The 55,039-nt window shown below is 62.9% G+C and carries 57 protein-coding genes, 3 tRNA genes and 1 riboswitch (2 of these 61 only partly in view); of the genes, 32 read left to right on the top strand and 28 right to left on the bottom strand.

All coding sequences use genetic code 11. The features are described 5' to 3' along the window. Positions 1-1,036: the 5' portion of an NCS2 family permease gene (locus RQH14_RS01335; RefSeq protein WP_311211538.1), read on the bottom strand. It extends 407 nt beyond the left edge of the window; 1,036 of the gene's 1,443 nt are visible here — the first part of the coding sequence; it begins with the start codon at positions 1,034-1,036; its stop codon lies beyond the left edge, outside the window. 114 nt (positions 1,037-1,150) lie between these two features. Here RQH14_RS01335 and RQH14_RS01330 point away from each other — a divergent pair, with 114 nt between their 5' ends. Both RQH14_RS01330 and RQH14_RS01325 read left to right on the top strand, forming a co-directional pair. Next, complete coding sequence (locus RQH14_RS01330) at positions 1,151-1,798, top strand: copper resistance protein CopC (RefSeq protein ID WP_311211537.1); 648 nt, start codon at positions 1,151-1,153, stop codon at positions 1,796-1,798. A 150-nt stretch (positions 1,799-1,948) separates the two neighbouring features. Further along, positions 1,949-2,141: riboswitch (cyclic di-AMP (ydaO/yuaA leader) on the top strand. Positions 2,142-2,144: 3 nt separating this feature from the next. After that, entirely contained in the window at positions 2,145-2,927 is a 783-nt protein-coding gene (locus RQH14_RS01325) for a hypothetical protein (RefSeq protein ID WP_311211536.1), read from the top strand. Positions 2,928-3,102: 175 nt separating this feature from the next. Here RQH14_RS01325 and RQH14_RS01320 read toward each other — a convergent pair whose 3' ends face one another. Further along, a complete protein-coding gene (locus RQH14_RS01320) occupies positions 3,103-3,795 on the bottom strand; it encodes an FAD-binding protein (RefSeq protein WP_311211535.1) in 693 nt (230 codons plus the stop codon). A 415-nt stretch (positions 3,796-4,210) separates the two neighbouring features. Here RQH14_RS01320 and RQH14_RS01315 point away from each other — a divergent pair, with 415 nt between their 5' ends. Next, positions 4,211-5,248 carry a universal stress protein gene (locus RQH14_RS01315; protein WP_311211534.1) on the top strand — a complete coding sequence of 346 codons (1,038 nt, stop codon included), beginning with the start codon at positions 4,211-4,213 and terminating at the stop codon, positions 5,246-5,248. Positions 5,249-5,265: 17 nt separating this feature from the next. Next, positions 5,266-8,037 (top strand): PEP/pyruvate-binding domain-containing protein, encoded by a 2,772-nt coding sequence (locus tag RQH14_RS01310; RefSeq protein ID WP_311211533.1) that lies wholly within the window; start codon positions 5,266-5,268, stop codon positions 8,035-8,037. On the opposite strand, the gene RQH14_RS01305 is transcribed toward RQH14_RS01310, so the two are convergent. Then, the gene (locus RQH14_RS01305; RefSeq protein ID WP_311211532.1) at positions 8,034-8,954 is read right to left on the bottom strand and encodes a cation diffusion facilitator family transporter; all 921 of its coding nucleotides are present in this window, start codon (positions 8,952-8,954) and stop codon (positions 8,034-8,036) included. The genes RQH14_RS01310 and RQH14_RS01305 overlap by 4 nt on opposite strands. 10 nt (positions 8,955-8,964) lie before the next feature. Beyond that, on the bottom strand, positions 8,965-9,456 hold the full coding sequence (locus RQH14_RS01300) for a metallopeptidase family protein (RefSeq protein ID WP_311211531.1): 492 nt from the start codon (positions 9,454-9,456) through the stop codon (positions 8,965-8,967). 92 nt (positions 9,457-9,548) lie between these two features. On the opposite strand from RQH14_RS01300, the gene RQH14_RS01295 reads away from it, so the two are divergent. Continuing rightward, on the top strand, positions 9,549-10,472 hold the full coding sequence (locus RQH14_RS01295; RefSeq protein ID WP_311211530.1) for a carbohydrate kinase: 924 nt from the start codon (positions 9,549-9,551) through the stop codon (positions 10,470-10,472). Here the strand turns inward: RQH14_RS01295 and RQH14_RS01290 are convergent. Further along, positions 10,469-11,422, bottom strand: coding sequence for a DMT family transporter (locus RQH14_RS01290; RefSeq protein WP_311211529.1), 954 nt, complete (start codon positions 11,420-11,422; stop codon positions 10,469-10,471). The genes RQH14_RS01295 and RQH14_RS01290 overlap by 4 nt on opposite strands. Positions 11,423-11,764: 342 nt before the next feature. Between RQH14_RS01290 and RQH14_RS01285 the strand changes: the two genes are divergently transcribed. The 3 genes from RQH14_RS01285 (at position 11,765) to RQH14_RS01275 (ending at position 12,117) form a co-directional block, all read left to right on the top strand. After that, positions 11,765-11,837 (top strand) — tRNA-Glu (locus RQH14_RS01285). An 84-nt stretch (positions 11,838-11,921) separates the two neighbouring features. Beyond that, positions 11,922-11,995, top strand: a tRNA-Asp gene (locus RQH14_RS01280). A 46-nt stretch (positions 11,996-12,041) separates the two neighbouring features. Then, a tRNA-Phe gene (locus RQH14_RS01275) sits at positions 12,042-12,117 on the top strand. 235 nt (positions 12,118-12,352) lie between these two features. Here the strand turns inward: RQH14_RS01275 and RQH14_RS01270 are convergent. Together RQH14_RS01270 and RQH14_RS01265 are read right to left on the bottom strand one after the other, a co-directional pair. Continuing rightward, positions 12,353-13,264, bottom strand: coding sequence for a PKD domain-containing protein (locus tag RQH14_RS01270; RefSeq protein WP_311211528.1), 912 nt, complete (start codon positions 13,262-13,264; stop codon positions 12,353-12,355). A gap of 41 nt (positions 13,265-13,305) precedes the next feature. Then, entirely contained in the window at positions 13,306-13,986 is a 681-nt protein-coding gene (locus RQH14_RS01265; protein WP_311211527.1) for a DUF6318 family protein, read from the bottom strand. 174 nt (positions 13,987-14,160) lie between these two features. Here RQH14_RS01265 and RQH14_RS01260 point away from each other — a divergent pair, with 174 nt between their 5' ends. The 8 genes from RQH14_RS01260 to RQH14_RS01225 all read left to right on the top strand — a co-directional run bounded on the left by RQH14_RS01260 (position 14,161) and on the right by RQH14_RS01225 (position 18,376). Next, on the top strand, positions 14,161-14,691 hold the full coding sequence (locus RQH14_RS01260; RefSeq protein WP_311211526.1) for a hypothetical protein: 531 nt from the start codon (positions 14,161-14,163) through the stop codon (positions 14,689-14,691). Positions 14,692-14,783: 92 nt separating this feature from the next. Further along, the gene (locus RQH14_RS01255; protein ID WP_311211525.1) at positions 14,784-15,230 is read left to right on the top strand and encodes an Asp23/Gls24 family envelope stress response protein; all 447 of its coding nucleotides are present in this window, start codon (positions 14,784-14,786) and stop codon (positions 15,228-15,230) included. Next, on the top strand, positions 15,227-15,418 hold the full coding sequence (locus tag RQH14_RS01250) for a DUF2273 domain-containing protein (RefSeq protein ID WP_026542624.1): 192 nt from the start codon (positions 15,227-15,229) through the stop codon (positions 15,416-15,418). The genes RQH14_RS01255 and RQH14_RS01250 overlap by 4 nt, the downstream gene beginning before the upstream one ends. Next, positions 15,415-15,795, top strand: coding sequence for a hypothetical protein (locus tag RQH14_RS01245; protein ID WP_311211524.1), 381 nt, complete (start codon positions 15,415-15,417; stop codon positions 15,793-15,795). Before RQH14_RS01250 ends, RQH14_RS01245 begins: the two co-directional genes overlap by 4 nt. Further along, on the top strand, positions 15,792-16,457 hold the full coding sequence (locus RQH14_RS01240) for a DUF6286 domain-containing protein (protein WP_311211523.1): 666 nt from the start codon (positions 15,792-15,794) through the stop codon (positions 16,455-16,457). The genes RQH14_RS01245 and RQH14_RS01240 overlap by 4 nt, the downstream gene beginning before the upstream one ends. Next, positions 16,454-17,065, top strand: coding sequence for a hypothetical protein (locus tag RQH14_RS01235; RefSeq protein ID WP_311211522.1), 612 nt, complete (start codon positions 16,454-16,456; stop codon positions 17,063-17,065). Before RQH14_RS01240 ends, RQH14_RS01235 begins: the two co-directional genes overlap by 4 nt. Before the next feature lie 94 nt (positions 17,066-17,159). Next, complete coding sequence (locus tag RQH14_RS01230; protein ID WP_311211521.1) at positions 17,160-17,495, top strand: hypothetical protein; 336 nt, start codon at positions 17,160-17,162, stop codon at positions 17,493-17,495. A 194-nt stretch (positions 17,496-17,689) separates the two neighbouring features. Further along, positions 17,690-18,376, top strand: coding sequence for a DNA alkylation repair protein (locus tag RQH14_RS01225; RefSeq protein WP_396136263.1), 687 nt, complete (start codon positions 17,690-17,692; stop codon positions 18,374-18,376). Between the two features lie 45 nt (positions 18,377-18,421). Here the strand turns inward: RQH14_RS01225 and RQH14_RS01220 are convergent, their stop codons facing one another. Next, positions 18,422-18,832, bottom strand: coding sequence for a helix-turn-helix transcriptional regulator (locus tag RQH14_RS01220; RefSeq protein WP_311211520.1), 411 nt, complete (start codon positions 18,830-18,832; stop codon positions 18,422-18,424). A gap of 242 nt (positions 18,833-19,074) precedes the next feature. On the opposite strand from RQH14_RS01220, the gene RQH14_RS01215 reads away from it, so the two are divergent. The 4 genes from RQH14_RS01215 (at position 19,075) to RQH14_RS01200 (ending at position 23,615) form a co-directional block, all read left to right on the top strand. After that, positions 19,075-20,421, top strand: coding sequence for an ABC transporter substrate-binding protein (locus RQH14_RS01215; RefSeq protein ID WP_311211519.1), 1,347 nt, complete (start codon positions 19,075-19,077; stop codon positions 20,419-20,421). Positions 20,422-20,517: 96 nt separating this feature from the next. Next, positions 20,518-21,483, top strand: a complete 966-nt coding sequence (locus RQH14_RS01210) for a sugar ABC transporter permease (RefSeq protein WP_311211518.1) — start codon at positions 20,518-20,520, stop codon at positions 21,481-21,483. Continuing rightward, positions 21,480-22,442 carry a carbohydrate ABC transporter permease gene (locus RQH14_RS01205; RefSeq protein ID WP_089593429.1) on the top strand — a complete coding sequence of 321 codons (963 nt, stop codon included), beginning with the start codon at positions 21,480-21,482 and terminating at the stop codon, positions 22,440-22,442. Before RQH14_RS01210 ends, RQH14_RS01205 begins: the two co-directional genes overlap by 4 nt. A 114-nt stretch (positions 22,443-22,556) precedes the next feature. Beyond that, on the top strand, positions 22,557-23,615 hold the full coding sequence (locus tag RQH14_RS01200; RefSeq protein WP_311211517.1) for a LacI family DNA-binding transcriptional regulator: 1,059 nt from the start codon (positions 22,557-22,559) through the stop codon (positions 23,613-23,615). A 64-nt stretch (positions 23,616-23,679) separates the two neighbouring features. On the opposite strand, the gene RQH14_RS01195 is transcribed toward RQH14_RS01200, so the two are convergent. Together RQH14_RS01195 and RQH14_RS01190 are read right to left on the bottom strand one after the other, a co-directional pair. Then, complete coding sequence (locus tag RQH14_RS01195; RefSeq protein WP_311211516.1) at positions 23,680-24,636, bottom strand: hypothetical protein; 957 nt, start codon at positions 24,634-24,636, stop codon at positions 23,680-23,682. A gap of 31 nt (positions 24,637-24,667) precedes the next feature. Then, positions 24,668-25,474 carry an exodeoxyribonuclease III gene (locus tag RQH14_RS01190; protein WP_311211515.1) on the bottom strand — a complete coding sequence of 269 codons (807 nt, stop codon included), beginning with the start codon at positions 25,472-25,474 and terminating at the stop codon, positions 24,668-24,670. Between the two features lie 137 nt (positions 25,475-25,611). On the opposite strand from RQH14_RS01190, the gene RQH14_RS01185 reads away from it, so the two are divergent. Both RQH14_RS01185 and RQH14_RS01180 read left to right on the top strand, forming a co-directional pair. Continuing rightward, complete coding sequence (locus RQH14_RS01185) at positions 25,612-25,899, top strand: hypothetical protein (RefSeq protein ID WP_311211514.1); 288 nt, start codon at positions 25,612-25,614, stop codon at positions 25,897-25,899. Continuing rightward, on the top strand, positions 25,899-26,330 hold the full coding sequence (locus RQH14_RS01180; RefSeq protein ID WP_311211513.1) for a type II toxin-antitoxin system VapC family toxin: 432 nt from the start codon (positions 25,899-25,901) through the stop codon (positions 26,328-26,330). The genes RQH14_RS01185 and RQH14_RS01180 overlap by 1 nt, the downstream gene beginning before the upstream one ends. A gap of 18 nt (positions 26,331-26,348) precedes the next feature. Here the strand turns inward: RQH14_RS01180 and RQH14_RS01175 are convergent, their stop codons facing one another. Genes RQH14_RS01175 through RQH14_RS01165 form a run of 3 tightly spaced genes read right to left on the bottom strand, consistent with a single transcriptional unit; the run spans position 26,349 to position 28,758 of the window. Beyond that, positions 26,349-26,915: a DUF308 domain-containing protein gene (locus RQH14_RS01175; protein WP_311211512.1), complete on the bottom strand. Its 567-nt coding sequence runs from the start codon at positions 26,913-26,915 to the stop codon at positions 26,349-26,351. A gap of 26 nt (positions 26,916-26,941) precedes the next feature. Continuing rightward, positions 26,942-27,568 carry a response regulator transcription factor gene (locus RQH14_RS01170; RefSeq protein ID WP_311211511.1) on the bottom strand — a complete coding sequence of 209 codons (627 nt, stop codon included), beginning with the start codon at positions 27,566-27,568 and terminating at the stop codon, positions 26,942-26,944. Further along, a complete protein-coding gene (locus RQH14_RS01165; protein WP_311211510.1) occupies positions 27,565-28,758 on the bottom strand; it encodes a sensor histidine kinase in 1,194 nt (397 codons plus the stop codon). Before RQH14_RS01165 ends, RQH14_RS01170 begins: the two co-directional genes overlap by 4 nt. A 179-nt stretch (positions 28,759-28,937) precedes the next feature. Between RQH14_RS01165 and RQH14_RS01160 the strand changes: the two genes are divergently transcribed. Beyond that, a complete protein-coding gene (locus RQH14_RS01160; RefSeq protein WP_311211782.1) occupies positions 28,938-29,522 on the top strand; it encodes a heme-binding protein in 585 nt (194 codons plus the stop codon). A gap of 80 nt (positions 29,523-29,602) precedes the next feature. Continuing rightward, positions 29,603-30,301 carry an ankyrin repeat domain-containing protein gene (locus tag RQH14_RS01155; protein WP_396136262.1) on the top strand — a complete coding sequence of 233 codons (699 nt, stop codon included), beginning with the start codon at positions 29,603-29,605 and terminating at the stop codon, positions 30,299-30,301. A gap of 21 nt (positions 30,302-30,322) precedes the next feature. Here RQH14_RS01155 and RQH14_RS01150 read toward each other — a convergent pair whose 3' ends face one another. The 3 genes from RQH14_RS01150 to RQH14_RS01140 are packed head-to-tail and all read right to left on the bottom strand — an operon-like array spanning position 30,323 to position 32,956. After that, positions 30,323-31,537 carry an acetyl-CoA acetyltransferase gene (locus RQH14_RS01150; protein WP_311211508.1) on the bottom strand — a complete coding sequence of 405 codons (1,215 nt, stop codon included), beginning with the start codon at positions 31,535-31,537 and terminating at the stop codon, positions 30,323-30,325. Next, entirely contained in the window at positions 31,534-32,220 is a 687-nt protein-coding gene (locus tag RQH14_RS01145) for a CoA transferase subunit B (RefSeq protein WP_311211507.1), read from the bottom strand. The genes RQH14_RS01150 and RQH14_RS01145 overlap by 4 nt, the downstream gene beginning before the upstream one ends. A 19-nt stretch (positions 32,221-32,239) precedes the next feature. Then, entirely contained in the window at positions 32,240-32,956 is a 717-nt protein-coding gene (locus tag RQH14_RS01140) for a CoA transferase subunit A (protein ID WP_311211506.1), read from the bottom strand. Positions 32,957-33,134: 178 nt separating this feature from the next. Between RQH14_RS01140 and RQH14_RS01135 the strand changes: the two genes are divergently transcribed. Continuing rightward, positions 33,135-33,908: an IclR family transcriptional regulator gene (locus RQH14_RS01135; RefSeq protein WP_311211505.1), complete on the top strand. Its 774-nt coding sequence runs from the start codon at positions 33,135-33,137 to the stop codon at positions 33,906-33,908. A 57-nt stretch (positions 33,909-33,965) separates the two neighbouring features. Here the strand turns inward: RQH14_RS01135 and RQH14_RS01130 are convergent, their stop codons facing one another. Further along, positions 33,966-34,538, bottom strand: a complete 573-nt coding sequence (locus tag RQH14_RS01130) for a GNAT family N-acetyltransferase (RefSeq protein ID WP_311211504.1) — start codon at positions 34,536-34,538, stop codon at positions 33,966-33,968. Between the two features lie 207 nt (positions 34,539-34,745). On the opposite strand from RQH14_RS01130, the gene RQH14_RS01125 reads away from it, so the two are divergent. Both RQH14_RS01125 and RQH14_RS01120 read left to right on the top strand, forming a co-directional pair. Continuing rightward, positions 34,746-35,120: a VOC family protein gene (locus RQH14_RS01125; RefSeq protein ID WP_311211503.1), complete on the top strand. Its 375-nt coding sequence runs from the start codon at positions 34,746-34,748 to the stop codon at positions 35,118-35,120. Between the two features lie 206 nt (positions 35,121-35,326). Then, positions 35,327-36,013, top strand: coding sequence for a fasciclin domain-containing protein (locus tag RQH14_RS01120; protein ID WP_311211502.1), 687 nt, complete (start codon positions 35,327-35,329; stop codon positions 36,011-36,013). An 87-nt stretch (positions 36,014-36,100) separates the two neighbouring features. Here RQH14_RS01120 and RQH14_RS01115 read toward each other — a convergent pair whose 3' ends face one another. From RQH14_RS01115 to purU, 10 genes are all read right to left on the bottom strand, one after another. After that, entirely contained in the window at positions 36,101-36,295 is a 195-nt protein-coding gene (locus tag RQH14_RS01115) for a hypothetical protein (RefSeq protein ID WP_311211501.1), read from the bottom strand. Between the two features lie 52 nt (positions 36,296-36,347). Then, positions 36,348-38,378, bottom strand: a complete 2,031-nt coding sequence (locus RQH14_RS01110) for a BCCT family transporter (RefSeq protein ID WP_311211500.1) — start codon at positions 38,376-38,378, stop codon at positions 36,348-36,350. 444 nt (positions 38,379-38,822) lie between these two features. Next, entirely contained in the window at positions 38,823-39,629 is an 807-nt protein-coding gene (locus RQH14_RS01105; protein WP_311211499.1) for an IclR family transcriptional regulator, read from the bottom strand. Between the two features lie 72 nt (positions 39,630-39,701). Continuing rightward, positions 39,702-40,991 carry a molybdopterin molybdotransferase MoeA gene (locus RQH14_RS01100; protein ID WP_311211498.1) on the bottom strand — a complete coding sequence of 430 codons (1,290 nt, stop codon included), beginning with the start codon at positions 40,989-40,991 and terminating at the stop codon, positions 39,702-39,704. A 124-nt stretch (positions 40,992-41,115) separates the two neighbouring features. Further along, positions 41,116-42,333, bottom strand: a complete 1,218-nt coding sequence (gene fdhA, locus RQH14_RS01095) for a formaldehyde dehydrogenase, glutathione-independent (RefSeq protein ID WP_026005570.1) — start codon at positions 42,331-42,333, stop codon at positions 41,116-41,118. Positions 42,334-42,532: 199 nt separating this feature from the next. After that, positions 42,533-44,851 carry an FdhF/YdeP family oxidoreductase gene (locus RQH14_RS01090; RefSeq protein ID WP_311211497.1) on the bottom strand — a complete coding sequence of 773 codons (2,319 nt, stop codon included), beginning with the start codon at positions 44,849-44,851 and terminating at the stop codon, positions 42,533-42,535. A 10-nt stretch (positions 44,852-44,861) separates the two neighbouring features. Next, positions 44,862-45,746 carry a tetrahydrofolate dehydrogenase/cyclohydrolase catalytic domain-containing protein gene (locus RQH14_RS01085; RefSeq protein ID WP_311211496.1) on the bottom strand — a complete coding sequence of 295 codons (885 nt, stop codon included), beginning with the start codon at positions 45,744-45,746 and terminating at the stop codon, positions 44,862-44,864. Then, complete coding sequence (locus RQH14_RS01080) at positions 45,743-46,369, bottom strand: cyclodeaminase/cyclohydrolase family protein (protein ID WP_311211495.1); 627 nt, start codon at positions 46,367-46,369, stop codon at positions 45,743-45,745. The genes RQH14_RS01085 and RQH14_RS01080 overlap by 4 nt, the downstream gene beginning before the upstream one ends. Positions 46,370-46,486: 117 nt before the next feature. Continuing rightward, the gene (locus tag RQH14_RS01075) at positions 46,487-48,979 is read right to left on the bottom strand and encodes an FAD-dependent oxidoreductase (RefSeq protein WP_311211494.1); all 2,493 of its coding nucleotides are present in this window, start codon (positions 48,977-48,979) and stop codon (positions 46,487-46,489) included. A 48-nt stretch (positions 48,980-49,027) separates the two neighbouring features. Beyond that, positions 49,028-49,942 carry a formyltetrahydrofolate deformylase gene (gene purU, locus RQH14_RS01070; protein ID WP_311211493.1) on the bottom strand — a complete coding sequence of 305 codons (915 nt, stop codon included), beginning with the start codon at positions 49,940-49,942 and terminating at the stop codon, positions 49,028-49,030. 120 nt (positions 49,943-50,062) lie between these two features. Between purU and RQH14_RS01065 the strand changes: the two genes are divergently transcribed. From RQH14_RS01065 to RQH14_RS01055, 3 genes are all read left to right on the top strand, one after another. Next, entirely contained in the window at positions 50,063-50,743 is a 681-nt protein-coding gene (locus RQH14_RS01065) for a GntR family transcriptional regulator (RefSeq protein WP_311211492.1), read from the top strand. A gap of 160 nt (positions 50,744-50,903) precedes the next feature. After that, positions 50,904-51,818 (top strand): pyridoxal 5'-phosphate synthase lyase subunit PdxS, encoded by a 915-nt coding sequence (gene pdxS / locus RQH14_RS01060; RefSeq protein ID WP_311211491.1) that lies wholly within the window; start codon positions 50,904-50,906, stop codon positions 51,816-51,818. A 5-nt stretch (positions 51,819-51,823) separates the two neighbouring features. Continuing rightward, on the top strand, positions 51,824-52,048 hold the full coding sequence (locus RQH14_RS01055; RefSeq protein WP_311211490.1) for a hypothetical protein: 225 nt from the start codon (positions 51,824-51,826) through the stop codon (positions 52,046-52,048). A 31-nt stretch (positions 52,049-52,079) separates the two neighbouring features. Here RQH14_RS01055 and RQH14_RS01050 read toward each other — a convergent pair whose 3' ends face one another. Beyond that, a complete protein-coding gene (locus RQH14_RS01050) occupies positions 52,080-53,012 on the bottom strand; it encodes a LysR family transcriptional regulator (protein WP_311211489.1) in 933 nt (310 codons plus the stop codon). Between the two features lie 162 nt (positions 53,013-53,174). On the opposite strand from RQH14_RS01050, the gene RQH14_RS01045 reads away from it, so the two are divergent. Together RQH14_RS01045 and RQH14_RS01040 are read left to right on the top strand one after the other, a co-directional pair. Further along, positions 53,175-54,476, top strand: a complete 1,302-nt coding sequence (locus RQH14_RS01045) for an aromatic ring-hydroxylating dioxygenase subunit alpha (RefSeq protein ID WP_311211488.1) — start codon at positions 53,175-53,177, stop codon at positions 54,474-54,476. Next, positions 54,473-55,039 carry the 5' portion of a ferredoxin reductase gene (locus RQH14_RS01040; RefSeq protein ID WP_311211487.1) on the top strand. Its footprint extends 849 nt past the window's final position, so 567 of the gene's 1,416 nt are visible here — the first part of the coding sequence; its start codon is at positions 54,473-54,475; the stop codon falls past the right edge of the window. The genes RQH14_RS01045 and RQH14_RS01040 overlap by 4 nt, the downstream gene beginning before the upstream one ends.

Here is a 55,039-nt window from a genome sequence, read left to right as displayed (position 1 = left end):
CAAAGATCTGGTTGGAGGAAACCGAAGCGCCACCACCCACGATCGCGCCGAGGGCATCCACCTGCAGGACACGGTCCACGTTGGGGATGTTGCCGTCCTTGTCCACCGTCCCGGCCTCGTTGGCCAGGCCCACCATGGTGCCCATGGCGTCGAAGAAGATGCTCAGGAGGATCACGAATGCCAGCAGGGCCGCTGCGATGAACCCGAGATGCTCAAAGGCGCCGAACGGGTTGGCTTTGCCGATAAGGGACAGATCCGGGGCGCCCCACTCTGAGAGTGTGGGAGCCACGAGCGACCAGCCGCGCGGGTTGACGTTCTTGCCGTCGAAGCTGGGGCCGATGTGGAGGGTGAATTCAAGGATGGCGGCCAGTGCCGTGGAGACCACGATACCGATGAGGATGGCGCCGCGGACCTTGCGGACCACCAAGGCGATGGTGAGGATGAGGCCCACTGCGAACACCAAGGTAGGCCAGCCCATCAGTTTGCCATCCACGCCCAGGCCCAAGGGAACCGTGGTGCCGGCGGCGTCGGGAATTCGGCGCACAAATCCCGCATTGACCAGCCCGATCAGCGCAATGAAGAGGCCGATACCTACAACGATCGCCGTTTTCAGGGCTTCCGGCACGGCCTTGAACACGGCCGTACGGAAACCGGTCAGCACCAGGATGAGCATGGTGACGCCGGAGAGCACCACGAGGCCCATCATGTCCGGCCAGGTGAGCTCCGGGTGCGAGGCGACTGTGACGGCAACGAAGGCGTTGACGCCCAGGCCGGTTGCCACGGCGAACGGGTGTTTGGCCCAAGCGCCCATGAGGATGGTCAGGATGCCCGCTACGAAGGCCGTGGTGGCTGCGACGGCCGTGAAACCGAGGGAGGCCCCACTGGAATCCGCCCCGGAGAGAATCAGCGGGTTCAGCACCACGATGTAGCTCATGGCGAAGAACGTTGCGAAGCCGCCACGAATTTCCCTGGAGTACGTGGATCCACGTTCAGTAATTTTGAAGTAGCGGTCTACTGCAGAACCTTGTTTAAGCATGAAGGACTCCGGGGATTGAGGGGAGTGTGCTCTCAAATCCTAAGCGGTCCGGTACGGGCCCTCCGGACGATTCGCCTAGTCTGTAAGGAAGCCAACACTAGGAGAAACCGCCCCATGCGTACCATCCGCCCGCTTCTGGCCGCCGTCGTCGCTGCTCTTGCCTTCGCGTCCGCCCTGCTGATTTCTGCGGCTCCCGCGTCCGCCCACGACGTCGCTGAATCCACGACGCCGGCCAATGGTACCGCCGTGACGCAGGTCCCGGCGTCGGTCTCCATCACGTTCAACAACCGACCGCTTGCCATCGGTTCCGGCGTGACGGTCACGGCAGGTGGCGAAAACTGGGCCGACGGCCCCGTTGAGATCATCGACAACCAGGCGGTCCAGAAGCTGCGCGAAGGCGCCCCGGGCGGCGAATACACAGTGGTCTGGCGCGTCGTCAGCAGCGATTCCCACCCCATTGAGGGCACCTTTACCTTCACGGCCACCGCAGGAAGCACGACGGCGGCCAACGGCTCGGCGGCAGCCTCGCCGTCCGCTTCAGCACCTTCAGCAGCAGTACCGACGGCGGGGACCGCAGCGCCGGGAACGGCTGCACCGGGAACCGGTAACAGCGAGCCAGCCGCGGATGCCTCCCAGCCCTTCCCGTGGAGCATTGTGGGCTTGGCGGTTGTTGCTGTCGGTCTCGTTATTTTTCTGGCTGTTACAGCGCGGAGGAAACTCGCTGCTTCGAACGACTCAGATGGCGATTCTCCCGCGGAATAACAGGGTTTTCTACGTAGCTGCGAAGATCTCGAAACGGTTACTGCGACACGCCGGAAGCGCGCTTCTCGTTACTTAAATGTGACTTCCGCGTGATCATCGCGTACGGTAGTACCTGTGCCTGTTCCACGTAACGGGCACTTCCGGCCTGATTGCCTAGCTCTGCCGCAGTCCGGAATCCGTTCGCAGACAAACCTTACGGCAGAGACGGGGAACCCATTTTAGGTCGCTTTCGAGCGTGCCTTGGGGTGAAGTCACGAAGCTTCCGCTGAACAGCGGGGGATAGTGGCCGGGTGACTCCCATCCGAATCCGACAGCTAACCTCGCAGGCATCGGGAGAGGCTCTTTCATGTCTTCACGCATTCTTCGCGGCCGTCGTAAGGCGGACAGCGTACGTCCTAATCCGTTCATCTCCATCTCCAAGGCAGTCGCCAGCAACGCTTCCGGCGCTGGCCGCCAGGCAGCTGTTATCGCAGCAGCCTCGGGCCTTGTGTTGACCGGCTCCATTGCAGCTCACGCTGCTGAAGCTCCGGTTCAGCGGGATTCCAGCCCGGCCACGGTCGCTGAGACCGTTTCAGCCGACGCTCCCACCCAGGTTGTTACCGCCCTGGCTACGGCTACCGTCAACTTCGAGCGCCCTGCTGTTGCTTCCGTAGCAGCTCCGGTTATCGAGAAGCCTGCTCCGGTTGCTCCGGCTCCCGTCGCCAAGAAGGCAGCAGTCACCACTGCCGCCGCAACGGCTCCTGTTGCCAAGGCTGCTGCTGCCGCTCCGGCCGCTGCTGCTCCTGCTCCCGCTGCTGCCCCGGCCGTGGGTGGCGTCAACGCTGCCATGGTTGCCTCGGCTTACGCCCAGATTGGCATCATGCAGGACTGCACCGCCATGGTGGAGCGCGCACTCGGGTCCGCAGGCATCCCCGTTGGTGACCTCGGCCCCATGCAGTTCATGAACTACGGCAAGGTTGTCAGCGACCCCCAGCCCGGTGACATGATCGTTCAGTCCGGCCACGTCGCCATCTTCATCGGCAACGGCCAGGCCATCAGCGGTGGCATCAACGGCAACCAGACGGGCATCCACCCGATCAGCTGGTTGACCGCTACGGGTCCCCTGACCTACGTACGCGCTGGCGCATAAGCCTCACGCTTCAGACCAAAGGCCGGTGTCTTTGAGGAATTAGTCCTCGAAGGCACCGGCCTTTGGCGTTAAGTAATGTGCGGAAAAGTTCAGAGGCAGGTGCGACGCCGGGATAGAGCGCGCCTCAGCTGTATAGCCCGACGGCCTTTGTCTGGAGTCGTCCGGGTTTGTTCTGCTAGGCGGTGGCGATGCTTGGCCCTGCGGTGAGGGCCACTTTGGACGATATCGCCTGGCCCACTGCCTTTGCCTGCCGAAGGACTTCCTTGGGTGTGGGCGTAATGAGTTCACCGACTCCTACAAGGTGCATCCCGACGGCCCGCATTGCAGCCACCAGGTTCTGCCCGATTGCAATGCCAAGTTCGGCCAGCATGCGGCGCAATTGGCTCTGCGCGCAGCGCGTGACCACAATGTGGTCCGCCAGAAGAACGCCGTTGGCAGTGTGGACGGCCCACTGGCGGCGGGTGGATTCAAGGGGGCCTGAGGCGTGGAGCCCAGTCCTGAGCCCGGCGGTGGTCATGCTGGCGGCCAGTCCGTAGCCGATCTGTTGGGAAGGGTCGGAGCCAAGGAAATCGAGGCGGACAGCCCGCGTGGTGCTGCGGACATCCAGGTGATGGCTTGCTGCATAGTTCCGCAGGTGGCGGAGGATCTCGTTGCGTTCCTGCATGGCTGCGGGGTCGGCTGCATCGCAGCGTTGAAGCATGCCTGTGTGGACTGACGGCCCGGTTGTGGACAACGCGCCAAACCCGTCCACCACTATGGAGCCCACGCCGTAGCGGCTGAGCTCACTGGCAACTGCCAAGCCGGACAGGCCGGCTCCGATGACCACGGTGGTGGTGCGTTCCGTGGCGGAATCAGGCGTGAGTGACACTGCTTGGTTCCTCCTTGACGTGTGTGCCGTTAGGCATCGCATGGGGTCGCGTCCGAGTTCCCCAAGCGGCCGCAATAAATGGCCGGAAAGTGCTGTGGAACACGTTTGCCGGCCATTCGGTGACTCGAACACTACCGAACTTTTTCTGCCATGGATAGCCTCCCGAGTCCGCGTGTTTGCGTTGTTCATCCCCAGTGCAAAATGCGCCCCCTGCAACCGAGCCCGGACCGTTATACACATAGCCAAAAGTCACCTTGATTCGGCGTTGACGACCGAGAATAGTGGGCATTGGGAGGAGGAATTTCCAGGTTTCTTCTGCCCCGGCCATTGACAACGGCGCCAGTAGGGAATCCGAGCCGGAGAACCTCTGGCAGAATGGCCGGAACATCAAGCAGCAGGTGGAGAGGCGGGCCCCATGGACCAGCACAGCAGGCACAATGAAGAGCCACAGGACGGCCAGGACCAGGCAGTGGCGCCAGGCGGCATTGTCGTTGGAGTTGACGGTTCTGAGCACGGGCAGTGTGCGTTGGTATGGGCGGCACGTGAAGCCGAACGCCGTCAGTTGCCCTTGCACATCGTCACGGCCTATTCCGTACCCATCTTTGCCGCATCAGGGCTGGATGGCGGCTACGCAACAGTGGATGACTCGGTGATCCGCGAAGGCGCGGACGCGATCGTGAAACAGGCTATGGACAAGATCTCCGGGTATTCCATAGACGTGGACGCTTCGGTGGAGAACGGCGACGCTGCCGGTGTCCTCCTGGATCTTTCGGCAGAAGCCGCGCTCCTCGTTTTTGGCAGCCGGGGCCGCGGAGGCTTCGTTGGACGCCTTTTGGGATCTGTCAGCAGCGCATTGCCTGCCCACGCCAAATGCCCCACCGTCACGGTCCCGCTGTACTGCGCCGACCGTCTCGGCGAAAACACTGAAGACAAGCACATCAAGGCTGAGCACGCCAAGGCTGGCCCTCGCGCAGTCGAAAACGTGGTTGCAGTTGGTGTCGACGGCTCCGAGCAAGCCCGCGTGGCAGTACTCGAAGCGGCTGAGCAAGCGCAGCGCATGGGAGCCAAGCTCCGCGTCATTTGCGCTGTACCTCAGTACAGCGGGTCCCTGGCCTGGGTGCCGGCTCCGTTGGACCGCGACGCCCTCTTTGCGGATATCAGGGTCCAACTTGACGCCGGTGTTGCCTGGCTCAGGAGCCACTTCCCCCAGCTTCCCATTGAGACGGACCTCCGGGACGGTTCACCAGTGGACGTGCTGGTGGAAATCAGCCGCAGCGTTGAACTGGTGGTCTTGGGAACACGAGGCCGCGGCGGGTTCGCGGGTATGCTGCTCGGTTCCACCTCGGACGGCGTCCTCCACCATGCGAAGGGGCCTGTGCTGGTCGTCCCGGATCGTGAGGATCCGCGGCTTGCCGACCGTCACAAGTTTGGGCCGATGCTCGGCGCAGCTTAGCCTCGGGCCCATCCTCCATGGACGGCCAGGAGACCGGGGAACAAGGGCAGGATCGCTATAACGTTGCGTCCGGCACGGTGTTCACTCTGGACATCGCCGGCATCAGTGGGGCAATGCTTCCTGAAGTGGGGGGCAAGGCTGCCAACCTGGGTGAGCTGACCAGCGCCGGCCTGCCCGTACCGCCTGGATTCTGCCTGACAACCGCTGCCTACCGGCACGCCCTCTCTGCCATTGGCCTGGACGGGGTCTTTGCGGCACTGAAAGAGACCGATGCTTCCCACCTGGACCAGCTGAACGGGCTTGCCGCACGCGCACGGTCCTTGGTGCTGGACGCCGGCGTTCCCGACGTGGTCGCCGAAGCGCTGCGGTCCGCCTATCAGCAGTTGGGCGAGGACGTCCCCGTTGCCGTCAGGTCTTCAGCTACCGCGGAGGATCTGGCCTTCGCAAGCTTCGCCGGTCAGCAGGATACCTTCCTGAACGTGGTGGGAGCGGACTCGGTCTTGGAGGCTGTGAGCCGCTGCTGGGCTTCACTGTGGACAGACCGTGCCGTGACCTACAGGACCACCAACGGGATCGATCACGCGTCGGTGACCCTGGCTGTGGTGGTGCAGGAGATGGTGGACTCAGCCACCGCCGGCGTCATGTTCACCGCCAACCCGGTGACAGGAAACCGGCAAGAGACAGTGATCGACGCCAGCCCGGGCCTGGGAGAGGCCGTTGTTTCCGGAGCCGTGAATCCGGATCAGTATGTGGTGGATGTCCGTCGCGGTGCCATGGTGAAAAGGACCGTGGGGGACAGGCAAGTGGAGATCAGGGCCATCCCTGGCGGCGGCACGGAACGCGTTGAACGCAGCGCCGGATCCTCACAGGACCTGCCCGGCGATGCAAATCCTCAGCACTGCCTCAGCGATCACCAGGTGTTGGCACTCGTGGACTTGGGCCGCGAGGTCCAGTTGCATTACGGAGCCCCGCAGGACACCGAGTGGGCCATAGACCATGAGGGAAAATTGTGGCTCACCCAGGCCCGGCCCATCACTACCCTGTACCCGCAAACCACACGCACCCCTCCGGTCCCGGGAGAGCACGCCTTCCTGAACTTCAGCCTCGCCCAGGGTCTCACCAGACCGCTGACTCCCATGGGCTTGGCCGGCATTCGGCTCATCGCCTCCTGCGTCGCCCGGACCGCGGCCTTCGATGTTCCGGATCCCCGGTCCGGCCCACCGCCGTACTACGAGGCGGGGCAGCGCATCTTCTTTGACCTCACTGCGGTGGTGCGGAGCAGGGTTGGCCGGGCGATCGTGCCCCGGGTTTTCGATGTCATGGAGGCCCGTTCAGCCGTTCTGATCCGTGGCCTCTTTGCCGATCCACGCTTCTCGGTGACCACCAGGACACCCTTGAAACTGATTCGCCACGTCGCTCCGGTTGCGGCCAAATACCGTGTTCCCGAGACGCTGTTCCGTGGCCTGTTCCGCCCGGCTTCGGCGTTGAAACGTGTGGAGAGGCTTGGCTCCGATCTGCGCAACACCTTGGCCGTCCCGCAGCAAGCAACGGCTCATCAACGGATCAGCCACGTCCAGCGAATCCTCGGAGAGGAAGTTTTCGCCACGGTCCCCCAGGTGCTGCCCCTTCCCGCGCTCGGCTTTGCCATGCTTGCGCTGGTCAAGAAGCTGTTGGGCGGGCAAGCTCCCTATGACGAACTCCAAACGGTGCTCCGCGGCCTTCCCAACAACGTCACTACCGAGATGGACCTGGCGCTGTGGCAGCTTGCCGCTGGGATTCGGAAAGACCCCGACGCCGTTGCCTCCATGACCGGTCGAACGGCGGCAGAACTGACGGAGCAGTATCGGGACGGAAGCCTCCCCGCCGTCGCCCAGACCGGATTGAGTTCATTCCTGGGTACCTTCGGACACCGTGCCGTCGCCGAGATCGACCTTGGCATGCCGCGCTGGTCAGACGACCCCACCCACATTCTTGGCGTCGTCACCAACTACTCGAGGCTGGCGGACGGCTCAGAGGCGCCGGACCAGCAGTTCGCGCGGGCAGCCCGTGATGCTGATGAACAAGTATCGCGTCTCGTCGCCCGGGCCAGGACAAAGAGCCCTTTGCACGCGGCTGTGGTTCGCATGGCGTTGGACCGGACACGGAGGTTCGCGGGACTGCGCGAGCTGCCCAAGTACAACCTGGTCCTGGGACTATCCGTTGCACGGAAGCAGTTGCTTCTCATCGGGAATGAGCTTGCGGCATCGCATCGGATCGAACGCCCCGAGGACATCTTCTTCCTGGACCTCGACGAAGCCGAGACCGCGCTGGCCGGTGATGACCTGCAGGAGTTGGTAGCTGAGCGACGCGCCACCTACGGGCAGGAACTGCGGCGAAGGCACATACCGCGGGTGCTCATGTCGGATGGCACCGAACCGGAAGCCGCGCCCGGGACCAACGGGTCCCAGCGCCCTGGCACATTGTCCGGCAGTCCGGCGTCGGCAGGACGGGCCACAGCTCCTGCACGCGTCATCATGGACCCGGTTGGGGCGCACCTGGAGCCGGGAGAAATCCTCGTAGCACCGTCAACGGATCCCGGCTGGACGCCGTTGTTCCTCACGGCCGGAGGGCTGGTCATGGAGATGGGTGGGCCCAACTCCCATGGCGCCGTGGTGGCCCGTGAGTACGGCATCCCTGCTGTTGTGGGGGTTCCGGACGCCACATCGCGGATCAGCACCGGACAGCTCGTCACCGTGGACGGCGCCGCAGGGACCGTGGCTGTTGAGGGCGCGGGTGGCGGGACCGGCTAGGCGTGCTGGTGCGACTCGTGTTCCGAGTGGCTCACCGGCTCCAACTGGAAGGTGCAATGCTCGGTGTCGAAATGCCGTCCGAGGCAGGATCCCAACTGGTCAAGGATGCTGTCCGCACCGCTGGCGTTAAGTACTTCGTCTTCCACCACAACGTGGGCAGAGAACACGGGAACGCCGGAAGTGATGGTCCAGATGTGAATGTCGTGGGTTTCCACCACACCATCCACGGCCAGGATGTGTTCGCGGATCATATTCACGTCCACGCCTTTTGGTGTCGCCTCCAGGAGGACATCCACCACGTCGCGAAGCAGATGCCAGGCGCGGGGGATGATCATCACTGCGATCAACATCGATGCAATGGGGTCTGCGGCGCTGAAGTCTGTAGTCATGATGACGATCGCCGCCACAATGACCGCAATGGAGCCCAGAAGGTCACCGAGGACCTCAAGGTAGGCGCCACGTACGTTGAGGCTTTCCTTTTGCGCCCCCTGCAGGATCAGGAGCGAGACAAGGTTGGCCACGGCACCCAGAATGGCTGCCCAGAGCATGACGTCCGTGTGGATTTCCGGGGATTCCCCGAAGCGGCGGATGGCTTCGATCATGATCACCACAGCGATCACGATGAGGATCAACGCGTTCGCCAGGGCGGCCAGCACTTCAGCCCGCTGGTACCCGTATGTCCGCTGGTCACTGGCTGGACGCGTGGCAATCCAAGCCGCCATCAGTGCGATGAAGACACCCGCGGCATCAGAGAGCATATGGCCGGCATCAGCCAGCAGTGCCAAGGACCCAGACACGACGGCGCCGACCACCTGGATGCCGACCACCCCCAAGGTGATGGCCAGGACGGCGATAAGCCGCTTCCGGTGCTTGCCGGTTGCTGTGACTCCGTGAGAGTGATTGTGGTCGTGCCCCATGTCTATAAGGCTAGCCCCAGCCGAGTTCGTGTAAGCGGTCGTCGTCGATCCCGAAGTGGTGCGCGATCTCGTGGACCACCGTGATGGCCACTTCATCGATGACCTCTTCGCGCGTACTGCAGATGTCCAGGATCGGCTGCCTGAAGATGGTGATCCGGTCCGGCAGGGAACCGGCTTCCCACCAGGAATCGCGTTCAGTCAGGGGTACGCCTTCGTAGAGTCCCAACAACACAGTGTCCGGATCTTCGCCCGGCTGGGGCGTGTAGTCGTCTTCAATAAAAACAGCAACGTTGTCCATGGAGCTGGCCGCTTTGGGCGGGATCAGTTGGAGGGCGTCGCTGACGGCCTCCTCAAATTCTTCGGGGGACATTTCGAAAGGCGCGGTACCATGAGCGTCGGTGTGCTCAACAGGGCTGTGCACCGCATTCCGATCCCGGAGCTGCGATGAAGGACGCTCGCCGTCCGGAACTATGGGCAAGCCGGGTGGAAGATTCGCGGGCATGATCTGACTTTAGTCCGCTCAGGCAGCAACGGCGCTGTGTGTGATGAGAGATACTGAAAGTCAATCCTCTTTTCGACAGACACAGGAACCGCATGACCGGCACCCCTTCCCTCGCGCCTGAACCCCTCGACGTCGTCGTTGTAGGTGAGGCGTTGATCGACATCGTTGAGTCGTCCGATGGCCAGGTGGAGTACCCCGGCGGTTCTCCGGCCAACGTCGCCTTCGGTCTGGGCCTGCTGGACGTCAAAACCGGCCTGCTGACGGCCATCGGACGCGACGCCCGGGGTGACGCCATCGCGGCACATCTGCACAGTGCCGGCGTGGTGCTGTTGCCCGGCTCCATGTCCGCGGGCAAGACCGCGACGGCGACAGCCCGGATAGCTGCAGACGGTTCAGCTGACTACACCTTTGACATTGACTGGGCGTTGGCACCCCTGGCCCTTCCCTACGCCCCGAGGATCCTGCACACGGGCTCCATCGCCACGTTCCTGGAGCCCGGCGCAAGCGTTGTGCGGAGCTTGCTGGAGCAGGCGCAGGGCGGGTGCATGGTGACGTACGATCCCAACATCCGCGCCGACCTCCTCGGAAGCCACCAGGAGGCCTTGTCGCTCTTCGAGGAAATAGTGCCGCTGACCGACGTCGTGAAGCTCAGCGGGACCGATGCCCGTTGGCTGTACCCCGGCAAGGCGCTTGAGGACACCGCGAAGCACCTCCTGGCCCTGGGCGCCGGGTTGGTTGTAGTGACCCAAGGGGTCAAGGGCTCGCTCATGGCCACTCGGCACATACAGCTCAACGTCCCGGCCGTCCCGGCAACAGTGGCCGACACCATCGGCGCGGGCGATTCCTACATGGCAGCGCTCATCATGGGACTGCTCCTTCGGGGCAGCGACGGACTGGCACCCACCGTCATGGAGCGGATCGGCACCATTGCCTCCATGGCGGCCTCCATTGCCGTCGGCCGCCCGGGCGCCAATCCGCCCACACACCGTGAACTTTTGGTGGGAATGGCCCGCTAGCGGAGGGGCTGGCGGGTCCGACGCCGGGTCAGGCCCACGCCCACCAGGCACACTACGCCACCGATCAGTCCCCAGATGGTGGGGACTTCCTGAAGCACGGCCCACGAAATCAAAATGGTGGTGCCCGGAACCAGGTACGTGGTGGCGGCCAGCTTCCCGGCCGAGATGAGGGACAAAGCGTACGCCCAGGTGGTGAAGGCGATGGCCGTGGGAAAGATCCCCAAGTAGACCAGGCCCAGCGTTGCCGGGAGCGGCGCCGCCTGGACCTCGGAAATCAACTGCCCGGTCCACGGCAGGCAGCAAATGGCGCCCACCATGATCCCGAACCACGTTGCCTGCCCTGCGGTGAACTTACGGAGCACGGGCTTCTGAAGGATCGCGCTCACCGAGGCGAGCACAGCGGCAAGCAAGCACAACAGCACGCCGGCGACGTCCGCCGTCGAACGCTGTCCGGAACCCAGCGCGATCATTGCGACGCCGCAGAACGCCACGCCGCTGCCAATCAGCAGCCAGCGGGGGAAGCCCTCCTTGAGGAAGATTCCGGCAAGGATTGCGATCAGAATAGGGGAGACATTGATCAGCATGGCGCTGGTGCCGGCGTCGAGCATGTGTTCCGCGGCGTTCAGGGCCACGTTGTAACCGCCGAACCACATCACGCCGTAGGCCACGATCGGCAACCATTCCCGGCCGCTCGGCCACACCTTCAACGTCGGCAGCACCACGATTCCAAGCACGACGGCGGCAACCGCCAACCGTCCCAGCGTCAAGGATCCGGGGGAGAAGCTGGGGCCGACCGCGCGGATGCCCACGAACGCCGAAGCCCACAGGACCACGGTGACGATCACGGCGGCGATGCCGAGTTTGCTCATGACTGCTCCCGGCGCGGGGGTGGTGCGCTGGGGCATGTCTGGGGAAGGTTGGCCGGGTTCGGCCGGGGAGGTGGTTGTCATAGAGCCAAATCTAGCCGCCGTTGAGCCGGGGCGGCTGGCGGTTTTCGGACGCGTCAGGGCAAGATCCTGCCAAGTTTGCGGACTGCCCTCGGTGTGCGGCGGCGGGTTGATGTGGTGGCGCGCTGCCGAGAGGTTAGCTCTCGACTCTTTGGGTGCTTCTTAGAGGTGAGATCCCGCCCCTCGATAGGCCCCAAGTGGGTGGCCCTGCGAGGTCTGCAGACCTCGATTTGGGAATATCGCCATCTATGCTCTAAAGTTTTAGAGTCCAGTTCGGACGAGCGAGACACGGAAAAGAACGCGTAAAGCGTCGATTTTCTTTTGCGAAATCCGAATTGAGTTCAGGCCCCCATCGTCTAGCGGCCTAGGACACCGCCCTTTCACGGCGGCGGCACGGGTTCGAATCCCGTTGGGGGTACGCAAGGAAGTGGTTAGCCGGATGGAAAAAGTCTGGTAAGCTAGAAGCCTTGAAAAAAACGCGGTAGAGATACTGCAAACGCAAGGCCCTGTAGCGCAGTTGGTTAGCGCGCCGCCCTGTCACGGCGGAGGTCGCGGGTTCAAGTCCCGTCAGGGTCGCTCTGAGCGCCGAAGAAATTCGGTTCTCAAGGTGACGTGTCACCTAGGCTCTGTAGCTCAGTTGGTAGAGCGTTCGACTGAAAATCGAAAGGTCACCGGATCGACGCCGGTCGGAGCCACCACTGGGAAGCATCAGTTCTTCGGAACTGGTGCTTTTCTTCTTTAACGCAGTAAGCGAGTGCGTGTACCGGCGCCACCCACTTTGGTTCGCCTTCATTCGTCGCAGAAGCCGACGCACCGTAATTCTGCGCGTGTCGAAGGTCATAGCCGGGCAAAGTAGGTCGGGGCGGTACGAAGCCTGCCCACTACCTCCCCTCACGTGCCTAGCGCACTTGCCTGTTTAGTCGGCTTCCCCACTTAGTCCCGAGCTTCTGGGCAGCCCCAGGAGTTGGGGTTTTGCTGGCAGGTGTCGGCGACGAGTGCTCTTTCTGTTTTCCAGACGTGGATGGTTTTGGCTGGTGTGGTGATGTCGAGGGTTCCGTTGATGGGTAGTGGTGGTCCGTTGTTGACGGAGTAGGTGCCGGTGAAGCTGGTGGTGAGGGTGGCTTGGTAGTTGCCGGTTTCGGTGTAGGTGTGGCTGGTTCGGGTGGCGTTGGTGAGCCAGTCGGTTTCGGGGATGGAGTAGCCGGCCACCGGGGTTGGGCCTAGTGTGCTGCCGTCGCCGAAGGTGTAGGTGTAGTTGGCTGGTGTTGCGGTGAGGTGGACGGCTTGGCCGAGGATGGTGACGTCGAAGCCTTGTTCTGCGGTGGTGGCGTAGAAGTTGGTGGGTCCGCCTTTGAGGGTGTGCGGGAATGGCTGGGCTTCGAGGGTTCCTGGGTTGATGGGTAGTTGTTGGAAGTCGGTCAGGATGCGTGCGGCGATGTTGGCCAGGACGTTCTCGGGTTGGGGGTCGTAGAGGCAGGTGGGTCCGCTGACGGGGATCCAGTCGGTCCAGCCCGGATTGGTGATCGCTCTTGGGGCTTCCTTCCAGATCACGGGGGTGCCTTCTTCTCCGCCGGTTGTGGTTGCCGGGCATTCGAGGGCGTCGCAACCGGGGTCCTTGGTGTCAGGTCCATCGGCGCGGCAGTGGGTGTCGGCCATGTACTGGTTGGGGTCATCGATTGCTTGCGATGTGGATGATCCATCGAGGCGGGGGCCTAGCAGCCCTGTCTGGGGATCGATTCTGAAACGCGCGCCGATGTCGATGGCCGTGTCGTGTTTTCCGATGCTGACTCGAGGTTCATCTTTCGCAAATGCCGAGGAACCTGCGAGTACAGCGTGCGCGGTCATGGCGGCGAGGATGACATGACTCCATCTAAATGCTTGCACCGTTAACCGACAATCAGTCCGTTGTCGGTGACCTGCCACTTGCCGTCCCGATAGCTGAGCATGACCGCTTCGGCAGTGTTGTGCGCGGGCGTCATTTCCTGCCCCGAGCTACCGTCTGCATCAAAGTACTGAATACGCTCTTGAAGCACCTGCACTCTTGCCGACTGGTGGTCTGCCCCTTCTTTCCAGAGGACTTCTATGACGGGAGTCGATATCCGCCCGCCCACTACCCAGCGTCCATTTATGTAATTGAGCTCTACAGCCTTCTTATAGGCACCGCCTGACTTCGTCGTTGTATCGGTTGATGCCATCCATTCCGTCAGCTCACCCGTCTCAGTCGCGTAGGAATACGTCGCGTACCAGTACCCAATAAACGATTCCAGCCCTGCCTTCGAGTTCTCTTTCGCCAGCTCGGGCATCACTGGGACCGGCACGTTCTGCGCTTTTCCCTTGGCATCCGCGGGCTTGTACACGGCGGACGTCGGCGGACTACCCGGAGTAGCCGAAGCCCCCGGAACCGAAGCCCTCGAGGCGGGCGACGCCGTCGTCGAGCTTGGTTCGGAGGGTGGCGCGCTGGGCGCGGTACCGCCCTGACAACTGCTGAGGAGCAGGGCCAGCCCCACAGCCACAGCTCCCGTCCGGGCCAGGACTAAAGGAAAAGTGGCAGACGAAAGGCGTGGCATGACAGGCTCCCCAGCAGCTGTTTTGGCGATGTGTCGGCCAGTCTAGGTGGGGCAATCGAGCCCAACACAGTCATGAATCGGGCGTTGTGGATAACCCGGCTCTGTTCACGGCGGGACGCTGGGCGTATTCTGACCTCGCCGGCTCGTCTATCGCACGCATCCACTGGGGGAACCATGGTTACGATCGCACGTTCAGCTACGCCCAAGCGCGGCCGCCTGGTCTCGGTGGCCCTTCTCATCGCTACCCTCACGCTGAGTGCCTGCTCCATGCCGGCACCGGTCGTGCAGTCGTCGCCCAACGCGTCCTCGGAGGCTCCGGCCGCGGAAGTGGGTACCAGTTCCGCCCCGGCCACAGAAGCGAGCCCAGCCACGACTGCCGGAACAGGCGCAACCACCGGAACCGGTGGGCCTTACGGAGAGTTCTCGTCGCTGTCGGAGGCCTGTATTTCGGTGAGTGCCACCATGCTCAGCGTCACCATCTTGCCGTTGGCAGGGCTGATGGGCGGGAACCCGGAGGACATAGACAAAGCAAAGCAGGAATTGTCCCAGATGCAGGGCAAAGTTCCGGAAGAGTTGAAGCCGTCCTTCGAAAAGCTGAGGGCCTTCACGGAGGCCGCGGGCTCGGACTTCAGCAAGTATGGTGACGGGAAGTTCGAAGAGCTGATGAAGCCCATCCAGGACTGGATGGAAAAGAACTGCCAGTAGTCGCCGCCGCGCGCACTCCCTTCTCTCTGACGCTTCGCCCAAAGCGTCGGAGCTAGACGCTAGGGTGGTACTCAAGAGAAGGGGAGTGCTCCATGGAAGACCAGAACGTGCAGCTTGATCCTGTGCCTGGGGGCGAGATCCTGGGTACTGGACGCACCATCATCTCCGAGGCGGCGGTTGCCAAGGTTGCCGGCATTGCTGCCCGCACGGTGCCTGGCGTGTACTCGTTGGGTTCGGGGCCGTCCCGCGCGCTCGGCGCGATTCGCGATGCCGTCGGCAGTTCCGACCACGCAGCGGGCGTGCGCGCGGAAGTCGGCGAGACCCAAGTGGCCGTGGACATCAATCTTGTCGCCCTCTACGGGCACCCCCTGCACAGTGTCGCCAACCAGGTCCGGAGCGCCGTTTTCCGCGCGGTGGAAGAGCTCGTTGGCCTCCAGGTCATCGAGGTCAACATCGAGATCAATGACGTGTACGTGGCTCCGCCGGTCAAACCTGCGGGAATCAAGCCAGCCGTAGTGGAAAGGGAGGCACTCCAGTGAGCATGACCGTTGTTGGAATCGCAATCGGCGCCTTCGTGGCGTTCATGTCCTTTTCCTTTGGACTGTGGGGATTCCTGATCTCACTGCTGTTCATGGGCATCGGAGCGCTGCTCGGCCGGGCCGCCGACGGAAAACTGGATCTCCGCAGCGTCCTGGACGCCATTACGGGCCGGCGCTCTTCGTCATGAGCGTGGCTGAGGCTGTGGACTCCACCAGCAGCCTGGCCGGCCACAACCGGATCAGTACCCAGGCTTTGACATCCTTGGCGCGCGCCGCCGCCTCTGAGGCTCTCGGCGTTGAGGCCAACGACATCCGCGCTGATTGGGCGGACGACGACGGCCTGCTGGCTTTGTCGATCGTGGCACCTATCAGCATCCCGGCTTTGACCGAAGTCCTGCGGGACCCGCTGCGCGTCCAAGGCTTCGGCGGCTCCATCTGGGACCGTGCGGTAGCTGCCAAGGCCACTGTTCTTGAGACGGTCACGCGACTCAGCGGATCCCAGCTGAGCAGAGTGGACATCAGGATCAGCGGAGCCCACGTCACGGAGGGAGGCCGCGTTCAGTGACACAGGATCAGGAAACCCAGAACCGGAACACCAAGGATCAGCACACCCAATTGGAGGGATACGCAGGAGCTGGACCGGTGGCGGGCGAGGACCCCGAAATGAGCCGGATCCTCCGCCGTGAAACCCATTCCTCCCGGGCCGGCGCTGCCGCCATTGCCGCCGTACTGGTCATTGTCCTCTGCCTCTACGCCCTGCTCGAGGCAGGCGTGCGGGCAGTTGGTCAACCGCCGTGGCTGATCGATCCCACCACGGCGGCCGGGCGAATCAGCGCACTCCCTGAAGGTATTTCCCCACTGTTGCTTGGTGCCAGTGGCGCTGTGGTTGCCATGGTGGGACTGTTCTTCTTCCTCCACGCAGTGCTGCCCGGCAGGCGTGCCCGGCATCTGCTCCGGGACCCGCGTACCGCCGTCGTGGTTGATGACGAAGTGCTTGCCTCAGCGCTTGCGCGCCGTGCACGAACCGCCGCGAACGTTACCCAGGAACAGGTCATGGTGATCGTTTCCCGGCAGCTGGTGGTGGTCAATGTGCGGCCTACGTCTGGCAGCAGGGTGAGCGAGCAGGCTGTGCTGGCAGCCGTTCAAGCGGAACTTGAAGAGATGTCTCCCGTGCCGATGCCTTCCGTGCGGGTCAACCTGGCGTCGTCGGGGGTGATTGGCGCGTGAACGGAACACCGAGGGCTCTTAATCGTGTGCTCCTGTTCATCATCGGGGTGAAACTCCTGGCCGTCGGATTACTTCTCCTGCTGTTGGCCACCGTGCCCGCTGTTGCAGCTTGGTGGCATGGCTGGTCCGCCGGTGCATGGGCCGGGATGGAAAATGCCTTCCGCCAAACACGCTTCCCCGGACGTGAGGAAAGCTGGCTGTGGATTGTGGCCGGCGCAGTCCTTGTGGCCATCATTATCGCCATGGTCGCCTGGTTGTCGCAGCAGGGTAAGGGCAGGGCCAACCTCCTGGTCGTCAGCGATGACGACAGCCACATCGACGGAGAAGTCCGGATCGGTGGTGGCGTCGCCGAGCAAGCCCTGAGGGCGGCACTCGCTGAGAGGACCGACCTCGCAGCCGCTTCAGTGGCGACCTACGAGGTGCGGGGAAGGCCCGGGCTGCGCATCCGGATTCAACCCCGGCAAGGAGTAGCGCCGCATCTGCTGGCTGCCGAAGTATCACAGCTGGTTGAAGCCTTGGACCTGGTCATCGGTCAAAAGACCCCCGTTCTGGTTCACATGGTTTCCGGTGCCCGATCCAGGTTTACCAAGGCGGAGCGTGTCCGCTGACATTGCAGAACGCAAGCTCAAGCCCATAGGTTGAATCCAAGAGGGAAACCTCCATTGGCACGTCACAAATCCGACCGTTAAAAAGGAGAACACCATGAGTGAAGAAACCACGGGAGCCGAAGCGGTGAACGGCGCAGCAGGAAACGCCAAAGACACGGCTGGTGAAGCGCTTGAAAATGCCAAGGAATTTGCGGGTGAAGCTGTAGAGAACGTCAAGGAATTCGCCGGTGATGCTGCTGAGAATGTCAAAGAGTTCGCAGGAGACGCCGCTGAGAATGTCAAAGAATTCTTCTCGGGCGATGTAGGAGAAAATGCCAAGGAATTGGCGGGAGACGTCGCGGAGAAGTCCAAGGAAATCGCCGGAGATGTAGCCGAGAACGTCAAGGGACTGGGTTCGAAGATTGCCGGTCTGCTGAAGGGCGACAAGTAGCAATTTCCTCAACGGGATGGCAGTTCGCCGCCGCCGCGGACATCCGCGCGGAAGCGGGCTGCCATCGCGCTGTCCGGAACCAACAGTCTGATTGGGCGTGGTAACCCGGCCTGGACGTCGTAACCGGCCCGGACCTGGTAACCCGGCCCGGAGCTAGTACCCTGAAGTCCATACGCGACGGACAGGAGGCCGCAGTGGCTGGAACAACAGTGCTCGACACTACAGTGGCCGGGCTGATGGCCGAGTTGGCGGCGCTGGAAGAACCCCGTGCACGGGAAATCAACGAAAAACACGGTGACGACCACGGCGTGAACCTCAGCAAGCTGCGCGCCGTCGCGAAGAGACTGAAGACGCAGCAGGAGCTATCACGTGAATTGTGGGCCACGGGTGACACCGCGGCCAGGTTGTTGTCCCTGCTGGTCTGCCGGCCCAAGGCCTTTGAGCGGGACGAACTGGACACCATGCTCCGGGAAGCGCGGACCCCCAAGGTGCAGGACTGGCTGGTGAATTACGTGGTCAAGAAGAGTCCGCACTCCGAAGCGCTGCGGGTGGCCTGGTTCGCCGACACCGATCCTGTGGTGGCCAGCGCAGGATGGGCGCTGACATCGGAACGGGTGGTCAAGAAGCCGGACGGACTGGACACTGTGGTCCTGCTGGATATTATCGAGGCCACCATGAAGGACTCACCGGACCGTCTCCAGTGGGCCATGAACCAATGCCTTGCCATGATCGGGATCGAATTTCCGGAACACCGGGCCAGGGCCCTGGATATCGGTGAGCGCTTGGAGGTCCTCAAGGACTACCCCACGCCGCCTAACTGCACATCACCATTCGCGCCCAGCTGGATCAACGAGATGGTGCGGCGCCAAGCGGGTAATTGAGCCAATCCGGTTAATGAGCCGGCCGGGTAAATGAGGCGGCGATACTCAGCCCCTGTTGCGGTGCATCATCCGGTACGTGAGCTCAGCGAGGAGTTCTTCATCGGAAAGGTGTGACGCCCGGGCAATGGGAGCAGCGGGGACGGCGATGCGGGGAGGCCCCTGCCGTGGTTCGTCTCCTGAGCGCATGTCATCCGGCGTGATCATTTCCGGGGCAAAGGTCGATTTTCCTTTGAGGACCTCTGATACGGACCCTGCGCGCCATCCCAGCGCATGCTCAAGCTTGCGCTGATTGATTTCCTGGGTGCGCCGCGTTCCCGATTCCAGCGTTCGGACGGTCTTGATGGCGGTACCTGCCTGCTTGGCCAACTGCACCTGGCTCAATCCTTGGGCCAGCCGTTCTTCTTTGATCAATCGGCCGATAGTCTGCAGTGCTTCAAGTTCATCCACACTTCCCATGTTTCCATAGGCAACACTGGGTAAACAAATCGAAACAGTCTCCAGTGGGGAGCAGTGACCGCTCAAATACCCCGCCATGAAGGCCCGCAGCAACCTTCTGATCTATATCGGCAGGTTACTTGGTATCGATGCGGTTACGTTCGGTGTAAGCGCTTGCATTTTGCCGCCCATCCTAGCTAGTGTGAGCGTCACCACATCAATTGCGCCGCCGAATCACTTGTACTCAGCGAGGAGTCTTTAGCATGAAGAAAACCAAGTACCTGCTACCGGTCGCAGCCGCCGGTGTTCTGGCACTTACCCTTTCCGCCTGTAGCGGAGATGGTGGCGGCGGGGGATCAACCGCAGGCTCGGATGATTGCTCCGCTTACGAAAGCTACGGAAAGCACGACGGCAAGACGGTCTCCGTCTATTCGACGATCGTGGACATTGAGGCAACCAACCTCGAGGAATCCTGGAAGCAGTTCGAAGACTGCACCGGCATTACCATCAAGTACGAGGGCAGCAAGGAATTCGAAACGCAGATCGGCGTCCGTGCCCAGTCCGGCACCGCCCCTGACGTCGGGATCTTCCCGCAGCCCGGCCTCCTTGCCACGCAGGCTCGGGCCGGTTACCTGAAGCCTGCTCCGCAGACCGTTTCGGACCTCGTAGACAAGAACTGGTCCCCTGACTGGAAGAAGTACGGCACGGTGGACGGCAAGTTCTACGCCGCACCGATGCTCGCCAACGTCAAGGGCTTCGTTTGGTATGCGCCCAAGACCTTCAAGGACAAGGGCTGGGAAGTCCCCAAGACCTGGGACGAAATGATCGAGCTGTCCAAGAAGATCGCCGCGGATGACAAGAACATGAAACCGTGGTGCGCAGGATTCGAATCCGGTGAGGCTACGGGTTGGCCCGGCACGGACTGGATCGAAGACGTGGTTCTGCGTGCACACGGCCCGGAGGTCTACGACCAGTGGGTAGCTCACCAGATTCCGTTCAACGACCCCAAGATCGTCGATTCCTTCAACAAGGCCGGCGACATCCTGCTCAACCAGGACATGGTGAACGGCGGCTTCGGTGACGTCCGCTCGATCCTGAGCACCGGCTTCGCCCAGGCCGGCCAGCCGGTTCTGGATGGAACGTGTGCCATGCACCACCAGGCCAACTTCCAGGCCGCCAACTGGCCTGCAGGAACCAACGTTGCTGAAGATGGCGACGTGTGGGCCTTCATCACCCCGCCGATCGACGAAAGCAAGGGCAAGGCAGTTACCGGTGGCGGCGAAATGGTGGGCGCCTACAAGGACACCCCTGAGGTCCAGTCCTTCCTGGCATACCTGGCCAGTGCCGACTTCGCCAACAACCGCGTGAAGCTGGGCGGCGTTGTCAGTGCCAACAAGGGCCTGGATCCCGCCAACGCCCAGTCCGACCTCGACAAGCTGACGGTCCAGATCCTCCAGGACCCGGACACCGTCTTCCGTTTCGATGGCTCGGACCTGATGCCGAGTGCAGTAGGTTCCAACTCCTTCTGGAAGGGCATCGTGCAGTGGATCAACGGCACGTCCTCCCAGGAGGTTGCCAACAGCATCGAATCCAGCTGGCCTAAGAGCTAACTCCCAAAGTGCTGCCTCCCCTGGCTGGGCTACCCAGCCGGGGAGGCAGTGCTTTTCCCGGAACTTAGTGATTCACTCACGCCCCGGAGGTTGGGTATGGAATTTATTGGAGAAAAACTCCTACAAGTAGTGATAGCCCTGGCGATATTCGCAGCGGTCATCGGCCTCATCATGTTGCTGGTGGACAGGGCTCCTAAATCAGTCAAAGACAAGGTCACGGTGGCAGGCTTCCTTGCTCCTGCCGCGATCCTGATGCTCGTGGGCCTGGTCTATCCGGCCATCCGGACGTCAATGCTCGCTTTCACGGATGCGGGCGGAAATGCCAACGGATTCGACAACTTCGTCTGGATGTTCACGCAGCCCGAGGCCTTGACCACGCTGCGGAACACCGTCATCTGGACAGTTCTGGTGCCGTTGCTCTCCACCAGCTTTGGCCTTGCCTACGCGGTGTTTATCGACAAGGCCCGGGGCGAAAAGGTTCTGAAGTCGCTGGTCTTCATGCCGATGGCCATTTCCTTTGTGGGCGCCGGCATCATTTGGAAGCTCGTCTACGACTACCGCGGGCCGAACATTGAGCAGACCGGTGTCATCAACTTCTTCAGGGACGCCTTGGGGATGGATCCCAAGCAGTTCCTGCTGGATGCCCCGGAGAACACGATCTTCCTTATCATCGTGATGGTCTGGATCCAGACCGGTTTCGCCATGGTGATCCTGTCGGCAGCCATCAAGGGTGTTCCGGTTGAACTCATCGAGGCGGCCCGACTGGACGGTGCCAACGCGTGGCAGCAGTTCCGCAACGTCACCGTCCCCGGTATTCGTGGAGCCTTGGTGGTGGTGTTGACCACCATTACCATCGCCACGCTGAAGGTCTTCGACATTGTCCGGACCATGACCGCCGGAAACTACGACACGTCCGTGGTCGCCAACGAAATGTACACGCAGGCCTTCCGCGCCGGTGAGCCGGGACGCGGTGCCGCTTTGGCCCTGATCCTGTTCCTCATGGTGCTGCCGATCGTCGTGTACAACGCTCGAGTCCTTCGCAAGCAAAGGGAGATCCATTGACAGCCACGCCAGCCCCGAAAGAGGCCTCGAAGGCCACCCGGCAGCGTCCTGGATCCGACCCCACGGAGGACGCCCAGCCGATCATGCGGCGCGTCAAGACCAAGCTCACCTCCAAGTGGGCAACAGCGGCAGCGGTCATTATCGCCGTCGTATGGTCTGTGCCGACGTTCGGCCTCTTTGTCACCTCGTTCCGTCCTGCCGCCAAGCAGGTAGGTCCCCGGTCCGACGGCTGGTGGAATGCCTTCGTCGACTGGCAGTTCACGTTCAAGAACTATGCGGATGTCCTGACCCCGGCGGGATCACAGTCCGCTAATCTCTCGCAGTACTTCGTCAACTCCATTGCGATTGTCATCCCGGTGACCATCTTCGTCCTGGTACTGGCGTCCATGGCTGCTTACGTGTTCGCCTGGGGGAAGTTCAAGGGCCGCGATGCGTTGTTCATCTTCGTCTTCGCCCTGCAGATCATTCCGCTCCAGATGGCGCTGATTCCGCTCCTGCAGTTCTTCACGCAGACCCTGCAACTGCCTGCCGGTTCCTACGCGCAGCTGTGGATCGCCCACACCATGTTCGGCCTCCCGCTGGGCATCTTCCTGCTCCACAACTTCATCTCCGAAATCCCCGGTGAAGTCATCGAAGCGGCAAGGGTGGACGGCGCCGGACACAGCACCATCTTCTGGCGGATTATCCTGCCGCTCTCCGTTCCGGCGCTTGCCTCGCTGGCCATCTTCCAGTTCCTCTGGGTCTGGAATGACCTGCTGGTGGCGTTGGTGTTCTCCGGTGGCACGGCGGACGTGGCTCCGATTACCCAGCGCTTGGCGGAGCTCTCGGGTACCCGCGGCGCCAGGGACTACCTGAACCCGGCGGCAGCGTTCGTGTCCATCATTGTTCCGCTCCTGGTGTTCTTCGGCTTGCAGCGCTACTTTGTGCGCGGCCTGCTGTCCGGCGGCCTCAAGGGCTAGGAATTTGAACCCTCGGTTACGCAGCGCATTACGCGGTTGCGTAACCGAGGGCTTCAAACCACAAACAGACACTTAAGGTGAAGGCGGAGCAACGGCGGCCGGAGAGGGGAGCCTGTGTCACGAACAACGGGTAGGTCCCAACGCGGCGGTCACACCGGCGTCAGTATTGAGGACGTCGCCGCAGCTGCTGGAGTTTCGACGGCGACCGTCTCACGAGCCGTGCGGGGACTACCGCGAGTGTCCCCAGCGACCCGCGAAAAGATCCTCGAAGTAGCCAGTTCCCTGGGGTATGTGGCGTCGTCGTCGGCGTCGGGCCTGGCGACGGGCCGTACGCGCACCATCGGCGTCCTGGCCCCCTTCGTCAGCCGGTGGTTCTTCTCCAAAGCGATCGAAGGCGCGGACCGGGAACTGCATTCGCGCAAGTACAACCTTTCCCTGTTCAACCTGGGCGGCCACGGCAGCAACCGCGAGCGGCTCTTCAGCTCCACCATGGTCTACAAACAGATCGACGCCCTTCTGGTGCTCTGCATGTCCTTGACCGAGGAAGAGTTGGAGCACCTCCACAAAATCGACATCCCGCTGGTGGTGGTGGGTGGCCACGTTGAGGATTGTGCGTACATCGGCATCAACGATTACGACGCCGCGTCCACCGCCGTGCGGCACCTCCTTGACCTGGGCCACAAGGACATCGCCCTGCTCCACGGGGACGACGAAACGGACCTGAACTTCGACGTACCGCGCGTGCGTATCCGCGCCTTCCAGGAAGTCATGACCGACGCCGGATTGGAAGTCCGCCCGGAATGGGACCAGTGGGGCGATTTCACTGTTGCCAGCGGCCAACAGGCCTTCAATCGGCTCTGGGACCAGCCCGGGCGCAAGCCGACAGCTATTTTCTGTTCGTCGGATGAGATGGCGATGGGCGTTATTTTCGAGGCCGGCCGCCATGGTGTCCGGGTGCCTCAGGACCTTTCAGTGATCGGCATTGACGATCACGATTTCTCGGCCTCCATTGGCCTGACTACCGTGGGCCAGCGCCCCGACAACCAAGCCGAACTTGCCACGAAAATGCTGCTTGACGAGCTGGACGGCAACCCTGAAGCCGTGCATTCGGAAGTGGCTCCCCATGAGCTGATCGTGCGCGAGACAACAGCCCCACCAGCAGCAGCCAAGTAGACCCCGAACCTCCCCGTAGACCTGCCGAGGACGTAGTCCTCGCACGCTGGGAAACCGCGAAGGGTCAGGAAGCGCGCGCCAGCTGCCGGATGGGGATCCACCGCGAGGCGAGCCTGCGGTAGGCGGCGGCCGCGCCGGTCATGTCGCCCTCGGCCAAGCACTCGATGCCCAGCCGCACGTCCATGGGGGATTCGTCCGGGTACACCTTGTCTGCCACTGCGCCGTAGTCCAGCTCCACCATGGACTGGATATGAAAGAGTTCCAGCCATTCGGTGAGCTGCGTCAGGTCATCCAGCATGTCCAGGTCCGGCGCAGCCAAAGCCAAGTGGGCCACGGCGAAGCGTGCACGGTCCAAGGCCTCCGTCAGGGGGGTCCACACCCGGACGGTGAGAATGCGCCCCTCAGACTCCACCACGTCCTTGCGGTCCGACTCGGCGAAGAGCGAGAACCAACTGAACGGGATACCCCACGTTGAGGCCCGGGTATGGACGCGCTTGGCATCTTCCCCGGCATTGATCCGATCGATTCTGACCTGGTGCTTGTCCCGTTGCGAGACAGGAATGAGGAGGTCGGCCAGGGGACTGTGCACACCGTCCATGAGCGCGTTGGCCGCCAAGCCGGCCCGAATCACCAGTTGGCTGGGGCAGTAAAGCAGCCGCCCGGCGTCGTGCCCTTCTTGGGCTGACGCGGCACTGTGGTGGGACGTGGCGGTTCCGTCCGGCGCGGCCGCTTGGTCCGCTCCAGCTTGTTCCGGCGTCGCCGCGTGACGTCCGGTGGGCACACGCGTCATGCGTACCAGGTCGGTGCTGCCAGTGGGGAAGGGATCGCCGCCGGAGCGCGTGATGCGGCCCAGCGAGGCTTGCAGCTCCGCATTTTCGACGGCGGCCCGGGAGCCGCTCTTGCTGCCCTTCGCCACGAGCTGGCGCTGCTGTTCGGGCGGGAACGCTTCGAGGGGCTCGTAAATGCGCAGCGACGAAGAGAAGGGCAGCCCTGCCTGGCCCCGATACAGGTTTCCAGTCACTTCAGCCGCCCCTTTCGTCAGTGATGTGTGGTCAGTTTGCGAGCTCCACGATCACGGGAGCGTGGTCCGAAGCGCCCTTGCCCTTGCGTTCCTCGCGGTCAATGGAGGCACCGGTGACGCGCGAAGCCAGCGCCGGGGATGCGAGGCAGAAGTCGATCCGCATGCCTTCCTTCTTGGGGAAGCGCAGCTGTGTGTAGTCCCAGTAGGTGTAGACGCCGGGGCCCGGCGTGTAAGGACGGACGACGTCGGTGAATCCGGCGGCTTCGAAAGCGTGGAAGGCGGCGCGCTCGGGTTCGGAGACGTGGGTGAAATTGTTGGTGCGGAACAGCTCGATGTCCCACACGTCGTCGTCGAACGGCGCGATGTTCCAGTCGCCCATGAGGGCGATCTGCGCGGTGGGATCGGACGCGACCCATTCGGCGGCGTGACCTTGGAGGACGTCCAGCCATTTGATCTTGTACGGCATGTGTTCGTCGTCCAGGGAGCGACCGTTGGGAACGTAGAGGCTCCAGATGCGGATGCCGCCGCAGGTAGCGGCGATGGCGCGGGCTTCCTGGGCGGGATCCTTGCCGGCCTTGCCGAACGCCGGCTGGTCCAGGAACGTGCGTTCAACATCTTCCAGTCCCACGCGGGAGGCGATGGCAACGCCGTTCCACTGGTTCACGCCGAAGTGGGCAACCTCGTAGCCCATGCGCTCAAAGAGCTCCCACGGGAAGTTCTCGTCCTTGCACTTGGTCTCCTGGATGGCCAGGACATCGCAGTCGCTGCGCTCGAGCCAGGCTTCAACGCGGTCTGCACGGGCGCGGAGGGAGTTCACATTCCAGGTAGCTATCTTCACAGCCACTAACTTACCGAACTTGGCGCTGAGCGCATCCCCTGAACTGTGAATGACTGGCGCAACGCCGAATCATGGGAAAGTCATTACGCCAAATGTACTACCGTAGTACACTATAGCCATCAGATGGGAGCCTGACCATGAAGGTTAAGAAGAGCATCACCAGCCGGGAATTCAACCACTCCTCCAGTGAGATTCTTCGCCAGGTCAGAAACGGTGACGTTATCCCTGTCACCTACGGGAGGGACGGATCCATCGTTGCCTATCTCGTGCCTGCCTCCACGTTGAGGAACCACGATGAGATAGAGGAAGTGCATAGGGCCGTTGCAGGGCACCAATCCTCGGCCCGGGACGTGGTGATGGAGTCCACGGTGACCATTAACTCCGAACACACCCTGAATGAACTGCGTGAAGGCGAACGCTACTGATGCCGGCCCCCAGCGCCGGATGCTATCTGGACACCTCTTCCCTCATCCGGCTCCTCACGCCAGGACACCCATCCCGGCAGCAGTTGGTCGATCTCCTGGACGAGGGAGCGCTCTGGGGTCAGCTTTATACAAGCAAGCTGACCCAGCTTGAGGCTGCACGGGTCGCCATAAGGGATCGAAACGACGCCCTGGCTCATGAGGTGGGCAGGTTTCTTGAGCAAATTAACGTTGTCCCCATCTCGGACGACGTTTTGGAACGGGCAATGGGGATTCCGTTCCACGTCAAATCCCTTGACGCCATTCATATTGCTTCGGCAGCAGCGGCGACAGTAATCCTGACATCGGACAGGAATATGGAAGGCGTCCTCATGCAACTCCAGCAGGACCCGGCGTCATCGTACCTATACCCGTTCCAACGGATCTTCGGCTAAGCCGCGCGTCTCCGTGCCTTAGTGGCCATACAACGGCTCCGTGTGGGCCAGTTTGCGCAGCCCGATGCCGGAGGCGATGAGCAGCAGGCCCGTCACCATCGCGAAGCCTGCCAACATCCACACCAGGCTCAGGAAGCCCAGGCCCGGATTCACCAGCACAAAGATGCCGAAAACGGTGGTGATGAGGCCGGTCAGGAACCAGATACCCCAGTTGCTGACGAAATTCCTTGCGGCCAGGGACAGCACGATCTGTGAAAGACCCAGCACCAGAGCCCACAGACCGATGAGGACGCCCACTGCGGCTGCCGTGATCCCGGGCCAGGCAATGGCCAGGATGCCGGCCACAATGGAGATCAGGCCGCCCACTATGGTCCAACGGGACCGGCCTGCGGGGTCGTAAAAGTAATGCGCCACGCTGGTGATGCCGTCAATGATCGCGAAGACCCCGAACATGACGATCACCACGAACGCCGTGGCGCTGGGCAAGGCAAATATCAACAGGGCAAAAACAATGGCGAGGACTCCCCGGACGATCAAAGCCGTTCCCGGGGTTTTGAACATTTTGCGATCCGCTGCGTCCGACATAGGGCCAGAGTAGCCAACCGCGTCTCCTACCGCATCCCCTCGCGCCGGATAGCTGTGGCGATGGCCGCTGCCCGCGTCTCGACGCCCAGTTTGGCGTAGATGTGGGCGAGGTGGGTCTTGACGGTTGCCTCGGAGATAAAGAGGCGCTTTCCCAGGTCACGGTTGCTGAGGCCTTCGGTCAGCAAGCTGAGCAGTTCCGCTTCGCGCGGAGTGAGGATCTCATCCGGGTTCCGCAGTTGTTGAAACAGTCGGGACGCCACCGGAGCGCTCATCACGCTCTTCCCCTGCACAGCCCCGCGAACCGCCGCGAAGATCTCCTCCGGGGCCGCATCCTTGAGCAGATAGCCCATGGCGCCGGCGTCCACGGCGCGGACGATGTCTGCGTCCGAGTCGTAGGTGGTGAACACGATGATCGCCTGCTTGGGGGTTCGCTGGCGGAGCTGCTTGATGGCTTCGATACCGTCCATCCCGGCGCCCATGGCCAGGTCCATGAGGACGACGTCGGGGGCATGCTGCTGGGCCGCTTCCAGCGCTTCCTCACCGGAGGCGGCTTCCCCGACGACGGCGATATCGGCTTGGGTGCCCAACAACGCCTTAAGTCCGCTCCGGACTACGGTGTGGTCGTCCACGAGCACCACGGAAATGCTGGTCACTGGGCCTCCTCCTTCGAGGTATGCGCCGGTTGCGGAGGCTGCCCCACAGGCAGTTGTGCCGCGATGATGGTGCCCTCGCCCGGCGCGCTCTCAACAGACAATTCTCCGCCCAACTGTTCCACGCGCTGCCGCATGGCCCGTAGCCCGTATCCTCCGGCCTCCGACGGCGGAGGTACCGCTCCGGGATCAAAGCCGCGACCGTCGTCGTACACGTCCAAGGTGACCGCATCCGGGAGGTACCCAAGGGTCACGCTGGCATGGTTCGCGCGGGCGTGGAGTTTGATGTTGGCCACCGCGCTCTGGGTAACGCGCAGCAGGGCATGCCGGACCTCGGAAGGAAGGGGCCGCACTTCACCCGTGACGCGGATGCTGACGGTCTCGAGGTATTGCCGTGCTGCGTGTTCCAACGCCTCGGGAAAGGGCCCGGTTTCCAGTCCAGGGGCGGAGAGCTCGTGCACCAGGCTGCGGGTGTCTGCGAGGTTGCGCCGCAGGAGATCAGCAGCTTTGCGCACGTCTGTGTTCGATTCAGGAGCCGGCCAGGCACGCTGTGCAGCTTCGAGGAGGAGCAGGCTGCTGGCCAGGCCCTGGGTAACGGTGTCGTGGATTTCCCGGGATACGCGCTCGCGTTCGGCGGCGACTCCGGCTTCACGCTCGCCGGCGGCGAGCCGCTCCTGGTCGCGCTCAATCTTGTCGTAAATCAACGTGAGCAGGGCGCCCGCGGCGAGCGGACCCAGCAGCATCGCGATGTCTGTCCAGTCGCTCATCCTGAAGAGTCCGACGGCGGTGGCGGCCGCCGTTGCGCCTCCCGCCACGTAGCCGGCCCAGCCGCGAAAGGCCGTGCGCGTGAGGAAGAAAATGGCAAAGGAGCACCAAGCGAAGCTCGGAGCGACCACCACCAACGCGGCCCACGCTGCCACCAAAGCGGTCATCCACGGAATCCATAACCGGCGCTGCTGGCCGGGTTTCGGTCGGCCACGCTCCCGTCGTCGGGCCAGCACTGCTGTGACCGCGTACAGGACACAGACGGTTCCAGCCAACGCCACTGTCCAGAGGTTGTCGGCAGGGGAGTGCCGCATGACGTAGCGGACCGCTGAAGCGACCATCAGGACGGCGAAGCCCAGATGCACCACGGCATCGATGCGGCCATCGAGCCGAATGCTCGGCGCCGGCTGTGGAGGGGCAGTGGGCATCTTCCCATGCTAGGTCCCGCGCGGGCATTGGTCTCTCCACCTTTTGGCTGATACTGATGACGGAAAGGCTGAGTCCGGGAACGGCGACCGGGCGATGCGGCATTGAGGGCGTCCGCGGAAGCATGGAGGTGTAACCGATGCCAACCACTGCACCCGATGCTCACTACAAGGAGAACCCCGTGAAGAAGTCCAACAAGATGATCGCCGCCGCCGCTGCCGGAGCACTGCTGCTCACCGGCGGTGTTACTGCCGTGGCCAACGCCGTGTCACCCGCAACAGCACCGGCCGCTGCCCAGGCCGCACCTGTGAAAGTTGCCGCAGAAGTTCAGCCGGCCCCGGAGAACGTCGTAGCCCAGAACCGTATCTCCGTAGGTGCCTCGAGTGCAGCCGTCAACGCCGCGCTCGCCAAGTGCCAGGCGGACAAGCTGCCGTTCGTCACCGTGGCCCTGGTTGACCGTTTCGGCACCGTTCAGGCTCTCCTTCGCGGTGACAACGCCGCCGAGCACACCATCGAAGCCGCCAAGCAGAAGGCCTACACGGCCGCAGCATTCGGTTCGCCCACCAGCGAGCTCGCCAAGCGCATCAATGGTAACGGCCCGTCCATCGCAGACCTCCCCGGCACCCTGTTCCTGGCCGGCGGCGTCCCGCTGAAGGTGAACGGCGTGTCTGTTGCCGGCATCGGCGTTGGTGGCGCACCCGACGGTGCACTCGACGAAGCCTGCGCGACGGCCGGCGCTGATGCCTTGGCCGTGGCAGCGAAGTAGCCATGAATCCTCGCGGAGTTTTTGTACAGATACCGCCCTTATGGAAGCGTTTTAGGGGCTTTATCTGTACAAAAACTCCCGTGGTTGGGGCGGGATTGTTGGTGCTCGCGCTGCTGTCCGGATGTACGACGGCGGCCGTCCCGCCTTCCAGCGCGACGCCGTCCAGCCCGACGCCGTCCGGCAGCCCGGTCCCGACTCCCGCAGCCCCCGACTCAAACGGGGCGTCGAGCCCGAGTCCCGGCCCGGCGTCGTCGTCCGCCTTGCCACCAAGACTGTCACCGGAGGCCCAAATGGAAACCGACCGACTCCTGATCCTTGCCGCGAAAGCCAATGACGCTGCGAGGGTGCGCGAACTCATCGCGGCGGGCGGCAGCGTCAATGCCAAGGACGACATCCAGGACTCCGCATTCCTTTATGCCGGTGCCGAGGGCTTCAACGAAGTTCTTCAGCTGACGTTGGCTGCGGGAGCGGATGTCCGCAGCACCAACAGGTACGGCGGCACAGCGTTGATCCCGGCGAGCGAGCACGGGCATACGGAAACTGTCCGGATTCTCATCGGGGCGGGTGTTCCCGTGGACCATGTCAACAACCTGGGCTGGACGGCCATGCAGGAAGCCATCCTGCTTAACAACGGCGGCCCCAACCAACAGGACGTGGTGCGGCAACTCCTTGCGGCCGGAGCGAACCCGGATATCCGTGACCCCCAAGGCCGGACCGCCCTGCAGAACGCAGAGCGGCTCGGTTTCACGGAGATCGCGGCGCTGATCCGCGGCCGCTGACCCTACTGCTACTTGCTTGGGTTAGACAGACTCCAGCACGCTCACGTAATTGGCGATGCCCACGCCACCCATGTTCTGCACGGCACCGCGGCGGGCGTTCGGGAGTTGCATGTCTCCCGCGGTGCCCGTGAGTTGCATGGCCGCGATGACATGCTGCGACACGCCTGTGGCGCCCACCGGGTGTCCCTTGGCCTTGAGTCCGCCGGAAACATTGATGGGCAGCTTTCCGTCCTTGTATACCCAGCCCTCCTGGACCGCGCGCGCACCTTCGCCGCGAGGCGTGAGCCCCATGGCTTCGTACATGATGAGCTCGGCGATGGTGAAGCAGTCGTGCACCTCGGCGAAGTCCAGACCATCAAGCCCAACACCGGCCATGCCCAACGCACGCTCCCACGAGGCCCTGGTAGCGGCGAACTCGGTGGGATCGCGCTTCTCCGCGGGGAAGAAGTCGTTCGCATGACCGAACCCGGCAAGGCGCACAGGTGCAGTTACGCCGCCGGAAGCGGAGGTGGAAAGCACGACGGCGGCAGCACCGTCGGAGACCGGCGAACAGTCAGTGCGGCGCAGCGGCTCAGCCACCATGGGATTCTTCTCGGAAATGGTCCGGCAGAACTCCTCGCCGAAGTCGCGATGCATCTGGGCGTACGGGTTGTCCATGCCGTTGCGGTGGTTCTTGGCGGCAATGGAACCCAGGACATCGCCGAGGCCACCTTCGAACCCCGGGCCACTGATTCCAGCCCCGTAGCGCTTCCCGTAATGCTTGGCCACCTCCGCGAACAGGCCCGTGAATCCCGTGGAGGACGCCTTGCCCGCCATCTCGTACGAAGCACCGAGGAGGGCTGCCCCCACCACATCCGCTCCGGCGTCGGTCATCTTCTCTGCGCCGATCACCAGGACGTTGCGCGCGGTTCCGGCCAACACGGCTTTAACGCCCTGCTGGAACGCAGCCGATCCGGAAGCGCAGGCGTTTTCAGTGCGCGTTGCGGGAACGTTGGCAAGGTCCGCTGAAAGCTGGAGGGCCAGGGACGATGTGAAGCCGAGAGGCTGCATGCCGGAGTTGAACTGCCCGAGGTAAATCTCGTCAATGTCCTTGGGGTCCAGCCCCGAGTTCTTGATGGCTTCGCCGGTCACCTGGACGATCAGCGACTCCAAGGTGTCATCCGTCAGCTTGCCGAACTTGCTGTGTCCCCATCCCGTGAGCAGGATGTCTTTGCCGAATTGGTCTTTCAGGCTCATGCGTTGGCTCCTTCAAGCGTGTGTTCTTCAGACGTGAGCGCTTCCGTGCACTCTGCGTCCGTCTTGCTGCGGATCTCCTCCACGGTGACGCCAGGGGCGAGGCGGGTCAGCAGCAGGCGGGTGCCGCCGTCGGGTGTTTCCTCGATGTCAAAAACGGCGAGGTCCGTGATGATCCGATCAACGCACTTGAGTCCCGTGAGCGGGAGAGTGCATTCGGTGACGATCTTGGCCGAACCATCCTTGGCATTGTGCTCCGTGAGGACCACGACGCGGGGAGTCCCGGCCACCAGGTCCATGGCTCCGCCCATTCCCTTGACCATCTTGCCGGGAATGGTCCAGTTGGCGAGGTCGCCGGAGCCGGAGACCTGCATGGCCCCCAGAATGGCCACCTTCACGTGCCCGCCACGGATCATGCCGAACGATGTGGCGGAATCGAAGATGCTCCCGCCGGAGGTGATGGTGACGGTCTGCTTGCCTGCGTTAATAAGGTCGGCGTCTTCGTCCCCTTCATACGGAAAGGGCCCCATGCCGAGCAAGCCGTTCTCGCTCTGGAGAACCACCCGCACGCCGTCGGGCAGGTTGTTGGCCACCAGCGTGGGGATGCCGATGCCGAGGTTGACGTAGTCGCCGTCGTTCAATTCTTCGGCCGCGATGGCGGCCATCTGGTCACGTGTCCATGCCATGGTGAATGCTCCTTTGCTTCTAAACCGTGAGGGCTTCGGCGCGCTGCCGGACCGTGCGCTGTTCGATGTCCTTGACCCGTGCGGTGGCCTGGACCAGTCCTTGCACGTAAACGCCGGGGGTCACGATGTGGTTGGGGTCCAGCTCGCCCGGCTGCACAATGACCTCAGCCTCCGCGATGGTCACTGCGCCTGCGGTTGCGACTACCGGGTTGAAGTTCCGCGCCGTGTAGCGGTAGATCAGGTTGCCATCGGTATCTGCCGTGTGGGCATGAACCAGTGCGACGTCGGCGGTGATGGCGCGCTCGCGGACGTACGTGACGCCGTCGAACTCTTCCAACGGCTTGCCTTCGGCAACCAAAGTTCCCACACCGGTGCGCGTGTAGAAGGCGGGGATACCGGCGCCGCCGGCGCGCAGGCGTTCTGCCAGGGTGCCCTGCGGCGTGAATTCGACCTCAAGTTTCCCTGCAAGGTATTGCTCGGCGAAGAGCTTGTTCTCGCCCACGTAGGAAGCAATGACCTTCCGCACCTGGCCAGCCTCGATCAGGACGCCGAGACCTTTGCCATCCACCCCCATGTTGTTGGAAACGATGGTGAGGTCCTTGGCGCCCGACTCCCGGACGGCGTCGATCAGGTCCGCGGGGATGCCGCTCAGGCCGAAGCCCCCGACGGCGATGGTCAGGCCGTCTGCCATCAGGTTCTGCAGCGCTTGGGCTGCGCTCGCGTACATGGTGGACATTCCGAACTCCTCGTTGAGCTTCTCGATGATGCGTCCACTTTGTGGACGCGTGGTTCCTTGGGACTGAGCCTAGGTTTTGCTTGGTGTTTACGCAATGGCTCATGGTGTTGGCTACTCACGGTGTGGACGCTAGGCTGAAAGCTGTCCATATTGTGGATGAATCTTCCTGGAGGGCGTCGTGGCGGTACAAGGAGCGCAGGTTGTCGGCAGGGTTGCCCAGTTGCTGAGGCTCGTGGGTCGGAAGCCGGAAGGAACCTCGTTGGCGGGGCTGGTCCGGGAATCCGGGCTGACGCGCCCAACCGCGCACCGGCTCCTGACCTCGTTGGCTGCCGAAGGTTTGCTGGAGCACGACGCCGGCACCGGCAAGTGGGTGCTTGGGCCCGAGATCTTCCTGCTGGGCTCGGTGGCGGCCGCCCGGTTCCCCATGGAGGACATCGCCCGTCCATCGCTGCGCAGGCTAGCAGCGGAAACGGGGGAGAGCGCGTTCTTCTCCATCCGCCGCGGGAACGAAACCATCTGTGTCCTGCGGGAAGAGGGTGCTTTTCCCGTGCGATCGTTTGTCCTGCACGAAGGGGTGCGCTTCCCGCTGGGGGTGGCTTCTGCGGGGACCGCCATCATGGCCTTCCTTCCCCCGGAAGAACAGGAATCACTGCTGGAGAACTGGGCTGAGCATGCCGGCGATTTCGCCGTCGGGCATCCTGCCGACGTGGTGCGGGAGAACCTGGAACGGACGCGGCTTGCGGGTTTCTCCGTCAATCCGGGGCTGATCCTGGAAGGTAGCTGGGGAATGGGAGCCGCGGTGTTTGACCAGCAGGGCCGGCCCGCCTGGGCTCTTTCGCTGACCGGGATTGAGCCCAGGTTCCGCCCGGACCGCCAGGAATTCCTGGGCAGGCTGCTCCTCGAAGAAGCGCACCGGATGACGGCAAGGTTGCAAGGCGCCGGACCCAACTAGGTGACAGTAAACGTTCCACTGAGGCCTCATTAGAGCATGTGCTGTCACCTAGTTGGGTCAGGTGAGGTCCAGGCGCATGAGCACTCTCGGGAAGCCATTGAGGACCGACGTCGTCTCGGTCACCTTCTTGAAGCCCGCCTTCTCGAATAATCTGCGGGTGCCCACGTAGGCCATGGTCAGATCCACTTTGCCGCCCTTGTTGTCCACGGGGTAGCCCTCAAGCACAGGAGCGCCGTGGCTCTTGGCGAAGTCGATGGCCCCTCGCAGGAGTTCATGGGAAATGCCCTTGCCGCGATGCCCCGGCCGCACCCGGATGCACCAGACCGACCACACATTGCTCTCATCCACGTGGGGGATCCTGCGGTTCTTCGCAAAAGTGGTGTCCGCGCGGGGGTGGACCGCCGCCCACCCAACTACGTTGTCGCCGTCGTACGCCAAAACGCCTGGGGGAGGGTCCTCGGCCACCAGCTTCTTCGCGAACTTTCCTCGCTCCTGTTTCTGGAGCTCCTGGTTCAGTTTGGACGGGATCCTGTAGCTCAGGCACCAGCACACGTTGGAGTCGGGACTCTTGGGGCCCACCATGGTCTTCACGTCATCGAACACCGTCGCGGGCCGTACCTCGATAGCCATCCGCCCATCCTGTCATTGGGTTGAGCCCCTCCGCTAGACTGGCGGACGTGATGACCGGATCGGGCTTCTGCCCTGCACGGATCGGCTACCCGGCCGACCTCTGACGCGCTGCGGCGCCCACCGCGGTGTTGCCCCGCGGGCTCCTCCTTGTGGATCGATGAACCCTTCAGCCCATCGACATAACCCCCACATATAAAGGAGTTCCGCATGCCCGCATTGTTCAACCACACCATCATCGCGTCCCTCGACCGCACGGCGTCAGCCGAGTTCTACCGTTTCATCCTTGAAGCTGAGGAAGCCCCAGGCTGGGGGCCCTTCACCAACCTCACGCTGGCTGGCGGGGTGATGCTGCAATTCGCCGAGCCGCCGGTCGAGATCCAGATGCAGCACTACGCATTCCTGGTTGATGACCAGCACTTCGACCGCGCCTATGAGCGTCTGGTGAGTGCCGGCGTCGAACATTGGGCGGATCCGCAGATGACCCGCCCGGGCGAGACAAACACGGAACACGGCGGCCGCGGCGTGTATTTCAAAGACCCCGCCGGTCACGCGCTGGAGCTGATCACCAAGCCGTACTTCTAAAAGCGGAGCGGCGGCTGTCGAGGGGCCGCGGTGGGGTGGGTATCGCTGGTTTAAAAAACTTTTTCAATCCGGACCCATCCACCCCGTCCCACCCTCCGAATAGCTGGTGAGACACAAACCGCCGGTGAAGCAAAAGCAGCATCAGCAGCCCGTGTCCCGCCACCCAATGGACCCAACGCCCTGGTTCCAAAAACAAGGAGAATGACATGTTGTCCACAAAGCGCCCCGCCCTCGCCTTCGTTGGCCTCACTGCAGCCGCCCTTCTCGGACTCACGGCCTGTGGTGGTACCAGCACGCCGGCTGCCACCTCTGCCGCCCCGGAGACCTCCAAGGCGTCACCGTCGTCGATGGCACCGTCGCCGTCCTCATCCGCCATGAGCAGCGCCGCCATGGATCCGGCCGCTAACCTTGTGGGCCCCGGCTGCGCCGGTTACGCCGCACAGGTTCCGGACGGTGCCGGTTCGGTAGCCGGCATGGCCCTGGATCCGGTAGCCGTTGCAGCGTCGAACAACCCGCTGCTCAAGACCTTGACTGCCGCTGTTTCGGGAAAGCTCAACCCCAAGGTTGACCTGGTTTCCACCCTGAACGGCAGTGAGTTCACGGTGTTCGCACCGGTTGACGACGCTTTCGCAAAGATCGACCCCGCAACAATCGAAACGCTCAAGACGGACGATGCCCTGCTGAGCAAGATTCTCACCTACCACGTAGTCCCCGGCCAGCTGACCCCGGACCAGATCGTCGGCACCCACAAGACTGTCCAGGGTGGCGAAGTGACTGTAGGTGGCACCAAGGATGCCCTCACGGTTGACGGAGCTTCGAACGTGATCTGCGGTGGCGTCCAGACCGCCAACGCCACGGTCTACCTGATCGACTCAGTGCTGATGCCCAAATAAGCAATAGGGCTTTAGAGACACCAGCATTAAACGAAAGCAGGCGCCGGAATCCGGCGCCTGCTTTGCTGTGTTGCGGAGTGGTGTGGCCTAGCGGCCGAAGTCACTGTCGACGTAGGAGCCTGCCCTGGTGTGTTCCGATCCGCAGGGGCAGTGGTCAACCTCAATCCGGACTGTCATTGGCTTGGATGAGTCCAAGGTGAGGGTCACGTCCTCGCTGGCTCGGGTATTGCGACTGGCCTGGGTGTTGAGACGGAGGGTGCCCGGGGCAGAGATTTTGGACATGGTGGACCTTCCTGATGTGTGAATGGGTGAAGGGGGTTGGCCGGAAGCAGGGCTATTTGTCGTCGGATTCCAGCTGGGGTTTGCCAACCAGGGGGATGGTTCCCGTAGATGTTCCCCCGGCGCAATCGGACTCCGTGCACTTTTCAGCGCAATCGTGCCTGGTGACGAGGTCAAACTGAACGCCGCCATGTTGCTCGACGCCGGTCCGGATGGCTCGTTCCACCACTGAGGTGGCCAAGCGTTTGTGCAATTGCAGGGGATCGCGGCGGAGGTCCTTGACCAGGGCGAAGCAGAGCAACAGCATGACGACCACAAAGGGCAGGGCAGCCACAATGGTCACTCTTTGCAGGCCTGACAAGGCCTCCGATGGTTTATCGCCACCGGCAAGCAGCATGACCGCTGCCACGGCACCGGTGAGGCTTCCCCAGAAGATCACCACTCCTCGACGCGGATGCTCAGCACCATTGGAGCTGAGGGATCCCATCACGATGGAGGCTGCATCGGCACCGGTGACGAAGAAGATCGCCACCAGGACCATGGCCAGGACGATGACCGCTGCGGTCAGCCAACCGGGCATCCCCAAGTTCTTGACGAGGTCGAAGAGGGCGCCGTCGAAGTTGATGGAAGGAGCGCCGTCCACCATGGTCACAAGCCCGGGAGTGCCGGCCTTATCCGCCTCTTGCTGAACGTGGAAGGCGGCACCGCCGAAGATGCCGAACCAGATCACGCTGACGACGCTGGGCACCAGCAGGACGCCGGTGACGAACTGGCGGATGGTGCGGCCACGGCTGATGCGGGCGATGAACATTCCCACGAAGGGCGTCCAGGAAATCCACCAGGCCCAGTAGAAGATGGTCCAGCTGGTCATCCAGCTGCGCAGGGAGTCGTCTCCCACGGCTTCGGTACGCGAGGACATTTCAGCCAAATCCCGGGCGTAGTCACCCACGGCTGAGGGGATCAGGTTGAGGATGAACAACGTGGGTCCGGCTATGAACACGATCAGGGCGAGAACAACGGCCAGGACCATGTTGATGTTGGACAGCCACTGGATGCCGCGGCTGATGCCGGAAACAGCTGATGCCACGAAGCAGAAGGTCAGGATGGCGACGATGACCACCAGCACGGGAGTGCCGATCTCACCCAGCCAGCCGTTGGACGTCATGCCGCTGCCGATCTGGAGGGCACCGAGGCCCAGGGAGGCGGCAGTTCCGAAGAGCGTGGCGAAGATGGCCAGGATGTTGATGAACTTGCCGAGCGGCCCTTCCACCATTCGAATGCCAAAGAGCGAGGTGAAGGCTGCGGAGACCAGTTGCTTGCGGCCCAGGCGGTAGGTGCCATAGGCCATCGCAATGCCAACTACGGCGTACATGGCCCAGGGGTGCAGGGTCCAGTGGAAAATCGAGGTGGCCATGGCGGTCTGGATGGCCGCGGGTGTGCGGCCGTCCACTGTTCCCGGCGGTGGCGAAATGTAGTGGTACAGGGGCTCGGCCACACCGTAGAACATGAGCCCGATGCCCATGCCGGCGGCGAACATCATGGCTATCCAGGAAATGGTGCGAAACTCGGGCTTCTCGCCGTCTTTACCCAGTGGGATGTTGCCGAACTTGCCGAGGGCAAGCCACAGGACGAAGACGACGAACAGGGAGGCGAGGACCATGAAGAGCCAGCCCGTGTACTCCATGACCCAGTTCAGGGCGCCCTTGGAGGTATCGGAGAGGCTGTCCCGTCCAACAAAGCCCCAGACCACGAAGGCGACGGCGATGGCGCCCGTGATCCCGAAGGTGACTTTGTCGAGGGTAAGTTTGCGGTTCCGGCGGGCAGAGACGGCCTGCTCGGTCTTGGCGTGGCGCAGCTCTTCCATGATCTGTTCGTGTTCTACGGAATCGGAGAGGGGATCTGCGCCTCCGTCCTCAGCGGTGAGGGCTGCCAGGTTGGTGTCGTCGGGGGAGACGCTGATGACTGCTTCAGGGTTCTCCGCGTGGGCAGGGTTGGTTGGGCCGGCTGTACCCGGGGTTCCTGCCACGGAATCGTTGGCAGGTAATTCCTCGGGTGTCAGATGTTTTGTGTCACTGTTTGTAGCCATGAGCGGGTCCTTTGCTCGGCGTGTCATGAGCCTGCATTTCTACGAGGCCTTGGTGAATGGGTCGGTGGGAAGGTTGGGGGTTTCCTTCGATCCGATGGTCATGGCGGGCCGTTACGCCTCCCCGGGTGCGCGGTCACGGAGCGGGCAGGCGATTGGGATGATGCACCTCTTCTGGTTCGTGGGACGGGGGCAGTTGAGTGCTCCCAGCCGTGTTCCGCAGGAATCAACAACATCCGCGCTATGCAACAGAGTGCGCTCCGTCACATCCAAAGTCAAGGGATCCACGCTCTTTAACAGCACATTGATATATCAATTGGCTGGAAGTACTACGTTGCGTATCATGGGTTGCGTTGCGAATAGTGCGTCCCTAGAAGGCGCCCCGGGGCAGCGAGTGCTACTCCAATGGCCGCTATACCCGAGGGCGGTGAGGGATGCGCGTCAGCGCTAGCGCCGCCTATAGCCCATCCGGGTACTGATGGTCAGTCCGGCCTCCCGAAGGCCCTCAATAAGCCCTGGCTGGTCCTCCGGCGAAAAGCGGAACGCTGGCCCGGAAATGCTGATGGCGGCAATAACGCTTCCCGCGTGGTTGAAGATGGGTACGGCGATGGCAGTGAGGCCAATTTCAAACTCTTCGTGAACTGTGGCGTACCCGTTGCGGGCCACAACCAGCAGTTGCTTTTCCAGCTCCCCGCGGTTCGTTACGGTCCGGGGCGTCCGCGCGGGAAGGCCCACTGCCTTGAGAATCTGGTTGCGTTCGTCGGCGGTCAGCGCGGCAAGAAGAACCTTGCCACTGGACGTGGCGTGCAACGGCGTCAGGCTGCCCACCCAGTCGTAGGTAGCCAGGGTTGAGGGTCCCATTGCCTGATCCACGTTGACGGCATAGTTGGACCGCAGGACGGCCAGGTTGACGGTCTCCTTGTACTCGGCCGCCAGCGCCTCCAGGACCTCCCGTGCTTCATGCACCACGCTCAACCTGCCGGGAATGGAAGATGCCAGGCGGAGGATCCCAAAGCCCAGCTGATACTTGCCGCGCTCACTGTTCTGCCGGACGATGTCCCGGTTGACCAAGGAGCCCACCAGCCTGGACACGGTTGATTTGTGGATGCCCATTTCTTCCGCGATTTCACTGACTCCGGCGTCGCCTTCACGGGCCAGGATTTCCAGGATCTGGAGCGCACGGTCCACAGATTGGACGCCGCCGCCTTGGGCGTCTGCGTCCTTGTCGAACTCCGGGTTGCTGCGTGCGGCCATGGTGCCTCGTGTCGTTGTCCAGGCAGGCCGACTTGGCTGGTAGCGCTGTCCGGCCTGCACGCTCGTCTTTCCTCATCCTAGACGGAGTTTTTGCACGGACCTTTTCACGCCCTGGGGACTGGCGTCATACCCGCTGGGAGCCGTCCATGGCAGGGGCAGGACGGAAACAGGCGCTCCGGCTGCCACGCCTTCGGGGGGAACAGCCATATATCCGTCGGCCCAGGCCAGCCCGCGCATCATCCCCGGACCCGTGCGGGAGGCCGGGAACGCGAGATCGTGGATAAGAGTGCAGGGCATGAGCCGTGTCCGTCCCGGGCAGGGATCAATGTCCGCCCCGGACGTCATCAACCTTGCTCTGGGAAGGGTCCGGTTTCCCAGTGCGGCCAGCAGGGGTTCACCGAGGGTCATGAGCGCCATCATGGCGGCCAGCGGATTCCCCGGGAGTCCGATGACGAATCGGCCATCGGGAAGTTCAGCCAACACGGCAGGGTGTCCTGGCCGCATGGCAATGCCGTCCAGGAGGAGCCTGCCGCCGAGTGCAGCGATGGCATCGCGGAAATGGTCTGTCCCGGATTTGCCTGTCCCGCCGGTGGTGATGGTGACGTCCGGCGGTAAGCCCTCGGGATCATCTCCCAGCGCTGCCAGCCAATCCTCATATGAGTCGCCAATCCTGAGCTGGCCAGCGGGCTCCGCGCCCAACTGCAAGATGACGGCATCCAGTTGCGGTCCGAACGCGTCGCGGACCTGTCCCGGTCCAGGCTCGCCCGAGGTCACTACTTCCGAACCGGTCAGTACGACGGCGACCCTCGGCTTGCGCTGTACCTGGAGGTAATCGTGGCCTGCGACGGCGGCCAAGGCGATGTGCGCAGGGTTAAGGAGCGTGCCGGCGGGGATCAGGACGTCGCCGTGTGAGGCTTCTTCCCCGGCTGGACGGATGTGCCGGCCGGGACGTGCCTCGTCCGGCTTCGCGTCAGGTGTCAGCGTGAGGCGTTGGATGCCGGATCCGTCCCCGGAGACCTGGCCGCTTTCCTTGCGCAGGACTGCTGTGGCGCCCGTGGGCACGAGTCCGCCAGTGGCAATGACGCTGGCTTCTCCGGGGGAGAGTTGCCGCCCTGGCAACGTGAGGGTCCAGGGGCCGCTGCCGTTGGTGGCCCAGCCGTCCATGGCCGACGATGCGTAGTGGGGCATATTCCGTTGCGCGGTGACTGCGCTGGTCAGGGTTCGTCCGATGGCTTCCCGGAGGGTGACGTTCACGGGAGGGAGAGGGCCGCCGCAGTGGTAGGCCAAGTGGCGGGCTTCGGCCCAGGTGGGTGCGTCCCGCCGGACAACGGAAGTGCCGGCGGCGACTTCTTGGGTAAGCATGGATCTTCGCTTCCTGAGGTGGTGCTGCTTCTTTAAAACAGATACCGGGGACTGCCCGGCCTTCCCGTAATGATTGCCGCGCAGTCCCCGGTACCCGTGTGGTGCGTACTGATCCGCTTGAGTATCAGGCCTTCACATAACCGTTGGGGTTCAGTACGAACTTTGTTGCCGCTCCGGCGTCGAATTCGGCGTAGCCGCGGGGAGCGTCCTCCAGCGGGATCGCCTGGGCGTTGACTGCCTTGGCGATCTGGACCTTGTCATGCAGGATGGCCATCATCAACTGGCGGTTGTACTTCATGACCGGGCACTGGCCAGTGGTGAAGGACAAGGACTTGGCCCAGCCGGTACCAAGGGACAGCGAGAGGGAGCCGTGCTTGGCGGCGTCGTCGATTCCGCCCGGGTCACCGGTGACGTAGAGCCCCGGGATGCCCAGGGATCCGCCGGCGGCCGTGATGTCCATGAGGGAGTTCAGCACGGTGGCAGGGGCTTCGTGGGAGGCGTCCTTACCGTGGCCGCGGGCTTCGAAGCCCACAGCATCTACGCCACAGTCCACCTCGGGAACGCCGAGGATTTGCGCGATCTGTTCCTTCGGATCGCCATTGGACACATTGACGGTTTCGCAGCCGAAGGAGCGCGCCTGCGCCAGTCGGTCCTCGTTCATGTCGCCCACAATCACGACGGCGGCGCCCAGCAGTTGAGCGCCGACGGCGGCAGCAAGGCCCACGGGCCCGGCACCTGCGACGTACACTGTGGAGCCCACGCCGACGCCGGCGGTGACGGCGCCGTGGAAGCCGGTGGGGAAGATGTCCGAGAGCATGGTCAAGTCCATGATCTTCTCCAGCGCCTGATCGCGGTCCGGGAAGCGCAGCAGGTTCCAGTCGGCGTAGGGAACCAGCACAAACTCTGCTTGTCCGCCTACCCAGCCGCCCATGTCAACGTAGCCGTAGGCGCTGCCGGGGCGGTCAGGGTTGACGTTGAGGCAAATGCCGGTCTTCTGTTCCTTGCAGTTGCGGCAGCGGCCGCAGGAGATATTGAACGGCACCGACACGATGTCGCCTACCTTGATGAACTCGACGTCGGGTCCCACCTCCACCACTTCGCCGGTGATTTCGTGGCCGAGCACCAGGTCCTGTGGAGCTGTGGTGCGGCCACGGACCATGTGCTGGTCCGATCCGCAGATGTTGGTGGTCACGGTGCGGAGGATTGCGCCGTGCGGCACTTTCCGTCCGACGTTTGCGGGGTTGACGCCCGGCCCGTCTTTAAGCTCAAACGTTGGGTAGTCAGTGTCGATGATTTCCACGACACCGGGTTCCTTGTAGGCGACTGCTCTGTTTCCTGACATGGTCACTCCCTGTTCTTTGGCTATTGCTGAAATATGCTGCCCAATGATCCGAAAGTGGTGCTTCGGTGAAGAAATACCTCCCCAGGTTTCAGGCCACCGAAGCACCATTCACGGACAACCGGACAGCTGATATTTTCGTGAATACTCAATAGATATATCAGTTATCCTATGTGACGCAGCTCATGCTGTACAGCGCTGCCTAGGCTTTCTCCAGCCTGATGATCACGGATTTTGACGTGGGCGTTCCGCTGGTGTCCGCTACGGAATCGAGGGGCACCAGGACGTTGGTTTCCGGGTAGTACGCGGCGGCGCATCCCTTGGGTGTGGAATAGGCCACGATTCGGAAGTTCTCGGCCCGCCGGTCTGTTCCCTGGAATTCGGAGATCAGGTGCACCATGTCGCCGTCGGCAAATCCCAGCTCGGTGATGTCCTCGGCGTTGATGAGCACCACGCGACGGCCGCCGTGGATGCCGCGGTAGCGGTCGTCCTTGCCGTAGATGGTGGTGTTGTATTGGTCGTGGGAGCGTAGGGTCTGCAGGACCAAGCGGCCGGGCGGGATCTTGATGAACTCGAGTTCGTTGCCCGTGAAGTGTGCTTTCCCGGAGGCCGTCTGGAACTTCCTGGCATCGCGTGGCGGGTGGGGCAGCACAAAGCCGCCAGGATGCTGGATCCGTGCTTCGAAGTCCTCAAAGCCGTCGAACACGGCTTCGATGTGTTTGCGGATCAGGGTGTAGTCGTCCCGCATGGCCAGCCAGGATGCCTGCGGGGTGTTGGGCAGCCGGCTGTGCCCTTCGGTGAACAGCCTGTCCGCGAGGTTGCAGACGATCGCTACTTCCGAGTGGAGGTGGTCACTGGCGGGCTTGAGGCGTCCGCGTGATGCGTGGACGGCGCTCATGGAATCTTCCACGGTGACCCGTTGATCGCCGGTGCGTTGGGTGTCCTTTTCGGTGCGTCCCAGGGTGGGCAGGATCAATGCCCGGCGTCCGGTGGACAGGTGCGAGTGGTTCAGTTTCGTGGAGATCTGAACACTCAACCGGGTGTTGGCCAGCGCCAGCTCGGTGACCTCCGAATCAGGGGCGGCCCTCACGAAGTTACCGCCCATCCCCATGAAGAAACGGACTTTCCCGTCCCGCATGGCCCGGATGGCTGCCACGGTGTCAAAGCCGTGCTCCCGCGGAGAGCGGAACTCGAATTCCTGGTCCAGCCGGTCGTGGAAGGTCTCCGGCATCTTCTCGAAGATGCCCATGGTCCGGTCACCCTGGACGTTGGAGTGGCCGCGCACCGGGCATACCCCTGCTCCGGGCTTGCCGATGTTGCCTTGGAGCAGCAGGACATTGACCACATCGCGGAGGGTAGGAACGGAATGTTTGTGCTGGGTCAGTCCCATGGCCCAGCACACGATGGTGGCGCTGGAGGCGAGGAGCCGTTCACCGGTGGAATGGATCTGTTCCAGGGTGAGGCCGGTGGCCTCCACAATGTCTTCCCACTCCACCTTCTCCAGGAACCGAAGGTAGTCGTTCAGACCTACCGTGTGGTCCTCGATGAAGCGGTGGTCCAGAACTGTTTGCAGTCCCGGGGTGTTCCGCCCGGCGGCTTCGGCTTCGAGCAGGTATTTGCCCAGGCCTTGGAAGAGGGCCTGGTCCCCGCCGGCGCGGATCTGCAGGAAATCGTCCGTCAGTTGGGTCCCTTGGATCATGCCTGCCACATGCTGTGGGTTCTCGAAGTGCAGGAGCCCGGCCTCGGGAAGGGGGTTGACGGAGACGATGACCGCGCCGTTCTTCTTCGCCTTCTCCAACGCACTGAGCATACGCGGGTGGTTAGTGCCGGGGTTCTGCCCGGCGACGAAGATCAGCGATGCCGTCTCCAGGTCCGTCAGGCTGACGGAGCCCTTGCCGATGCCGATGGTTTCGACCAGCGCTGAGCCGGAGGACTCGTGGCACATGTTGGAACAGTCCGGGAGGTTGTTCGTCCCCAGACCGCGCACCAGAAGCTGGTACACGAACGCGGCCTCGTTGGAGGTCCGGCCCGAGGTATAGAAAACAGACTGATCCGGGTGTTCCATGCCCCGCAGCTCCTCGGCCATCAGGTCATAGGCCTCGTCCCAGCCGATGGGCGTGTAATGCGTTGCGCCCTCGTCCAGGAACATCGGGTGGGTGATCCGGCCTTGCTGGCCCAACCAGAAATCATCGCGGGTCTTCAGCTCGGCAACGGAATGCTGGGCGAAGAACTCGGGCGTGACGCGGCGGCGGGTGGCTTCCTCGGCCACTGCCTTGGCGCCGTTTTCGCAGAACTCTGCCGCGTTGCGCTTCTCATGCTCAGGCCAGGCGCAACCCATGCAGTCGAACCCGTCCAGCTGGTTCACCGCCAGCAGGGTCTGGACGCTGCGCAGCGGCCCCATTTGTTCCAACGAAATTTTCAAGGCATTGGCAACAGCCGGGATGCCCACTGCCTTGGTCTTGGGTTTGCTGACGGTCAGCTTCGACTCGTCAATGTTCTCGCGCGGAGCTTTGGAATGCATGGGAAACCCTTCAGATCCGGGAAGTGGAAGCAGTCAGCAGCGTGGCGGGGGACTGCTGCCGGGCGGCTTCCGCTGTGTGCAGCAGCAGCAGTGCTGTGGTCACTGACCCCACACCGCCTGGAACCGGACTCAGGCCGGCGGCGACTCCGGTGACGCTGGCTTCGTCGACGTCTCCCACCAGGGAACCGTCGGGCAGGACGTTTGTTCCGACGTCGATCACTACCGCCTCCGATGAGACATCGCTGCCCTTCAGCAGCCCGGTGCGCCCTGCGGCAACAACCACGACGTCGGCGGGCCGGGTATGGCGTTCCAGCGGCCCCGACTTGGAATGGCAGATGGTGACTGTCGCGTCCCGCTCCAAAAGGAGCAGGGACAGCGGTTTGCCCACCACGGCGGAACGTCCGACGACGGTGACGTTCCGGCCCGCAACAGGAATCTCAAAGTGGTCCAGCAGTTCCACCACCGCTCGCGCTGTAGCGGGTGCGAAGGCCGGCTGGCCGACAGCCAAGCGGCCGAGGCTGAGGGGATTGGCGCCGTCGATGTCTTTCTCCGGGGCGATGAGCCCCACCAGCCTGTCTGCCCGAACGGCGGCAGGCAGGGGAGTTTGGAGGATGATGCCGTGGACGGTTGGCTCTGCGCTGAGGTCCGCCAGGACACTGGCCAGCGCTTGTTCGCTGGCGTCGCTGCCGAGATCAACAATCCGGCATCCAATTCCTGCGCGTTCGGCTGAACGCTCGATCGAACGGACGTACCAGAGCGTTGACTCATCCTCCGTGGCCACAACAACAGCCAGGGTGGGCCGCAGTCCGTCTGAGCTTAGACCGCGGGCCTCGTCCTGGGCTTGCTGCCGGATCAGGGAAGCGAGTCCCTTACCGGAAAGAACTGCAGTGGTCATGAGAGGATCCTTTCGCGGACACGCTTGACCAGGGAGTCGGCGGCCAGGACAACTTTGTCCTCAAGACCGTCCGTCTGGTCCGCCAAACGTGTGCGGGCTGCGGTGTCTTTGATGGCCACCACGTTGATGTCGATGTTGACCCGGGCAGTGGTGGCGGCAGCGCGGGCTGCATCTGCCGCCGCTGCGACGTCGCTGATGACGTTGGGGTTGGCCACGTCAAAAAGTTCGGTGGCGAGGTCCACCACCTCACCGGAAACCTTGATGAGCTGGGCAGGCGTGTGGGCGGCCTGGACCAGGGCGTCCCGGATGGCGGCGGCCTTTGTTGCCTTGAGCTGCTCGGTTTCTGAGGGCAGCTTGTAGGAATCGATGACGGACTGGAAAGCGTGTTCGTCGGCGTCCGCCAGACGCAATGCCTCGATGATCAAGTGGTCGGTTGCGCTGGTGATTCTGGCGACGAGCGCCGCATGCTGCTCATATTTTGGTCCGGTGGTGTATCTGGCCACCATCGCCACCAAGGCAGCACCCTGGGCTGCGTGCAGTGCCGCAGCTGCGCCGCCACCGGGGGTCGGCTGACGTGAGGCAAGCCGGGAAAGGTAGTCATTGATGGTTTCTGAGCTGATCATGTGTGGTCCTGGCTGAACTGGGAAGAAGGCTGAAGGGCGAAAGCTGCGGCCCGGACCCTCCCGGCCACGAAGGAGGAAGGGGCCCGGGCCGCATGCTGTGGCGAACTACGGGGCGTGTTAGCCGCGGAGCCTGCTCATGGTGGGGTCGTACAGCGGATCCTGGGTCACGGTCGCCTGGATGCGGCGGCCAAAGTACTCGATTTCCACGGAGTCTCCGATTGATACGGCAGCGGGCAGGTACGCGTAGGCAATCGGCTTGCGGACCGAGTAGCCGTAAGCGGCGCTGGTCACGTAACCCACCGCTTGGTCCTTATAGAACACCGGTTCCTTGCCCAGCACCAGGCTCCTGCCGTCGTCGACCGTCAGGCAGCGCAGGCGACGGGCCGAGCCTTCCTCGGTGCGACCTTCCAGCGCAGCCTTACCGACGAAGTTCTCCTTGGCCATCTTCACGGCAAAACCAAGACCCGCTTCATAGGGATCGTGCTCGGTGGTCATGTCCGTGCCCCAGGAGCGGTAGCCCTTTTCGAGTCGCAGCGAGCTGAAGGCGGCACGTCCCGCGGCGATGACGCCGAACGGCTGGCCGGCCTTCCACAGGGCATCCCAGAGGCGCTGCCCGTTGTCCGCGCTGGTGTAGAGCTCCCAGCCGAGTTCGCCCACGTAGGACAGGCGCATCGCGGTGACGGTGACGCCTCCGATGGTGACCTTCTTGGACCGGAAGTACTTCAGGCCGTCATTGCTGAAGTCATCGTTGCTGACCGTGCCGATGAGGTCACGGGCCAACGGACCCCACAAGCCGATGCAGCAGGTGCCGCCCGTGGTGTCGCGGACCTGGACCCAATCGCCGGCACTGCCGTTCTCTGTCTGGTGCCGCGCTGCGCGCTCAAAGTAAGCGGTGTCGATGTTGCCGTTGGCACCCAGCTGGAACGTATCTTCGCTGAGGCGGGCCACCGTGATGTCGCTTCGGACGCCGCCTGCCTCGTCCAAGACAAGGGTGTAGGTGACAGCGCCTGGCTTCTTGGACAGATCTCCGGTGGTCAGTTCCTGAAGCAACTTCAGGGCGCCGGGGCCGGATACCTCAAGGCGCTTGAGCGGCGTCATGTCGTACATGGCAACTGCGGTACGGGTCTTCCAGGCCTCGGCTGCGGCGATGGGCGAGCTGAACATTCCGGACCAAGCATCACGGGCCGGGGGCTGCCAGTCGTCCGGCATTTCCTTGAGCAGTTCAGCGTTGGCTTCGAACCAGTACGGGCGCTCCCAGCCGGCGCCTTCCAGGAAGTAGCCGCCCAGCTGCTTGTGGCGGGCGTGGAAGGGGCTGACTCGAAGGTTTCGCGGGGAAAGCTTGGGCTGGAGCGGGTGCATGACGTCGTAGATTTCCACGAAGTTCTGCTGGGACGTTTCGCTGACGTAGTCCGGGTTCAGCTGGACTTCTTCAAAGCGGTGGATATCGCAGTCACCAAGATCGATCTGCGACTTGCCGGTAGTCAGCAGTTCGGCCACGGCGCGGGCAATGCCGGCCGAGTGGGTGACCCACACGGCTTCGGCAACGAAGAAGCCGTCTACTTCCTTGGACTCGCCCACCAGCGAGCCGCCGTCCGGGGTGAAGGAGAAGATGCCGTTGAAGCCATCCTCGATCTCGCTTTCCCGCAGTGCCGGCAGGATCTGCTTGGTTGCTTCCCACGCGGGAAGGAAGTCTTCCAGGGTGAAGTCCAGGCGGGAGGGCATGTTGTGCTCGCTGATGCTGCTGGGTTCGTAGCTGCCCAACTCATCCAGATCCACGGGCATGGGGCGGTGCGCGTAGGAACCGATACCGTAACGGTCGCCGTGCTCGCGGTAGTAGAGGTCCTGGTCCTGGTGGCGCAGGATGGGCAGCTGGGCGCCGTTGGGCAGTTCGTTCTTGCCCTTCTGGGCGGGAACCGGGGTGGTCTTGACGTACTGGTGTGCCAGCGGGAGGAGCGGAACGGACATCCCGATCAGCTCGCCCACCTTGGCGCCCCAGAAGCCGGCGCAGGAAACCACGATGTCCGCGGGGATGACGCCATCGGCGGTCTCGACGCCGGTCACGCGGCGGTTTGACTGCTCAATTCCGGTGACCTCGGTGTTGCCGATGTACTTCACGCCGGCAGCTTCGGTGCGCTTGATCAGCAACTGCACGGCGCGGGCGGCAAGTGCCAGGCCATCGGTGGGGACGTGAAGGCCACCCAGGATGTCTTCCTCATTGATCAGGGGATAGAGCTCCTTGCACTCCTCGCGGGTGAGGATCTTGCCGTCGATGCCCCACGATTGTGCGTAGCCGAGCTTGCGCTTCAGGTCTGCCAGGCGCGTCTCATTCGTGGCAACTTCAAGGCCGCCCACTTGGTTGAAGCAGCTCTGGCCGTCCTCGGTGAGGGACAGGAACTTTTCCACTGTGTACTTGGCAAAGAGTGCCATGGACTTCGACGGGTTGGTCTGGAAGACCAGGCCCGGCGCGTGGGACGTGGAGCCGCCGGGCATGTTCAAGGGTCCCTGGTCCAGGACGGTGATGTTGTTCCATCCGCGGGTGACCAGTTCGTCGGCGAGGTTGGTGCCGACGATCCCGGCGCCGATGATGACAATGCGGGGCGTGGATGTCATGGGGGTTCTCCTGCTGAAGTTCGTGTGGGGTCTGGGGCGACGGGTGGCTTAGCGGAAAACCACGGTGCTGGTCTGGTCCAGCAGCACGCGGTGTTCACAATGCCACTTGACGGCGCGGGACAATGCCAGGGCTTCGGCATCCTGGCCCACGGTTGAGAGCGTCGTGGGGCCGTAGCTGTGATCGACGCGGATGACTTCCTGCTCGATGATCGGTCCCTCGTCCAGGTCGGCGGTCACGTAGTGGGCAGTGGCACCCACCAGCTTCACGCCGCGGTCGTAGGCCTGGTGGTAGGGGCGGGCGCCCTTGAAGCCAGGCAGGAAGGAGTGGTGGATGTTGATGGCGCGGCCCTCGAGGGCGCGGCAGAGATCGTCGGAGAGCACCTGCATGTAGCGTGCCAGCACCACGAGGTCCGCGTTGTACTCCTCCACCAGGTCCAGGAGGCGCTGTTCAGCTTCTGCCTTGGTATCCGGGGTGACGGGGATGTAGACGAAAGGCAAGCCCGCGGCTTCAGCCATGGCCCGGTGGGTTTCGTGGTTGGAAGCAACCACTACGAGGTCGCCCCCAAGGCTGCCGCCGCGCCAGCGGAAGATGAGGTCGTTCAGGCAGTGCCCGAACTTGGACACCATCACCAGGACCCGCTTTTTGGTCTGGTCGTGGAAGCTGAACTTCATCTCGAAACGGTCGGCAATCGCGCTGAACTCCTCTTCAAGCCGCTCCGGCGAGTAGGACAGCGGGCCCGAGAAAGCGGTCCGCAGGTGCAGCGTCTGCCGGAGGCCGTCGTCGAACTGTTGGTGTTCTTCGATGTTGAAGCCGCGCTCAAACAGGAAGGTGGTGACTGCCTGAACGATCCCGGCGCGTTCGACGCACGACAATGTGAGTACGAACTTCTGTGCCTGCTCTTCTTTGAGCAATTCGGGCTTGGATAGTGTGCTTACCGGTGAGTCTGTCGCCACGAGGGTCATGTCTCCTCCTTTAGATATATTCCTGGGTCCTGAACTGATATATTAGGATTGGGATTCAGCGTATACTGGTGACTCAGGCAGGTCAATAGGTTTTGTGGTTGTGAAGAAGGGGATGGCGCTGTGGCTTTAGAAACTCTGGCAATCGCCGGCCAGGACGCGAGGAAGTCCTTGGCTGACATCGCCTACGAACGCCTCCGGGATCGACTCTTGATGTTGGACATCAAACCCGGCGACCTCCTTAATGACGATCAGCTTGCCAAAGACCTGGAGATCGGCCGGACTCCCGTGCGTGAAGCCCTGAAGCGGCTGGAGTTGGACCGGCTGGTCATCACCTATCCGCGGCGGGGTACGTTCGCCACCCGCGTGGAAGTCACTGACCTGGCATTCATCTCCGAGATCCGGGCGCAGTTGGAACCCCTGGCTGCCGCAAGGGCGGCCCGGGTCGCTTCGCCCGCCACGAGGCAGCATCTTCGGGATGTCATGCAGGCCGTGGAAGCTTTCGATGTCAGCGCTGCTTCTGTGGTGGAAACGCTGCGGCTCGACGCCAGTGTCCACCAAGGGATCTACGCGGCTGCCGCGAATCCGCACCTTGAAGACGTCCTGATCCGCTATGACAACCTGGCCACGCGCATCTGGTGCATGGTCCTGGACCGACTGCCCAATCTGGAGCACCACGTGCGCGAACACCTGGATCTGCTGCGGGCTGTTATTGACGGCGATGAGGAAAAGGCTGCGGAATTGGCCCGGGTTCACGTGAGCGGTTTCGAGCAGGCAGTGCGTCAGGCGCTTTTCGCGGCCTAACGCCGCCCGTGCCTTCCCCGACTGTTGACTCTCCGGTTGGCCGGTTGCATACTGAACACGCCAACTAATATATCATCCGGATATCAGGCTTTCGCGCGTTGCCGCTGGTCTATCCGGGCGCTTGTGATGCAATCACAGCCTTCAGCCCTTGGAGTATCACGTGACGACAAGACCCCTACTCTTCGAACACATCCCGCTGACGGGCAGCAGCCGCGTCAAGCGGGGCATGGCTGAGATGCTCAAGGGCGGCGTCATCATGGACGTCGTTAACGTCGAGCAGGCCCGCATCGCTGAGGATGCCGGTGCCGTGGCTGTCATGGCGCTCGAGCGCGTTCCGGCCGATATCCGCGCCCAGGGCGGGGTGTCCCGCATGTCGGATCCGGACATGATCGATGCGATCATCGCTGCCGTGTCCATTCCGGTCATGGCCAAGGCCCGCATCGGCCACTTCGTCGAAGCCCAGGTCCTGCAGTCCCTCGGTGTTGACTACATCGACGAGTCCGAGGTCCTGACCCCGGCGGACTACATCAACCACATCGACAAGTGGAACTTCACCGTTCCCTTCGTTTGTGGTGCCACCAACCTCGGTGAGGCTTTGCGCCGCATCAACGAGGGCGCGGCGATGATCCGTTCCAAGGGCGAGGCCGGCACTGGCGATGTTTCCAACGCCACCGGGCACATGCGTAAGATCCGTTCGGAGATCGCCAAGCTCGCCGCCCTTCCCGAGGACGAGCTCTACGTTGCGGCCAAGGAACTGCAGGCCCCGTATGAGCTGGTCAAGGAAGTTGCCGCCACCGGCAAGCTCCCCGTCGTGTTGTTCACCGCCGGTGGCATCGCCACTCCGGCTGATGCTGCGATGATGATGCAGCTCGGCGCGGACGGCGTGTTCGTTGGCTCGGGGATCTTTAAGTCCGGCAACCCGGCCGAGCGTGCCGCCGCCGTCGTGAAGGCCACTGCTTACTACGACGATCCTGACGTCATCGCCAAGGTCTCCCGCGGACTTGGCGAAGCCATGGTGGGCATCAACGTCGACGACATCCCCCAGCCCCACCGCCTCGCAGAACGCGGCTGGTAGAGGCAATGACGGACCTTGCTCTGGCCAAGACTGTTCACGGCCGTGGCCTCCGGAAGGATTGGGCGCAGCTGACCGGGCACACCGTGGAGGTGTGGCTTTCGGGCGATCACGTCCTCACCGGGGTGGTGGAGCAGGCGACCGATGACGATTCGGTGCTCTGGATCGCGGCCGAGGGGCTGTCCACCAGGAAGCTGTTCGATAAATCGACGGGCTACCAGGTCTGGGCCTGAGAGGAGCTTGTCCGTGCCTGCCGGGCTGCGCTCAGCGGTCGTCCTCGGGGCGGGCCGTGAGGATCCGATGAGCGCTCTCCTGGAGAATGCCGAGCGACTCCTGGATCAGTGGTGAGGCGATACTGCCTCTGCGCACCGCAGCGATAATGCGGCGGGTGGGCTTCCCTTTGCCGGTGATACGCAGCCGAACCACGTTCTCCGTACTGTGAAGGGGTGCCAGCCGTGGCAGCAGGCCCACGCCCAGCCCCGCCCCCACAAACGCTATCTGGGTTTCCCACTCAACAGCCTCATGCGCAATCCGAGGTGTTACCCCCACCGCCGTGAACGCGGCCGTGAAGAGGGAATGGTAAGTGGAGCCGGCTGCTTCGGTGATCCAGGGTTCCGACGCAAGCTCTTCGAGCGTCACGGTTTCCCGTTGGGCCAGCGGGTGGTCAGCGGGAATGATCACGTCCAAGGGATCGTCGAGCAGCACGGTCTGTTCGAACCTGGGATCGTCCTCGCCGTAGGTTTCGGACTGCATGGCGACGATGACCGCGAGATCGATTCGTTCTGCCACCAACAAGTCGAAGCAGCGGGCCGGGTTGGCCTCGAGCACCTGGACCTCCAGCAAGGGGCGCGTGGAGCGCAAGGTGGCCGCCAGCGGCGCCAGCAACTGAGCGGCCGCCGTCGAGAATCCGCCGAGCCCAAAATGTGACTGCACCTGATCGCCGGCCTCCATGGCTGCTGCGCGCAGGCTCTCCCATTCGGCAATGAGGGTGTCCGATCCCGTCACGAGAAAGCGGCCGGTGGCGGTAAGCCGCACGCCCCGTCCGTCCTTGGTCAGCAACTGCATTCCCAGCATGCGCTGGAGCTCCCGCAGCTGTGCAGAGACAGCGGACGGGGAGTAGCCGGTGAGCTCCGCGGTGGCGCCGATGGTGCCGCAGCGGGCAAACACCCTGAGTGTGATGAGCCTCGCATCGATCATGCACCTATTGTGCACGGTTATCTTCTGAATCTTGCGCTTTTGTTGCGGTTCAATCGTCCCTAATCTCATGACTATAAGGTTTTCGACAACGCTGCTCGCCCCCAACGCAGCAGTGCTCCCCACGAAACACACTCTGACCCATGCCTCCCGGGAGGAAAACATATGTCTGCTCCAGTCTTGCCCCTCAACTCACGCGGAAAACTCGCTTCATCCTTGCCTGCAGAGCAGCTGGCGGAGATCAGCGGTTTGTTCGAGTTCCGGCGCAAGGGATATTCCCTCGATGCGCCTTTCTACACCGACGCCACGATCTTCAAGATCGACATGGAAGCCATTTTTGGCCAGCATTGGATCTTTGCCGGCAGCATCGCCGAACTGCCCGAGCCGGGCGACTACGTCACCGTCGACTATGGTCCCTACTCCCTGATCGTGCTGCGCAATGACGACGGCGGCGTGAACGTCCTGCACAACGTCTGCCGCCACCGCGGTGCCCGCGTCCTGACCGAGCCTGCCGGCTCAACCGGAAACCTGGTCTGCGGCTACCACTCCTGGACGTACTCCCCGGAGGGCAACCTGATCCACGCCTCGGCACCGGGTGAGACCAAGTTCGACAAGGGCTGCTTCGGCCTCAAGCGCGCCCACAGCCGCGTGGTTGCCGGACTGATCTTCGTCTGCATCGCCGACGAGCCACCGACGGATTTTGACGAAACTTCCAAGATCTTCGAGCCGTACCTTGCACCGCACGATCTCTCCAAAACGAAGATTGCCTACCAGCAGAACATCATCGAAGAGGGCAACTGGAAGCTCGTCATGGAGAACAACCGTGAGTGCTACCACTGCGATGGCCACCCTGAGCTGGCCTGTTCCCTCTTCCCCACCTGGGGCCTGACGGAGGGCTTGATCCCGGCCCACCTTGAAGAAGTATGGGACCGCAACAAGGAAGCACAGTCCTCGCTCGAGGAGCGTTGCCGCCGCTATGGACTTCCCTACGAGGTAGTGGAGGAGCTCGATACCCGCATTGCGGGAATCCGCATCTCACGTGAATCGCTCGACGGCGAGGGCGAGTCATTCTCGGCCGATGGCCGCAGGCTCTCCAAGAAGCTGCTCGGCGACTTGCGGGACTTCCGGTTGGGCCGCTGCTCGATGCACCTCCAGCCCAATAGCTGGTTCCACTTCCAGAGCGACCATGTCATCACGTTCGGCGTCTTCCCCATCAACGAACACCAGTCCCTGGTCCGCACCACGTGGCTGGTAGCCGATGACGCCGTGGAAGGCGTGGACTACGACCTCGAAAAGCTCACCTACACCTGGAAGCAGACCAACCTCCAGGACAAGGCGTTCGTGGAGCTGTGCCAGACGGGCGCCGGCAGCCCCGCCTACGAGCCCGGCCCCTACATGAAGAGCGAATACCAGGTGGAGGCCTTCATCAACTGGTACGTACAGCGTGTCCAGGAGCACTTGGCATGACCGAACTCCTCACTGAGAAGGTAGTCCAGGAGCCACATCGCATCCGCGGCCTTGAGATGCCGTGGAACAGGGTGATGGGCAGCACCGAGGGTCCAGCCAGTGCAGCCCGCGCCTTGGGCCCGTGGCATCCGCAGGAGTTCACGGCCGAATGCGTTGAGATTGTTGCCGAAGTGGGCGGCATGATGACCTTCGTGTTCCGTCGCTCCGACGGTGCGCCCCTGGCGTTTCGTGCAGGCCAGTACGTGAACGTCGCCTTCCCCGTGAACGGCGAGGACCAGGACCCGGCGGACCGCAGCTACTCACTCTCCAGCGCACCCACCAAGCCGTGGACCTTCGACATCACGGTCAAACGCGATCCCACGGGGCTGGTCTCGCCGTGGGTGCACGAGAACATCAAACCCGGCACGGTTCTGGAGATGCTCGGGCCGGTGGGCGCGTTCCACCTGCCCGACGCCGACCGGCGGGCACGCTACCTCCTGTTGGCCGCCGGAGCAGGGATCACGCCCATCATGTCGATGGTGCGGACCATTCACTCCCTGCCGGGCGAGGCAGACGTAGTGGTG

Source organism: Arthrobacter sp. WCS2018Hpa-7 (assembly GCF_031843805.1).
Lineage (GTDB): Bacteria > Actinomycetota > Actinomycetes > Actinomycetales > Micrococcaceae > Arthrobacter.
Note: the sequence above shows the minus strand (reverse complement) of the source record. Positions and strands in the feature narration are given on the sequence as shown.

Excerpts from the sequence above, each read along its gene's own strand:
- RQH14_RS01330 (WP_311211537.1), top strand. The coding sequence starts at position 1,151 with ATGCGTACCATCCGCCCGCTTCTGGCCGCCGTCGTCGCTGCTCTTGCC.
- RQH14_RS01325 (WP_311211536.1), top strand. The coding sequence starts at position 2,145 with ATGTCTTCACGCATTCTTCGCGGCCGTCGTAAGGCGGACAGCGTACGT.
- RQH14_RS01315 (WP_311211534.1), top strand. The coding sequence starts at position 4,211 with ATGGACCAGCACAGCAGGCACAATGAAGAGCCACAGGACGGCCAGGAC.
- RQH14_RS01310 (WP_311211533.1), top strand. The coding sequence starts at position 5,266 with ATGGACGGCCAGGAGACCGGGGAACAAGGGCAGGATCGCTATAACGTT.
- RQH14_RS01305 (WP_311211532.1), bottom strand. The coding sequence starts at position 8,954 with ATGGGGCACGACCACAATCACTCTCACGGAGTCACAGCAACCGGCAAG.
- RQH14_RS01300 (WP_311211531.1), bottom strand. The coding sequence starts at position 9,456 with ATGCCCGCGAATCTTCCACCCGGCTTGCCCATAGTTCCGGACGGCGAG.
- RQH14_RS01295 (WP_311211530.1), top strand. The coding sequence starts at position 9,549 with ATGACCGGCACCCCTTCCCTCGCGCCTGAACCCCTCGACGTCGTCGTT.
- RQH14_RS01290 (WP_311211529.1), bottom strand. The coding sequence starts at position 11,422 with ATGACAACCACCTCCCCGGCCGAACCCGGCCAACCTTCCCCAGACATG.
- RQH14_RS01270 (WP_311211528.1), bottom strand. The coding sequence starts at position 13,264 with ATGACCGCGCACGCTGTACTCGCAGGTTCCTCGGCATTTGCGAAAGAT.
- RQH14_RS01265 (WP_311211527.1), bottom strand. The coding sequence starts at position 13,986 with ATGCCACGCCTTTCGTCTGCCACTTTTCCTTTAGTCCTGGCCCGGACG.
- RQH14_RS01260 (WP_311211526.1), top strand. The coding sequence starts at position 14,161 with ATGGTTACGATCGCACGTTCAGCTACGCCCAAGCGCGGCCGCCTGGTC.
- RQH14_RS01255 (WP_311211525.1), top strand. The coding sequence starts at position 14,784 with ATGGAAGACCAGAACGTGCAGCTTGATCCTGTGCCTGGGGGCGAGATC.
- RQH14_RS01245 (WP_311211524.1), top strand. The coding sequence starts at position 15,415 with ATGAGCGTGGCTGAGGCTGTGGACTCCACCAGCAGCCTGGCCGGCCAC.
- RQH14_RS01230 (WP_311211521.1), top strand. The coding sequence starts at position 17,160 with ATGAGTGAAGAAACCACGGGAGCCGAAGCGGTGAACGGCGCAGCAGGA.
- RQH14_RS01220 (WP_311211520.1), bottom strand. The coding sequence starts at position 18,832 with ATGGGAAGTGTGGATGAACTTGAAGCACTGCAGACTATCGGCCGATTG.
- RQH14_RS01215 (WP_311211519.1), top strand. The coding sequence starts at position 19,075 with ATGAAGAAAACCAAGTACCTGCTACCGGTCGCAGCCGCCGGTGTTCTG.
- RQH14_RS01210 (WP_311211518.1), top strand. The coding sequence starts at position 20,518 with ATGGAATTTATTGGAGAAAAACTCCTACAAGTAGTGATAGCCCTGGCG.
- RQH14_RS01185 (WP_311211514.1), top strand. The coding sequence starts at position 25,612 with ATGAAGGTTAAGAAGAGCATCACCAGCCGGGAATTCAACCACTCCTCC.
- RQH14_RS01180 (WP_311211513.1), top strand. The coding sequence starts at position 25,899 with ATGCCGGCCCCCAGCGCCGGATGCTATCTGGACACCTCTTCCCTCATC.
- RQH14_RS01175 (WP_311211512.1), bottom strand. The coding sequence starts at position 26,915 with ATGTCGGACGCAGCGGATCGCAAAATGTTCAAAACCCCGGGAACGGCT.
- RQH14_RS01165 (WP_311211510.1), bottom strand. The coding sequence starts at position 28,758 with ATGCCCACTGCCCCTCCACAGCCGGCGCCGAGCATTCGGCTCGATGGC.
- RQH14_RS01150 (WP_311211508.1), bottom strand. The coding sequence starts at position 31,537 with ATGAGCCTGAAAGACCAATTCGGCAAAGACATCCTGCTCACGGGATGG.
- RQH14_RS01145 (WP_311211507.1), bottom strand. The coding sequence starts at position 32,220 with ATGGCATGGACACGTGACCAGATGGCCGCCATCGCGGCCGAAGAATTG.
- RQH14_RS01140 (WP_311211506.1), bottom strand. The coding sequence starts at position 32,956 with ATGTCCACCATGTACGCGAGCGCAGCCCAAGCGCTGCAGAACCTGATG.
- RQH14_RS01130 (WP_311211504.1), bottom strand. The coding sequence starts at position 34,538 with ATGGCTATCGAGGTACGGCCCGCGACGGTGTTCGATGACGTGAAGACC.
- RQH14_RS01125 (WP_311211503.1), top strand. The coding sequence starts at position 34,746 with ATGCCCGCATTGTTCAACCACACCATCATCGCGTCCCTCGACCGCACG.
- RQH14_RS01120 (WP_311211502.1), top strand. The coding sequence starts at position 35,327 with ATGTTGTCCACAAAGCGCCCCGCCCTCGCCTTCGTTGGCCTCACTGCA.
- RQH14_RS01115 (WP_311211501.1), bottom strand. The coding sequence starts at position 36,295 with ATGTCCAAAATCTCTGCCCCGGGCACCCTCCGTCTCAACACCCAGGCC.
- RQH14_RS01110 (WP_311211500.1), bottom strand. The coding sequence starts at position 38,378 with ATGGCTACAAACAGTGACACAAAACATCTGACACCCGAGGAATTACCT.
- RQH14_RS01105 (WP_311211499.1), bottom strand. The coding sequence starts at position 39,629 with ATGGCCGCACGCAGCAACCCGGAGTTCGACAAGGACGCAGACGCCCAA.
- RQH14_RS01100 (WP_311211498.1), bottom strand. The coding sequence starts at position 40,991 with ATGCTTACCCAAGAAGTCGCCGCCGGCACTTCCGTTGTCCGGCGGGAC.
- fdhA (WP_026005570.1), bottom strand. The coding sequence starts at position 42,333 with ATGTCAGGAAACAGAGCAGTCGCCTACAAGGAACCCGGTGTCGTGGAA.
- RQH14_RS01090 (WP_311211497.1), bottom strand. The coding sequence starts at position 44,851 with ATGCATTCCAAAGCTCCGCGCGAGAACATTGACGAGTCGAAGCTGACC.
- RQH14_RS01085 (WP_311211496.1), bottom strand. The coding sequence starts at position 45,746 with ATGACCACTGCAGTTCTTTCCGGTAAGGGACTCGCTTCCCTGATCCGG.
- RQH14_RS01080 (WP_311211495.1), bottom strand. The coding sequence starts at position 46,369 with ATGATCAGCTCAGAAACCATCAATGACTACCTTTCCCGGCTTGCCTCA.
- RQH14_RS01075 (WP_311211494.1), bottom strand. The coding sequence starts at position 48,979 with ATGACATCCACGCCCCGCATTGTCATCATCGGCGCCGGGATCGTCGGC.
- purU (WP_311211493.1), bottom strand. The coding sequence starts at position 49,942 with ATGACCCTCGTGGCGACAGACTCACCGGTAAGCACACTATCCAAGCCC.
- RQH14_RS01055 (WP_311211490.1), top strand. The coding sequence starts at position 51,824 with ATGACGGACCTTGCTCTGGCCAAGACTGTTCACGGCCGTGGCCTCCGG.
- RQH14_RS01050 (WP_311211489.1), bottom strand. The coding sequence starts at position 53,012 with ATGATCGATGCGAGGCTCATCACACTCAGGGTGTTTGCCCGCTGCGGC.
- RQH14_RS01045 (WP_311211488.1), top strand. The coding sequence starts at position 53,175 with ATGTCTGCTCCAGTCTTGCCCCTCAACTCACGCGGAAAACTCGCTTCA.